Origin of the sequence: Roseateles saccharophilus, from assembly GCF_004342485.1 — a bacterium.
GTDB lineage: Bacteria > Pseudomonadota > Gammaproteobacteria > Burkholderiales > Burkholderiaceae_C > Pelomonas > Pelomonas saccharophila.
Window position 1 is genome coordinate 1 of sequence record NZ_SMBU01000029.1, and the last position, 57,671, is coordinate 57,671.

47 protein-coding genes (1 of these 47 running past the window's edge) are annotated in these 57,671 nt (G+C 67.7%); 26 read left to right on the forward strand and 21 right to left on the reverse strand.

The annotated features are described in order from the left end of the window. Positions 1–392: 392 nt before the first annotated feature. Positions 393–3,713: a S41 family peptidase gene (locus tag EV671_RS19570; RefSeq protein ID WP_132574867.1), complete on the reverse strand. Its 3,321-nt coding sequence runs from the start codon at positions 3,711–3,713 to the stop codon at positions 393–395. A 141-nt stretch (positions 3,714–3,854) separates the two neighbouring features. Here EV671_RS19570 and EV671_RS19575 point away from each other — a divergent pair, with 141 nt between their 5' ends. The 4 genes from EV671_RS19575 to EV671_RS19590 are packed head-to-tail and all read left to right on the forward strand — an operon-like array spanning position 3,855 to position 7,931. After that, complete coding sequence (locus EV671_RS19575; RefSeq protein ID WP_132574869.1) at positions 3,855–5,396, forward strand: DUF4331 domain-containing protein; 1,542 nt, start codon at positions 3,855–3,857, stop codon at positions 5,394–5,396. A gap of 11 nt (positions 5,397–5,407) precedes the next feature. Beyond that, a complete protein-coding gene (locus tag EV671_RS19580; RefSeq protein WP_132574872.1) occupies positions 5,408–5,674 on the forward strand; it encodes a hypothetical protein in 267 nt (88 codons plus the stop codon). After that, a complete protein-coding gene (locus tag EV671_RS19585) occupies positions 5,674–6,828 on the forward strand; it encodes a hypothetical protein (RefSeq protein WP_132574874.1) in 1,155 nt (384 codons plus the stop codon). Before EV671_RS19580 ends, EV671_RS19585 begins: the two co-directional genes overlap by 1 nt. Next, complete coding sequence (locus tag EV671_RS19590; protein WP_243655810.1) at positions 6,825–7,931, forward strand: HupE/UreJ family protein; 1,107 nt, start codon at positions 6,825–6,827, stop codon at positions 7,929–7,931. Before EV671_RS19585 ends, EV671_RS19590 begins: the two co-directional genes overlap by 4 nt. Here the strand turns inward: EV671_RS19590 and EV671_RS19595 are convergent, their stop codons facing one another. Beyond that, positions 7,932–8,831: a 5'-nucleotidase gene (locus EV671_RS19595; RefSeq protein ID WP_132574876.1), complete on the reverse strand. Its 900-nt coding sequence runs from the start codon at positions 8,829–8,831 to the stop codon at positions 7,932–7,934. It abuts the gene before it with no gap. A 159-nt stretch (positions 8,832–8,990) separates the two neighbouring features. Here EV671_RS19595 and EV671_RS19600 point away from each other — a divergent pair, with 159 nt between their 5' ends. Then, positions 8,991–9,443 (forward strand): DUF3455 domain-containing protein, encoded by a 453-nt coding sequence (locus tag EV671_RS19600; RefSeq protein WP_243655811.1) that lies wholly within the window; start codon positions 8,991–8,993, stop codon positions 9,441–9,443. Between the two features lie 119 nt (positions 9,444–9,562). On the opposite strand, the gene gspF is transcribed toward EV671_RS19600, so the two are convergent. From gspF to gspG, 11 genes are all read right to left on the reverse strand, one after another. After that, on the reverse strand, positions 9,563–10,774 hold the full coding sequence (gene gspF, locus EV671_RS19605) for a type II secretion system inner membrane protein GspF (protein ID WP_132574880.1): 1,212 nt from the start codon (positions 10,772–10,774) through the stop codon (positions 9,563–9,565). 4 nt (positions 10,775–10,778) lie between these two features. Next, positions 10,779–12,203, reverse strand: coding sequence for a type II secretion system ATPase GspE (gene gspE / locus EV671_RS19610; RefSeq protein ID WP_207911207.1), 1,425 nt, complete (start codon positions 12,201–12,203; stop codon positions 10,779–10,781). Between the two features lie 5 nt (positions 12,204–12,208). Then, entirely contained in the window at positions 12,209–14,413 is a 2,205-nt protein-coding gene (gspD, locus tag EV671_RS19615) for a type II secretion system secretin GspD (protein ID WP_243655812.1), read from the reverse strand. Between the two features lie 2 nt (positions 14,414–14,415). Next, positions 14,416–15,315, reverse strand: coding sequence for a type II secretion system protein N (gene gspN / locus EV671_RS19620; RefSeq protein ID WP_243655813.1), 900 nt, complete (start codon positions 15,313–15,315; stop codon positions 14,416–14,418). Next, positions 15,315–15,842 (reverse strand): type II secretion system protein GspM, encoded by a 528-nt coding sequence (gene gspM / locus EV671_RS19625; RefSeq protein WP_132574884.1) that lies wholly within the window; start codon positions 15,840–15,842, stop codon positions 15,315–15,317. The genes gspN and gspM overlap by 1 nt, the downstream gene beginning before the upstream one ends. Continuing rightward, positions 15,842–17,086, reverse strand: a complete 1,245-nt coding sequence (gspL, locus tag EV671_RS19630; RefSeq protein ID WP_132574886.1) for a type II secretion system protein GspL — start codon at positions 17,084–17,086, stop codon at positions 15,842–15,844. Before gspL ends, gspM begins: the two co-directional genes overlap by 1 nt. Positions 17,087–17,180: 94 nt before the next feature. Then, positions 17,181–18,179 carry a type II secretion system minor pseudopilin GspK gene (gene gspK, locus EV671_RS19635; protein ID WP_132574888.1) on the reverse strand — a complete coding sequence of 333 codons (999 nt, stop codon included), beginning with the start codon at positions 18,177–18,179 and terminating at the stop codon, positions 17,181–17,183. Next, positions 18,176–18,805, reverse strand: coding sequence for a PulJ/GspJ family protein (locus EV671_RS19640; protein WP_132574890.1), 630 nt, complete (start codon positions 18,803–18,805; stop codon positions 18,176–18,178). The genes gspK and EV671_RS19640 overlap by 4 nt, the downstream gene beginning before the upstream one ends. Then, a complete protein-coding gene (gene gspI, locus EV671_RS19645) occupies positions 18,805–19,173 on the reverse strand; it encodes a type II secretion system minor pseudopilin GspI (protein WP_132574892.1) in 369 nt (122 codons plus the stop codon). Before gspI ends, EV671_RS19640 begins: the two co-directional genes overlap by 1 nt. Further along, entirely contained in the window at positions 19,170–19,649 is a 480-nt protein-coding gene (locus EV671_RS19650) for a GspH/FimT family pseudopilin (RefSeq protein ID WP_243655814.1), read from the reverse strand. Before EV671_RS19650 ends, gspI begins: the two co-directional genes overlap by 4 nt. Next, positions 19,621–20,043 carry a type II secretion system major pseudopilin GspG gene (gspG, locus tag EV671_RS19655; protein ID WP_415840458.1) on the reverse strand — a complete coding sequence of 141 codons (423 nt, stop codon included), beginning with the start codon at positions 20,041–20,043 and terminating at the stop codon, positions 19,621–19,623. The genes EV671_RS19650 and gspG overlap by 29 nt, the downstream gene beginning before the upstream one ends. Before the next feature lie 51 nt (positions 20,044–20,094). On the opposite strand from gspG, the gene EV671_RS19660 reads away from it, so the two are divergent. Beyond that, positions 20,095–20,700, forward strand: coding sequence for a type II secretion system protein N (locus tag EV671_RS19660; RefSeq protein ID WP_132574898.1), 606 nt, complete (start codon positions 20,095–20,097; stop codon positions 20,698–20,700). An 11-nt stretch (positions 20,701–20,711) separates the two neighbouring features. Here EV671_RS19660 and EV671_RS19665 read toward each other — a convergent pair whose 3' ends face one another. Next, positions 20,712–21,785, reverse strand: a complete 1,074-nt coding sequence (locus EV671_RS19665; protein ID WP_132574900.1) for a nicotinate-nucleotide--dimethylbenzimidazole phosphoribosyltransferase — start codon at positions 21,783–21,785, stop codon at positions 20,712–20,714. 33 nt (positions 21,786–21,818) lie between these two features. Continuing rightward, a complete protein-coding gene (ilvA, locus tag EV671_RS19670; RefSeq protein WP_243655817.1) occupies positions 21,819–23,339 on the reverse strand; it encodes a threonine ammonia-lyase, biosynthetic in 1,521 nt (506 codons plus the stop codon). 303 nt (positions 23,340–23,642) lie between these two features. Between ilvA and EV671_RS19675 the strand changes: the two genes are divergently transcribed. Then, the gene (locus EV671_RS19675) at positions 23,643–24,074 is read left to right on the forward strand and encodes an OsmC family protein (protein ID WP_132574904.1); all 432 of its coding nucleotides are present in this window, start codon (positions 23,643–23,645) and stop codon (positions 24,072–24,074) included. A 4-nt stretch (positions 24,075–24,078) separates the two neighbouring features. Here the strand turns inward: EV671_RS19675 and coq7 are convergent, their stop codons facing one another. Next, positions 24,079–24,741, reverse strand: a complete 663-nt coding sequence (gene coq7, locus EV671_RS19680) for a 2-polyprenyl-3-methyl-6-methoxy-1,4-benzoquinone monooxygenase (RefSeq protein WP_132574906.1) — start codon at positions 24,739–24,741, stop codon at positions 24,079–24,081. A 196-nt stretch (positions 24,742–24,937) separates the two neighbouring features. On the opposite strand from coq7, the gene EV671_RS19685 reads away from it, so the two are divergent. From EV671_RS19685 to EV671_RS19710, 6 genes are all read left to right on the forward strand, one after another. Next, complete coding sequence (locus tag EV671_RS19685) at positions 24,938–25,954, forward strand: porin (protein WP_132574908.1); 1,017 nt, start codon at positions 24,938–24,940, stop codon at positions 25,952–25,954. Positions 25,955–26,046: 92 nt separating this feature from the next. Then, on the forward strand, positions 26,047–27,219 hold the full coding sequence (locus EV671_RS19690) for a porin (RefSeq protein WP_243655816.1): 1,173 nt from the start codon (positions 26,047–26,049) through the stop codon (positions 27,217–27,219). A gap of 169 nt (positions 27,220–27,388) precedes the next feature. After that, positions 27,389–28,366 (forward strand): ABC transporter permease, encoded by a 978-nt coding sequence (locus EV671_RS19695; protein ID WP_132574910.1) that lies wholly within the window; start codon positions 27,389–27,391, stop codon positions 28,364–28,366. Between the two features lie 46 nt (positions 28,367–28,412). After that, positions 28,413–29,312, forward strand: coding sequence for an ABC transporter permease (locus EV671_RS19700; RefSeq protein ID WP_243655818.1), 900 nt, complete (start codon positions 28,413–28,415; stop codon positions 29,310–29,312). Continuing rightward, positions 29,309–30,289 (forward strand): ABC transporter ATP-binding protein, encoded by a 981-nt coding sequence (locus tag EV671_RS19705; RefSeq protein WP_132574914.1) that lies wholly within the window; start codon positions 29,309–29,311, stop codon positions 30,287–30,289. The genes EV671_RS19700 and EV671_RS19705 overlap by 4 nt, the downstream gene beginning before the upstream one ends. Beyond that, a complete protein-coding gene (locus EV671_RS19710; protein ID WP_132574916.1) occupies positions 30,286–31,284 on the forward strand; it encodes an ABC transporter ATP-binding protein in 999 nt (332 codons plus the stop codon). Before EV671_RS19705 ends, EV671_RS19710 begins: the two co-directional genes overlap by 4 nt. On the opposite strand, the gene lptM is transcribed toward EV671_RS19710, so the two are convergent. Next, a complete protein-coding gene (lptM, locus tag EV671_RS27995; RefSeq protein WP_132574918.1) occupies positions 31,285–31,437 on the reverse strand; it encodes an LPS translocon maturation chaperone LptM in 153 nt (50 codons plus the stop codon). 12 nt (positions 31,438–31,449) lie between these two features. On the opposite strand from lptM, the gene cyaY reads away from it, so the two are divergent. After that, positions 31,450–31,782, forward strand: a complete 333-nt coding sequence (gene cyaY / locus EV671_RS19720) for an iron donor protein CyaY (protein ID WP_132574920.1) — start codon at positions 31,450–31,452, stop codon at positions 31,780–31,782. A 187-nt stretch (positions 31,783–31,969) separates the two neighbouring features. On the opposite strand, the gene EV671_RS19725 is transcribed toward cyaY, so the two are convergent. Beyond that, a complete protein-coding gene (locus EV671_RS19725; protein WP_132574922.1) occupies positions 31,970–34,348 on the reverse strand; it encodes a penicillin-binding protein 1A in 2,379 nt (792 codons plus the stop codon). A 292-nt stretch (positions 34,349–34,640) separates the two neighbouring features. Here EV671_RS19725 and EV671_RS19730 point away from each other — a divergent pair, with 292 nt between their 5' ends. From EV671_RS19730 to EV671_RS19785, 12 genes are all read left to right on the forward strand, one after another. After that, positions 34,641–35,720 carry a pilus assembly protein PilM gene (locus EV671_RS19730; protein ID WP_132574924.1) on the forward strand — a complete coding sequence of 360 codons (1,080 nt, stop codon included), beginning with the start codon at positions 34,641–34,643 and terminating at the stop codon, positions 35,718–35,720. Beyond that, positions 35,717–36,328, forward strand: a complete 612-nt coding sequence (locus EV671_RS19735; RefSeq protein ID WP_132574926.1) for a PilN domain-containing protein — start codon at positions 35,717–35,719, stop codon at positions 36,326–36,328. Before EV671_RS19730 ends, EV671_RS19735 begins: the two co-directional genes overlap by 4 nt. Positions 36,329–36,334: 6 nt before the next feature. Then, positions 36,335–37,021: a type IV pilus inner membrane component PilO gene (locus EV671_RS19740; protein WP_132574928.1), complete on the forward strand. Its 687-nt coding sequence runs from the start codon at positions 36,335–36,337 to the stop codon at positions 37,019–37,021. Beyond that, positions 37,018–37,539, forward strand: coding sequence for a pilus assembly protein PilP (locus EV671_RS19745; RefSeq protein WP_132574930.1), 522 nt, complete (start codon positions 37,018–37,020; stop codon positions 37,537–37,539). Before EV671_RS19740 ends, EV671_RS19745 begins: the two co-directional genes overlap by 4 nt. Beyond that, entirely contained in the window at positions 37,536–39,710 is a 2,175-nt protein-coding gene (locus EV671_RS19750) for a type IV pilus secretin PilQ (protein WP_132574932.1), read from the forward strand. The genes EV671_RS19745 and EV671_RS19750 overlap by 4 nt, the downstream gene beginning before the upstream one ends. 62 nt (positions 39,711–39,772) lie before the next feature. Beyond that, the gene (locus EV671_RS19755; protein ID WP_132574934.1) at positions 39,773–41,905 is read left to right on the forward strand and encodes a hypothetical protein; all 2,133 of its coding nucleotides are present in this window, start codon (positions 39,773–39,775) and stop codon (positions 41,903–41,905) included. Continuing rightward, positions 41,871–42,464 carry a shikimate kinase gene (locus EV671_RS19760; RefSeq protein ID WP_132574936.1) on the forward strand — a complete coding sequence of 198 codons (594 nt, stop codon included), beginning with the start codon at positions 41,871–41,873 and terminating at the stop codon, positions 42,462–42,464. Before EV671_RS19755 ends, EV671_RS19760 begins: the two co-directional genes overlap by 35 nt. Before the next feature lie 61 nt (positions 42,465–42,525). Next, a complete protein-coding gene (gene aroB, locus EV671_RS19765) occupies positions 42,526–43,620 on the forward strand; it encodes a 3-dehydroquinate synthase (protein WP_132574938.1) in 1,095 nt (364 codons plus the stop codon). Next, positions 43,620–44,756, forward strand: coding sequence for a deoxyguanosinetriphosphate triphosphohydrolase (locus tag EV671_RS19770; protein WP_132574940.1), 1,137 nt, complete (start codon positions 43,620–43,622; stop codon positions 44,754–44,756). Before aroB ends, EV671_RS19770 begins: the two co-directional genes overlap by 1 nt. Before the next feature lie 66 nt (positions 44,757–44,822). Beyond that, on the forward strand, positions 44,823–45,542 hold the full coding sequence (locus tag EV671_RS19775) for an REP-associated tyrosine transposase (protein WP_132574942.1): 720 nt from the start codon (positions 44,823–44,825) through the stop codon (positions 45,540–45,542). A 135-nt stretch (positions 45,543–45,677) separates the two neighbouring features. Continuing rightward, positions 45,678–50,435, forward strand: coding sequence for a glutamate synthase-related protein (locus EV671_RS19780; protein ID WP_132574944.1), 4,758 nt, complete (start codon positions 45,678–45,680; stop codon positions 50,433–50,435). A gap of 73 nt (positions 50,436–50,508) precedes the next feature. Further along, the gene (locus EV671_RS19785; protein ID WP_132574946.1) at positions 50,509–51,984 is read left to right on the forward strand and encodes a glutamate synthase subunit beta; all 1,476 of its coding nucleotides are present in this window, start codon (positions 50,509–50,511) and stop codon (positions 51,982–51,984) included. A gap of 83 nt (positions 51,985–52,067) precedes the next feature. Here the strand turns inward: EV671_RS19785 and EV671_RS19790 are convergent, their stop codons facing one another. The 3 genes in view from EV671_RS19790 to EV671_RS19800 are tightly spaced (at most 26 nt apart) and all read right to left on the reverse strand, a layout consistent with a single transcriptional unit that may run on beyond the window. Continuing rightward, positions 52,068–55,913 (reverse strand): pilus assembly protein, encoded by a 3,846-nt coding sequence (locus EV671_RS19790; RefSeq protein ID WP_132574948.1) that lies wholly within the window; start codon positions 55,911–55,913, stop codon positions 52,068–52,070. A 26-nt stretch (positions 55,914–55,939) separates the two neighbouring features. Next, positions 55,940–56,587 (reverse strand): pilus assembly PilX family protein, encoded by a 648-nt coding sequence (locus EV671_RS19795; protein WP_132574950.1) that lies wholly within the window; start codon positions 56,585–56,587, stop codon positions 55,940–55,942. A gap of 12 nt (positions 56,588–56,599) precedes the next feature. Further along, positions 56,600–57,671: the 3' portion of a PilW family protein gene (locus EV671_RS19800; RefSeq protein ID WP_132574952.1), read on the reverse strand. The gene runs 62 nt beyond the window's last position; the window shows 1,072 of its 1,134 coding nt (coding positions 63–1,134); the start codon falls outside the window, past its right edge; the stop codon is at positions 56,600–56,602.

The following is a 57,671-nucleotide window of genomic DNA, read 5'->3' on the forward strand; positions in this document are numbered from 1 at the left end:
CTGCCCTCAAGCGCCGTGCCGCTGCCCTGGGCTACCAGATCAATCCGATGGAGGCAGTCGCATGAACGACCGTCCTCAGTTCTGTTTCTTGTGAGTCCATCAGGGACTGTAGCGACTGGGCGCGCATACGCCGCTGCAGAGTCCGATCGGCATCGTGCGCTTGGCCGACCGCACGCTGGCGCTGGCCGCGGAACTGCTGATGGGGCTGATGCGAGAAGCGGCGGAGCACCACATGGCGCCGCTGCCTTGATGGCTCGACCGGTCGCCGAGCCTGCGCGGCCTGCTGCCGGTGCAGCCACGCGGCCCCGGCCCGAGCGGGCTGGCCGAATCGCCCGGCGTCCGCGATCCGGGGCGCTTGAAAGCACAAGGGAGGCCGCGGCTTCCCTTGTCGTTCATGGCTTCACCGGCCTCGGGTAGGGGCCCGGCTTCACGGCCTTCACGGGTTCGGCCGCGATGCGCCGCTGCAGTTCGGCGATCGCCGCGTCCAGCTGCGCGTCCTGGCCCAGGAAGGTCGCGCGCGGCGGGTTGTCGACCTCGATGTCGGGCGTCACGCCCACGCCCTCGATGAGGAAGCGGCCGTCGGCGTCGATCTGGCCGTCCTCGGCGGCGCGCATGATGCCGTTGTCCAGCAGGCGGTTGCCGTCGGACAGCCACACTCCCGCGCCCGAGCTGCGCTTGCCGATGACGGGGCCGATCTTCAGGCGCTTGAAGCCCTCGGAGAAGGTCTCGCCGTCGGAGTAGGTGTCCTCGTTCATCAGCACGACCGTGTGGCCGCGGTAGACGTTCTGCATGTTGGCATAGATCGGCGCGCCGGCCGGCGAGCGTGGCTGCCAGAAGGCCCAGGCGCGGCGCAGCAGCTTCTCGAGGATCCAGCTGTCGATGTTGCCGCCGTTGTTGTAGCGCACGTCGATGATGAGGCCGTCGCGGTCGGTCGCGGCGTAGAACTCGCGCACGAAGTCGGCGATGTCGGCCGGCCCCATCGCGCGCAGGTGCACATAGCCGATGCGGCCCTGGCCGGCGGCCTCGACGGCGCGGGCGCGGCTGACGCGCCAGTCGTTGTAGCGCAGCTGGTTCTCGCGCAGCTGGGCCACCGGCGTGACGATGCGCTGCACCGTCTTGCCGCCGGGCTGCTTCACGTCGATGAGGACCTGGCGGCCGGCCTGGCCGCGCAACAGTTCGAGCAGATGGGGGGCCTCGGCGGTCGGCCGGCCGTTCAGCGCGGTGATGACGTCGCCCACCTTCAGGCCCAGGCCGGGCGCGGCCAGCGGCGCGGCCTCGGACGGCAGCTCGGGGTCGGCGGCATAGATGGCGTCGATGCGCCAGCCGTCGGCGCTGCGCGAGAAGCGCCCGCCCAGGCCGGCGAGGCCGGGCTCGTCGGGTGAGGGCCGCGTGTCGCCCGGGGCGACCTGGCTGTGCAGGGCGCCGAGCTCGCCGACCATCTCGGCCAGCAGCTCCGCGAGCTCGTAGCGGTCGGTCACGCGGTCCACCAGGGGCTCGTACTTGGCGCGCACGGCCGCCCAGTCCACGCCGTGCATGTGGACGTCGTAGAAGTGGTCGCGGTGCATGCGCCAGGCGTCGGCGAACATCTGCTTCCATTCGGCGCGCGGCTGCGTGGCGATCTGCCAGTCGCTCCAGCGCACCTGGGCCTTGCCCAGCTCGGCCGGCAGCTTGGGCGCCGCGTCGACGATGAGCACCTCGGGCGCGGTGCCGGCCTGGTTGCGCACCAGCATCAGCTTCCTGCCGTCGGCGCTCATGTCGTAGTCGCGCACGTCGCTGGCGAGGGTTTCGGCCGGGCTGCCCTGGTTGTCGATGGCGACGGACTTGAGCTGGCTCTTGTCGTCGAGGGCGCGATCCAGGAACCACAGCCGCTTGCCGTCGGTGTGCAGCGCGCGGTAGTCGCCGGGCGGCACGGGCAGTTCGTGCAGGCGCTCGGTCAGGCCATCGAAGACGATGGCGGGCCTGGCCTTCTTGTCGGGCGCCTTCTTGCCAGCGTCGCCGGCCTTGCTCTCGGCCATCTTCTCGGCCGGGGCCTCCAGCTCGTCGCGGGCCGCGAAGGGCGAGCGCAGGCCCGGCTGCAGGGCCAGCGCATAGAGCTTGCTGCGCGAGCCGAAGAAGGGGCCGGCGTTGCGGTCACCCCAGGGCGCGCCGCCGCCGGTGGTCACGAAATTGCGCCTGGACGCGAGGTAGAGCCATTGGCCGTCTGGGCTGAAGGCGGCGGCGTCGCTGTCGTAGCGGTCGCTGGTCAGCGTGTGGGTGCGGCCGTCGGCCACGCTGTAGAGCTGCAGCTGGCTGCGGTCGACTTGGCGCAGCGGGCGCGACCAGACCAGGGCCTGGCCATCGGGGCTCCAGGCCAGCAGCTGGGGCGGGTCGCCGACCGTGCCCTGGGCGATCTCGCGCGTGGCCGTGGCGGCCGGCGCTTTCAGTTCGCCTTTCAGGTCGGTCAGCCAGATGCGGCCCTCCTTGTCGGTGTGGGCGATCCAGCGGCCGTCGGGCGAGGGCAGCAGGTTGCGGCGCTGCGTCGTCGCGCCGCCGGTGATGCGTTCGGGCCGGCCCGTGCCATTGGCCGCGAAGCGCCAGATCTCGGTCTCGCCGCTGAAGTCGCAGATGCCGAACACGCTCTTGCTGTCGGCGCTGAACTCGGCCTTGCGGCAACGGCCGTCGGCCGGCTGGGGCAGCTCGGCGCGACGCAGCGCCTGCACGCCCTGGGTGGCGAGATGGCCGCGCGCCGCGAGCAGCGCGCGCTCGCCGTCGGGCGCGAAGGCCGTGTCGGTCAGGAAGTCCTGTGGCTTCTTGATCCAGCGCTCGCGCTGCTGGTCGAAGTCGCCACCGAGAGCGATGTCGAGCTTGCGCGGTTCGGCCGCTTGCGCGTTGTCGGCGAGGTCGACGAGGTAGAGGTCGGCGCCGAGCGCGTAGACGACGCGGCTGCCATCGATGGACGCGTGGCGGATGTCCCAGCCCTTGTGCGCGGTGTGCCGGCGCAGGTCGCCGCCCTGGGCGTTGACGCTCCAAAGGTTGACCGTGCCGTCGCGGTCCGACAGGAAGGCGATGCGCTCCCCGGTGCCCGCGCGGTAGGGCATGGGCCGGCGGTCGTTGTTGCTCTCGGCCAGCAGCGGCCGGGCCTCGGCATTGCCTGCCAGGTCCAGCGCCCACAGCCGCGCGATGGCGCCGCCGCGGTATTGGCGCGCGTTGTCGCCGCGCAGGCCGCTGCGCGTGAAGTACAGCGTCTTGCCGTCGGCGCTCAGCGCGCCGTCGCTGGCCTGGCCCACGGGCAGCTGGCGGCGCCGGCCCGTGTCGGCGTCGATGGCGAACAGCTGGCTGCCGGGCCGGCTGTCCAGGCCTGTATAGACAATCTCGCCGGCCACCGTGAAGCCCCAGGCCTTCATGCCGCCGCCCTCCCAGGTCAGCCGCTTGGGCACGCCGCCGGCGGCAGGCATCAGATAGAGCTCCGTGCCGCCGTCGTACTGGGCCGTGAAGGCCAGCCAGCGGCCGTCGGGCGACACGACGGGCTGGCTCTCCAGCCCCGGGTGGGTGGTCAGCCGCTGGGCCTCGCCGCCCTGGGCACCGACGCGCCAGAGGTCGCCCTCGGCGACGAGGTAGACCTGGTCGCCCCGCAGCGCGGGCTGGCGATAGAAGCCGCTGCTGCCGGCCCAGGCGCTGGCGGCGCAGAGTGCGGCAAGGGTGGTGGAAAGGGCGGCAAGACGGAAACGGTGCATTCGGCTCTCCTGCAGGAGGCGCGATTGTGTTGGCCGGGGCGGCAGGGGCGATTCGTCACAGCGGGTGAATCCGGAGCGGCAGTGGCCCGCGTAGAGCCTCCCAGATGCCAAGCCGGCATCACCTCACAAAGGATGCCCCTCATGAAAGCTCGTCTCACCCGCAGCGCCCTGGGCGCGGCGCTGCTCTGCCTGGCCTGCGCGGCCCAGGCCTCCAGCCATCGCGAAGCCCCCTTCATCACGACCGTGCCCAAGGTCGATGCGACCGACTTCTACATGTTCCGCAGCTACGAGCCCGGCCGCGACGGCATGGTCACGCTGATCGCGAACTACCAGCCGCTGCAGGACGCCTACGGCGGCCCCAACTATTTCGCGATGGACCCGAACGCGCTGTACGAGATCCACATCGACAACAACGGCGATGCCAAGGAAGACCTGAGCTTCCAGTTCCGCTTCAAGAATTCCCTGACCAACAACGGCAACGGCCAGACGCTGACGATAGGCGGCCAGCAGCAGTCCACGGCGCTGAAGCAGGGTTCGGGCACGGTCAGTAGCCCCAAGGACCCCAACCTGTCGACCATCGAGCAGTACAGCGTGACCCTGGTGCGCGGCGACCGCCGCTCCGGCAAGGCCGTGCCCATCACCAATGCGGCCAACGGCAGCGCCATCTTCGACAAGCCGGTGGACAACATCGGCCCCAAGACCATCCCGAACTACGCGGCCTATGCGGCCCAGCACCTCTACACGGTCAACATCCCGGACTGCCCGACGCCGGCCCGCCTCTTCGTCGGCCAGCGCCAGGACCCGTTCGCCGTGAACCTGGGCACCATCTTCGACAACGTGAACGTGCCGCTGTCGGCCATCACCTCGCGCGCCAACATCGGCGCCTTCCCCAACACCATCGGCGACAAGAATGTCACCACGCTGGCCCTCGAGGTTCACAAGGACTGTCTGAAGAGTTCGCCCAGCGGCGACGACGTCATCGGCGGCTGGACCACGGCCAGCCTGCGCCAGGGCCGCCTGCTCAATCCCAAGCCCGCTGCGGGCCTGCAGGCGAACGAGAAGGCGGGCGGCGCCTGGGTGCAGGTGTCGCGCCTGGGCATGCCGCTGGTGAACGAGCTGGTCATCGGCCTGAAGGACAAGGACGGCTTCAATGCCTCCAAGCCCAAGGACGACGCCCAGTTCGCCGCCTATGTGACCAACCCCACCTACCCGCAGGTGCTGGCCAATGTGCTGAACGGCGGCGCCGGCGCGCCGACCAACTTCCCGCGTACCGACCTCGTCACCACCTTCCTGACCGGCATCCCCGGCGTCAACCAGCCCAAGGGCGTGGTGGCCTCGGAGATGCTGCGCCTGAACACCGCGACGGCGCCGGTCGCCTTCGCCCAGCAGAACCGGCTGGGCATCGTCGGCAGCATCCGCGACGGCGGCACGGACTTCGCCGGCTTCCCGAACGGCCGCCGCCCCAAGGACGACGTGGTGGACGTGGCGCTGGTGGCGATGATGGGCGGCCTGTGCATGGCCAACGGCACGACCAATGCGTTCGGCTTCGGCGCCGCCTGCACGCCGGCCGCCGTGCCGCTGGGTGCCACCTCGCTGGAATTCCACGACGGTGTCGACCAAGCCACCGTGCCGCTGCTGCCCGGCTTCCCCTATCTGAACACGCCCATCCCGGGCGCCAAGTGAAGGAGTCCGCCATGCGAACACTTGTCTCGGCCACGGCGGCGCTGGCCGCCGGCCTGGTGCTTGCCGCCTGTGGCGGTGGCAATTCGAGCGACGGCGGCATGACACCGCCGCCGGCGCCGCAGGACGCCACGGCGGTGCCCGGCAGCGCCATCGCGTCGGCCGCCGCGATGGTGAGCTACCTGGGGGCACTGCAGCTCCAGGACGTCGCAGAGCCGCTGACGCTGCCCAGCGTCGACGCGGCCGTCAGCGAGACCGACGAGCCTCTTCCGTTGTCGTGATGAAGCGCCTGCTCGCGTCGCTGCTGGCAGGCCTTGCGCTGACGGTCTGGGCCGAGCCCTTCGTGCCAAAGGACGACGCCGAGATCGTGCAGCGCCTGCCCTACCGCATAGCCGCGGCCGAGCGCGCGCGCCACGCGGCCCTGGCGCGCGACCCGGCCCAGCTGCCGCTCGCTGCCGCTGCGGCGCGGGCGGCCTTGCAGCGCGCCCGCGTGCACGGCGACCCGCGCGAGCTCGGCGTGGCCCAGGCCGCGCTGGCGCCCTGGTGGGCCCGAGCCGACGCGCCGCCCGAGGCCGTGCTGCTGCGCGCCCGCGTGCTGCAGGCCCGCCACGAGTTCGATGCGGCGCTGGTCGACCTGCACGGCCTGCTCGCGCGCGCCGACCTTGCCGATGCGCTGCGCGCCCAGGCCCTGCTCGATGCCGCCGCCCTGCACCAGCTGCGCGCCGAGCTGCCCGAGGCCCGCGCGCTGTGCGGGCTGCTGCAGCCGCTGGCCGCGCTGCCGGCCACGGCCTGCCTGGCCGAGCTGGCCAGCCTGTCCGGCCAGGCCGTTGCCGCCGCGCAGACGCTGGCCCATCTGAACCCCGGGCGCGGCCTGCCTCCGGAACCGTGGCTGGCGCTGATGCGCGCCGAGCTGGCCGAGCGCCTGGGCGACGAGGCCGCGGCGCCGGCCCTGTACCGGCTGGCCCTGGCCGGCGAGGACGAGGTCTATACCCGTGCCGCTTGGGCCGACTGGCTGCTCACCCGCGGCCGCGCCGCCGAGGCGCTCGCGCTGCTCGAACGCGGCCCCGATGCCGAGGCCGACGCGCTGCTGCTACGCCGCGCCATCGCGCTGCGCCAGCTCGGCCGCGCGACGCCGCTGGAGGCGCGCCTGCGCGAGCGCCTGGCCGCCGCCGAGCGCCGCGAGCCCGGCCGCCACGCGCGCGAGCAGGCCCGCTTCGCCCTCGACGTGCAGGCCGAGCCGCGCGAGGCCCTGCGCCTGGCCCGCGCCAACTGGGCCATGCAGCGCGAACCGGCCGATGCGCTGCTGCTGCTGCGCGCGGCACTCGCAGCCGGCCGCGACGGCGACGCCACTCGCACGCAGCTCGCGCGCCAGCTGCGCGACAAGGGCTGGCAGGATGCACGCCTCGCCGTCCTCGACCGGAGCTTTGCGCCGTGATCCGTCTGCTGTTGCTGTCGCTGCTGCTGTTCTGCACCGCGGCCAAGGCCCACCAGTCCAGCGAGGCCTATCTGAGCTATCGCGTGGCCGGCGCCGAGGTGGAGCAGCGCCTGGACATCGCACTGCGCGACCTCGACCGCGACCTCGCGCTGGACGCCGACGGCGACGGTGCACTGAGCTGGGCCGAGGTGCGCGCGCGTTGGCCCGACATCGAGCGCTTGGCGGCCGAGGGCCTGCGGTTCACGGCCGACGGCGCCACCTGCACGCTGCGGGGTCGCGCGTCGCCCCAGCTCGACGAACACAGCGATGGCAGCTATGCCGTGCTCATCAGCCGGTGGCAATGCCCGGCGGCGGTGCGGGAGCTGCAGATCGACTACCGCCTCTTCGCCGCCACCGACGCCGGCCACCGCGGCCTGGCGCGTATCGTGGGCGCGGCCGGTGAGCCCCTGGTGCTGGTGCCGGGCACCGGCGTGCAGAGGCTGAGCGCGGCAAGCCGTGGCTTTGCTGGCTTTGTCGTCGAGGGCATGGCCCATATCGCCGGCGGGCTGGACCATGTGCTCTTTCTCGTCACGCTGCTGCTCGTCGCCGTCTGGCGCCGCGAGGGCGGTGGCTGGGCGCCGCGGGCGGGCGCGCGCAGTGCCTTCGCCGAGACACTCAGGTTGGTCACCGCGTTCACGGTCGCCCACTCGATCACGCTCGGCCTCGCGGCCAGCGGCCTCATAGCCCCGCCGTCGCGCTGGGTGGAGTCGCTGATCGCGCTGACCGTGCTGCTGGCCGCGCTGGACAACCTGCGCCCCTTCGTGCCGGGGCCGCGCTGGAGCATGGTGGCCGTGTTCGGCCTGGTGCACGGCGTGGGCTTTGCGGGGCCGTTGAAGGACCTGGGCCTGCGCGGCCAGGAGCTGGTGCTGCCGCTGCTGGGCTTCAACCTCGGCGTGGAGCTGGGCCAACTGGCCGTCGTCGCGCTGCTGCTGCCGGTGGCGCTGGCGCTGCGGGGGCGCGCTGCCTACCGGCGCTGGATCGTGCAGGGTGGTTCCAGTGCCATCGCGGCCCTGGCCACCCTTTGGCTGGCCGAGCGCAGCCTGGCGCTGAACCTGCTGCCCTGATCAGCCCGCGGCAATGCCGGCCGCGACCTGCCCGGCCGGCACATGGGCCGCTGCGCTCTCGACGTGGCCGGCCTGGTCGTCGAAGAAGAAGTCGGGCTCGAACTCGCGCAGGAACTCGCCCTTGGCCAGACCGCCGAGGAACATGGCCTCGTCGACCTCGATGCGCCAGTCCATCAGCGTGCGGATGGCGCGCTCGTGGGCGGGCGCGCTGCGCGCCGTGACCAGCGCGGTGCGGATGCGCATGCCCGGCTCGTGCTGCAGGCGCTGCAGGGCCTCCAGCACCGGCTTGAAGGGGCCGGCCGGCAGCGGCTGGCGGGCGCGCTCGCTCTCGTGCTCGCGGAAGGCCGCGAGGCCGTCGCGCTGGTAGACCTGCTCGGCCTCGTCGGAGAACAGCACGGCGTCGCCGTCGAAGGCGATGCGCAACTCGCCCGGATGCTCGGCCGAGGCCTGGCGCGACAGCGGCATCACGCGCGCCGCGGCCACGCCGGCGGCAAGCGCCGAGCGCACGTCGGCCTCGTTGGTGGACAGGAAGAGCTGGGCCGACAGTGGCCGCAGATAACGCCACGGTGCCGCGCCGCGCGTGAACACGCCGCGCTCGATGCCCAGGCCGTAGTGGGCCGCCGAGCGGAACACCCGCATGCCCGAGATCGGGTCGTTGCGCGACAGCACGACCACCTCGACCCGCTGACCCGAGCCGGGGCCGCCGTTGTTGAAGGCCAGCAGCTTCTTTACCAGCGAGAAGGCCACGCCGGGCAGGGCCGGCTCGTCCAGGCGCTGCTGCTGCAGGGCCATGTAAGCATGGTCGTCCTCGGCCTCGAAGACCTCGTTCTCGGCCTCGAAATCGAACAGCGCGCGCGAGGAGATGGCGACGACGAGCTGACCGGAAAGCGAGGCTGGCATGGCGGCCGATGATAGGGCTCGACGGCCGTGCGCCGGCTTCCTAGACTCGCCGCCTCGACAGCTCGAAAGGCTTCTTCGATGCGCTTTGCCTCCGCCCTGATCCCCGTCGTCGCTCTGGCGGCTTGTGCGTCCACCAGTCCGTCAGTTGTGGCGCCCGTCGTGCCCGCCCTGACCGCCAGCCTGCAGCCGCCGGCCGGCCAGGTGCTCGTCACGCAGGCACTGGCCAGCGGCGTGCAGATCTACGACTGCGCAGCGAAGGCCGATGGCAGCGGGCCGGCCTGGATCTTCCGCGCGCCGGAGGCAACCCTGGTCAGCCGCACAGGCAAGCCGCTTGGCACGCATTACGCCGGCCCGACGTGGGAGGCGCTGGACGGCAGCAAGGTCGTCGGCCAGGTGAAGGCCAGTACACCCAGCCCTGCGCCGGCCACGGCCATCCCCTGGCTGCTGCTGAGTGCCAAGAGCAACAGCGGTGCCGGCGTGTTCGCCGACGTGCGCAGCATCCTGCGCATCAGCACGGAGGACGGCGTGGTGCCTGATTCGCCCTGCACCGCCGACATCCTCGGCGCATCGCTACAGGTCTTCTACAAAGCAACCTACCTCTTCTATCGCTGACACCCGCCCCCAAGGCGCGCGCAGCGCCGCCGCCCCTCCAGCGGCCGCCGTGGATCCGGCTCTGCCGGTCCACCAGCGGCGCCCCCTTGAGGGGGCCGGCGAAGCCGGTAGGGGGTGGTCTATTTCACCCAGGTGTTCAATTGGATGATCGGCAGCAACACCGCCAGCACGATCATCAGCACGATGGCGCCCATCGCGACGATGAGCAGCGGCTCCAGCAAGGTGGCCGCGGCCATCGAGCGGCGCTGCACCTCGGTGCCGAGCTGGCGCGCGGCGCGGCCCAGCATCTCGGGCAGCTGGCCGGTCTGCTCGCCCAGGCGGGCGAACATTGCCAGGATGCCGGGGAAGCGCTTCTTGCCGGCCAGGGCCGAACCCAGCGGCGCGCCTTCGCGCACCTGCACCAGGGCGTCCAGCGCGTCGGCCTGCATCGCGCGGTTGGACAGGGTCTCGGCCGCGGCCTGCAGAGCCTTCAGGATGGGCACGCCGGCGCCGGCCAGCATGGCCAGCGTGCCGGCGAAGCGCGCCGCGTTGTAGCCGCGGGCCAGCCGCCCGAGCAGGGGCAGGCCGAGGACGCCAGCGTCGAAGCGCAGCCGGAAGGCCGGCGCCTTCAGTGCCTGGCGCAGCCCGAGGGCGGCGATGACGAGGCCGATGAGCATGGCCCAGCCCCAGCTGCGCACGAAGTCACTGATGGCCAGCATCGCGACGGTCAGCGCCGGCAGTGCGCGCTTGGAGCTGGTGAACACGGTCGCGATCTGCGGCACGACATAGGTGACCAGGAAGATCACGATGAACACCGAGATCAGGGACACGATGGCCGGGTAGGCCATCGCGCCGACGAGCTTGGCCTTCAGGTCCTGGCGCTCCTCCAGGTCGTCGGCGAGCTTCTCCAGCACCTGGCCCAGCGCGCCGCTCTGCTCGCCGGCCGCGACGACACCGCGGTAGACCTCGTCGAACTCGCGCGGCGCCGAGGCCAGCGCGCGTGCGAAGGCCGAGCCGGCATTGACCTCGGCCTTGAGCTGGCTGATGAGCTCGCGCTGCTTGACGTCCTCGCTCTCGTCGGCCAGCGCCGTCAGCGCGCGCTCGATGGGCAGGCCCGAGCCGACGAGGCCGGCGAGCTGGCGCGTCCAGACCGCCAGGGCCGTCGGGCCGAAGACGCGGCGCGTGAAGCGGCTGCCTTCCTGGGCACCGTGCTGCTGCACGGTCTCGATGGCCAGCGGCGTGAGGCCCAGGGCGCGCACGGCGGCCCGCGCGGCGCGCGGATTGTCGGCCTCGATCAGGCCGCTGGTCTGGCGGCCGGAGTTGCTGAGGGCTTCGTACTTGTAGGCCGGCATCCGGTCACTCTCTTGTGACGCGCAACACTTCTTCCAGCGAGGTGACGCCGGTGGCGATCAGGCGCTCGCCGTCCTCGCGCATCGAGCGCAGGCCGTTGGCTTGCGCCGCGGCTTCCAGCTCGCTCTCGGCAGAGCGGTTGTGGATGAGGCCGCGCACCGCGTCGTTGGCCACCATCAGCTCGTAGACGCCGGTGCGGCCACGGTAGCCGCTGTGGCCGCAGGCGTCGCAGCCCACCGCATGCCAGTGGCCGTCGGCGCCCAGCGTGCGGCAGTTCGGGCAGAGCTTGCGCACCAGGCGCTGGGCCAGCACGCCGAGCAGCGAGCTGCTGAGCAGGAAGGGCTCGACACCCATGTCGGTCAGGCGGGTGACGGCGCTGGGCGCGTCGTTGGTGTGCAGCGTGGCCAGCACGAGGTGGCCGGTGAGGGACGCCTGGATGGCGATCTGCGCGGTCTCGTAGTCGCGGATCTCGCCGATCATGATGACGTCCGGGTCCTGGCGCAGGATGGCGCGCAGGGCCTTGGCGAACGTCAGGTCGATCTTGGCGTTGACTTGCGTCTGGCCGATGCCGGGCAGCTCGTATTCGATCGGGTCCTCGACGGTCAGCACATTGGTCGTGCTGGTGTCTACCGTCTGCAGCGAGGCGTACAGCGATGTGGTCTTGCCCGAGCCGGTCGGGCCGGTGACGAGGACGATGCCATGCGGCTGCTGCACCAGCTTCTTGAAGGCAGACAGCACGCTGCCGTCCATGCCCAGGCCTTCGAGCGTGAACTTGGATTCGCTCTTGTCCAGCAGGCGCAGCACGGCGCGTTCGCCGTGGGCGCTGGGCAGGGTGGACACGCGCACGTCGATGGCGCGGCCGCCGATGCGCAGCGAGATGCGGCCGTCCTGCGGCAGGCGCTTCTCGGCGATGTCGAGCTCGGCCATGATCTTCAGCCGCGAGATCAGCGCCGCATGCAACGCGCGGTTGGGCTGCACAACCTCGCGCAGCGTGCCGTCGACGCGAAAGCGCACCGAGCTGCTGCGCTCGTAGGGCTCGATGTGGATGTCGCTCGCGCCGTCCTTGGCCGCCTGGGTCAGCAGCGCGTTCAGCATGCGGATGATGGGCGCGTCGTTGGCGGCTTCCAGCAGGTCTTCCACGGCGGGCAGGTCCTGCATCATGCGCGACAGGTCCACCGCGCTCTCGACCTCGCCGACGACGACGGCGGCGCTCGATTCGCTGCCGGCATAGGCCGCGTGGATGCGTTCGGCCAGCGAGGCGGCGGCCTCGGCCTCGAGCCGGTCGACCGCGTACAGGCGCTGCACCTCGGACAGCGTGGCCAAGCCGACCTCGGGCGCGGCCCACAGCGTCAGCGCGCTGCCGTCGTCCTCGAGCAGCACGCAGTTCGCCTTCGCGAAGGCGTAGGGCAGGGGGTGGCGGATGGCGGCCATCGGGCTTACTGCTGCTGCGGTTGCTGCGGGGCGACCTTGCCGGCCGGCAGCTTGGGGTCGGGCAGCACCGGCGAGCCGGTGTCGGGCAGCAGCAGGCTCTTGCCGGGCTGCAGGTCCTGCTGCACGGCACGGATGCTCTCGTAGCGGTCCATCGACAGCTGGCTGGCGCTGTCGGCCGTGCGCAGCACGACGGGGCGCAGGAAGACCATCAGATTGGTCTTCACGCGCTTGCGGCTCTTGCTGCTGAACAGGTTGCCGATCAGCGGGATCTGGGACAGGCCCGGCACGCCGTCGTCGCCGTCGCTGTATTCGTCCTTCAGCAGGCCGCCCAGCACGATGACGTCGCCGTTGTCGACGACCACGCTGGTCTCGATGGCGCTCTTGTCCAGCGTCGGGCCGTTGGTGCTGCTGCTGGTGCCGGACACGACACTGGAGTTCTCCTGGTAGACCTGCATGCGGATGGTGCCGCCCTCGCCGATCTGGCTCTTGATCTTCAGCGTCAGGCCCACGTCCTTGCGGTCCACGGTCGTGAACGGGTTGACGGTGCTGGTGCTGGCCGTGCTGCTGGCATAGGAGCCGGTCACGAAGGGCACGTTCTGGCCGATGACGATGCGGGCCTCCTCGTTGTCCAGCGCGATCAGGTTGGGCGTGGACAGCACGTTGGCGCCGCTCTGGCTCTCCAGGAAATTGGCCATCGCGCCGAGCGTGTAGTGGCTGCCGAATTTCTTCAGCACGCCCAGGTTCAGGCCCGCGGGGGCCGAGCTGGAGCTCAGCGCCGAGGTCACGCCGGAGGTGCCGCCGGCCACCGCCGCCGTGGCGGTGATGATGTTGGACAGGCCGGTGCCGAAATTGGTGCCGGCGCCGGTGATGCTGTTGCTGCCGCTGGTGCCGAACAGGTTCTGCCATTGCACGCCGAACTGGCCGGCCTTGGTGTTGTCGATCTTCACGATCAGTGATTCGACATAGACCTGGGCGCGGCGCGCGTCGAGCTGCTCGATGACGGCACGCACCTGGCGGTACAGCGGCTCGGCCGCCGTGATGATGAGCGAATTGGTCGACGGGTCGGCCTGCACGAAGCCGCCGGTGCTGGGGCCGGAGGACTGGCTCAGCGGCGAGGTGGCGGCCGTGGAGTTCATGCCGCCCTGGGTGCTGGCGTTGCCGCTGGCGCCGGTCAGGCTCTGGTTGGCATTGCCCAGCGCGTTGCTGGTGCTGGTGCCGCTGAAGCTGGTGCCCGAAGTGCTGCCCGAGCTACCGCTGCTGCCGCCCGAGGCCGCCGCGCCGAAGGCCGCGCGCAGCACGGTGGCGAGCTTGGTGGCGTCGGCGTTCTTCAGGTAGACGACGCGGATGTTGTTGCCGCCGTCGGTGCCGGGCTGGTCGAGCTTGTCGACCATGGAGCGCACGGCCGCCAGGCGGGTGGGGTTGCTGGCGCGCAGGATCAGGCCGTTGGAGCGCGGGTCCACCAGCACGTTGACCGCGCTGCTGCCCTGGCCGGGCACGGCCGCGCCGGCCGTGCTGCCGCCGTCGGCCAGGCGCTGCACCAGCGGCGCGAGGTCGGCCGCGACGGCATGCTTCAGCGGCACGATCTCGATGTCGCTGGTGCCCGGCGTGTCCATCGCCGCGATGATCTTGGCGATGCGCTGCAGGTTGTCGGCGTAGTCGGTGATGACCAGGCTGTTGTTGCCCGGGTTGGCGTTGATCGTGTTGTTGGGGCTGATCAGCGGGCGCAGCACGGCGACGAGGTTGTTCGCGTTCTCGTGCTGGATGCGGAAGATCTGCGTCAGGATCTGGTCGCCGCGCACGGTGCTGGACTCGACGGCGACGGAGCCGGCCTGCAGCTTGGCGTCGGGCTCGGGCAGCACCTTGAGCAGGCCCGCCGTCTCGACGACGGTGAAGCCCAGGCCGCGCAGTGCGGCGAGATAGTTGCGGTAGGCCTCGGCCACCGACACCGGCTGTTCGCTGTAGACCGTGATCGTGCCCTTCACGCGCGGGTCGATGATGATCTGGCGGTCCAGCATGACGCCGATGGCGCGCGTCACTGCTTCGATGTCGGCGTTGACGAAGTTCAGCGTGACGGGTGAGCTAGCCTTGACGGCTGGACCCTTGGCGCGGCCGCGTTGGATGGTGGCGCTGTCGGGCTGGGCCTGCGTGGCGCTCGTGGCCAGCAGCAGCGCGGAGATCGCGGCGACGACGGCGGTGCGTGGGAGATTCATGATCATCCGATCGTCAAGACGGAGCGCGCCCCCTGGCGGCGTCCGATGATGTTCAGCAGGTTGTTCAGCGCTTCTTCGCGGCCCGGCGCGGCGCCGGCCTCGCCGACGAAGCGGCTGTTGCCGCCGCTGTTCAGCGTGCCTGCACCCGAGAGCTGCAGCGCGCCTTCCAGCGTCTGCAGGCGCACATTGCTGACGCCGGCATTGCCCGGGTCGGCACTGACGCTGAGGCGGTAGCTGCCCAGCGGCGCGACGGTGGACACGCGCGAGGACAGGTTGAGCAGGTCGAGCTGCAGGTCGCCGAACTGGCGCCAGCGGCCCTGCACCGATTCCAGTTTCAGCTCGCGTGCCGACAGGCGCAGCGAGCCACCGAGCTGCAGCGTGTTCCAGGGCGTGCCCAGGCCCGCGAGCAGGCCGGCCGGCAGCCGCGCGAGCCAGTCGGCGCGCGTGTCGACGCTCAGCTCCAGCCGGCCGAAGCCGGGCTTGATGCCGATCAGCAGCTCGCCGTTGATGCAGCAGTCCTGCTGGGCGGCGAGCTGCAGGCCGAGCCCCTTGAGGCTCATCTTCCAACGCAGCCGGCCGGGCAGGGCGGAGGCGTCGCGGCTGCCGGCGCCGCCGGTCAGCACCAGCATGCCCGAGCCGTTCCAGACGCTGCCGCGCGTGTCGACGATGAGCAGGTGCTCGCCGGTGGCCGAGGCCAGCGCGCGTGCCAGCCAGCTGGCCGGCGCGAACGCGACGAGGGCCAGCGCCAGGCCGACCACGGCGCCGGCGATGCTCCAGCGGCGCGACGTGCCGTGGCGCACGCTGCGGGTGCCGGCGGCCTGGTAGGCGCCCAGCACCGAGTCGCCCATCAGCGTGGACTGCGGCGTGGCGGCGGGGGCGGCGGAGCGGTGGAACCAGGGCATCAGGCGCCTCCCAGGGTCAGCACGAGGCTGCCCGAATAGCCCTTGGGGCCGCGCGTCAGCTGGGCCTCGACGGGCCGGGCGCGGGCGGCCGAGCGCACCTCGCCGAGCCAGGCCTGCAGGGCCTCGGGCGCGATGCCCGTCAGCGTGACGACGGCGCGCTCGCCAGCCAAGTTCATGTGCGCGGCCGGGCCGAGGTGCTCGACGGAGGCGGTCAGCGCGGCCTGGGCCTGGGCCGGCGGTACGGCGGGCGCACTGCGCAGCGCATGCACCTCCTGGGCCTGGGCCTGCATCTGCTGCAACTGCAGGTCGAGCTTCTCGAGCTCGGCCGGAGCGGTCTTCAGCGTGCGCAGCGCCGGCGCGAGCAACAGGCTCCAGGCCAGCACGACGCCGAGCAGCGCTGCAACCGCCTGCAGCGCAAGGCGCTCGCGGTCTCCGAGCGCCTTCCAGTACGTCAGCACCTGGGCCCGGGCCTGCCGGATCTGGGCGGCCAGGCCGGCGGCGCCCTTGGGGTTGCGAAGGGCGGCCATCAGCTGCGTCCTCGGGCGCTGGCGCGGCTGATGGTCAGCTTGCCTTCGCCAGCGTCCAGCTGCCAGCCTTCGCTCTGCAACTGGGTTCGGAAGTTGTCGATCTGCGGCTGGCTCCAGCCCTGGGCCGACACAGTCAGGCGGCCGGGCTCGAAGGCCAGCGCCTCGGTGGGCGGGCGGTCGCCCGGCCAGGCCGTGGCGGCGGCGGCGAGCAGGGCTTCGAGATCCTGCTCGCCGAAGCTACCGGCGCCGGCGCGCAGCAGGTCGAGGTTCTTCTGCATCTGCACCGGCGGGTCCAGCGGGTCGTGGATCTGCGGGAAGGCGTCGGTCAGCGTGGCCGAGATGGCCGCGCGCCTGTTCTTGACGGCGCTGTTCTGCCGCCAGGCCCAGAGGTTCAGGCCCAGCAACTGCACGAGCACCAGCGCGGCGATGCCGTAGCGCACCGGCCGCCAGGGCTTGCGCATCAGCGCGCGCGAGACGAGGCGCAGTGCGCGTGCGCCGCGGGCGCGCGGGGCCAGGTCGAACTGGCGCAGGTTCCAGGCGCTGTCCACGACGGCCAGTGCGCGCTGGGCCGGCGTCTGCACGCCGACCGTGGTGCCCAGCCAGCGCTCGGCCACCGTCGCGACGCCAGGCGTCGCCGTCCACTGCGCCGCGTGCACGAGGCCGGGCGGGAAGAACTGGCGCGCCAGGCCGCCGTCCAGCGGCAGTGTTGCGACGCCGTCGGCATGGCTCCAGCGCAGCGCGACGCCGTCGGGGCCCGATTCGAAGAAGTGGCCGCGGGCGGGTTCGTCCGGCCAGGCTAGCGGCGCGACGCGGTCGACGAAGACCTGGGCGGCGTCGAGCTGGGCGAGCTGTTCGGCCAGCCAGGGCCGCGACGTGACGGCGACCCAGGCGGTGTCGCCGCCGACGGCGTCGGGCTCGAGCGCGAAGTGCAAGGCCTCGGGCTCGTCGAGCAGGGCCTCCTCCAGCTTGCCGGCCAGGGCCGCACGCATCTGGCGGCCGGCGCGCGGCAGCTCGACGCGGCGCCAGCTGATGTCGGACTCGGGCATGACGGCGACGACGGTGTCGGCCGCCGGTAGCCGGGCCAGGTCGGCGCGGCCCTCGCGCAGCAGCTGGCGGCCGTCGGACGTCAGCGCGTAGTCGTACTCGCGCGCCGCGTTCGCGCGCTGCGCATCGGCTGCGGGCGTGGCTTGGCCCGGCGCGCGCAAGCGCGGCCGGGGAGGCAGGAACAGCAGCAGCGTACTCATAGGGTCGGGTGGGCGCGGCGCATTCTAGGAGTGGGCCATGAAGGTTCCAGCTCGGATCAAGGACTTGCGGTGAAGATCTGTTGCTGTTTCGAGATCAGGGCTTGTCCCGATCCAGCAGCTGGTTGATGCGCTCGCGCGCAAGGATGTTCATGTGCAGACCGTCGCGCTCGATCAGCGAGCGCTGTTCGAGCTGGCGTTCGTCCAGGCGCAGCCGGCCGGTGACGATGAAGAAGGACGAGTCCACCGACGCCCGCCCCGCATCGATCTGCACGCTGGCCGGCAGATAGGCCTTGGCGTCGTCGACCTTCTGCAGCGGGCTGGCCTTGCGGCCCTGCACGAGGCGCTCGGCCGAGGCGAGGTCGACGCCGTCGAACAGCGCCGCGATGACCTCGCGCGGCGCGGTGTTCAGGTTGACGGCCGTGAGCTTGGGCAGCAGCACGACATAGGGCTGCAGCCGCGCGATGGTGTCGGCGTCCAGGCCCAGCCAGCTGAGCTCGTCCACGCCGGCGGGGCGCAGCGGGCCACTGTCGCTGACTGGCGTGCTGCCGACCCCGCTGGCCGATGAGCTGGCGGCGCTGGCCGCGTCGGGGAAGGCCGCGCGTAGGCCGGCGATGATGACGCCGGCAGTCCCCGGTGGCGCATTGACCTGGCTGCACAGGCGCTCCAGCACGCGCTTCTCCAGCTCCGGCACCTGCGGGCCGCCGAGCAGGCTGCGCAGGTTGTAGCGCGACTGGGCGTCCTCGATGCTGCCGGACAGGAAGGCCTCGGGGCCGTCGTCGGTGGTGGCGCTGCTGTTCTCGGTGGCCAGGAAGGTCGACAGCCGTGCCTCGGCCAGCGGCACGGCCCAGGGCTCGCCGAGGTGGTCGACGGGCTTGTTGCGGTTCTGCTTGGCGTCCTCCAGCAGGATCAGCCGCGCCCAGTCGAGCGCGCCCTGAAGGATCCAGGTGCTCTGCGCGCGGGCGCGGTCGGCGGCCTCGATCTGCACGGCGCGGTATTGCTGCCAGACCATGCCGGCCGCAAGGCTGGCGATCAGCGTGACGATGATCATCGCGGTCAGCAGCGCCGCGCCGCGCTGGTGCGGTCGTTGCGTCATCGAGCGGTGACCTCGAGTTCGCGCGTCAGCGTGCCGGCCAGGCCGCTGCCCTCGGCGAACTGCATCGCGATGCGCAGGCCGCTGGGCACGGGCTGGGTCGTCGCCTTGGGGTTGACGGGGCCGGCGTTGGCATTGGCCGCGGTGCCGGTGGACTGGCAGTTGCTCCAGGCATTGCCCCAGTAGCAGTGGAACTGCCAGGCGGCCACGCCGTCGAAGGCGCGCAGCGCCGGGTTGCGCTGGGCCAGTTGCTGCAGGCCGCGCTGGCGCTGGTCGGCCAGGTCCTGCACGGTGCGCAGGGCCGGGCTTTCCCAGCGCCACAGGCTGCCTTCGCGCAGGCTCCAGACGACGACCTGCAGGCCGGCCGGAGCCTGGCGGGTCAGCACCAGGCTGCCGCCGTCGAAGGCCAGCGGCTGCACCGTGCTGTGGCTGTCCTGCAGCGCGCGCAGGTCGGCTTCCCACTGCGCCAGCACGGTCTGCAGCCGCGCCGTCTGGGCCAGGCGGTCCTGGGCGATTTCGCGGCTCTTCACGAGGGCGTCGATGCCGCGCCAGGCCATCGCCGCCATCGTCGCCATGACGACCAGGGCGACGAGGACCTCGACGAGGGTGAAGCCAAGGCGGCGGCGCATTAAATCTTGCCCATGATGGTGGACAGGCTCAGCACGGGCTGGCCCTGGTCGTTGGCGATGGCGGCATCGACGCGGCGGAAATTCGGGTTGGGCGTCGGGCTGACCTTGAGCTTGCCGTCGTAGTTGCGGCCCAGTTGTTCGCAGCTGAAGGGCGATTCGCCGATGTCGGGGAACTGCTGGGTCAGGCGCAGCTCGGTCAGCAGGTTCTCGGCGCACCACTGGGCGGCACTGACCTCGGCCAGGCGTTCCGCATTGGCCGTCAGCGCGCCGGCGGCCTTGATGCCGGCGCCGAGCGCGATGGCAACGATGACGAGGGCGACCAGCACCTCGATCAGCGTGAAGCCGCGCGTGCCTCGGATCGGCTTCATTGCGGGGCGACGACGTCGAAGGCCGACAGGCCGTCGGTGCCGAGCACGAGGGACTGGTCGCCCAGCTGCAGGCGCAGGCGCTGGGCCGGGATGATGGGCTCGGGGCCGAGGCTGACGCCGGGGTTGGCGGCTGTCGCATTCTCGACCTGCACGGCCACCGGGTCTCCCAGCCAGCGCGTCGGCAGCTGCAGCGTGCGCGGCAGGCCGTCGAAGCGGAAGTCGTCGCCGCTCTTCAGGCCCTTGGGCACCCAGCTCACGGTCAGGCCGGAGGCGCGGCTCTCGGCGCGGGCGGTCTCCAGCAGAGCGGCCAGGCGCTGGGCCTCGCGCTGCAGCTGCAGCTCGGTGGGGTCGCGCAGCGACAGCGTGACCGTCGCGCTGACGATGGCGATCAGCGCGACGACGACCAGCAGTTCGATCAGCGTGAAGCCGCGACGGGCGCGGCCAAGCTCACTGCCAGGAGCCGATGTCGGCGTCACGGCCTTCGCCGCCGGCGCGGCCGTCGGCGCCGAAGCTGTAGACATCGACCTCGCCCTTCACGCCGGGGTTGGCGTACTGATAGGGATGGCCCCAGGGGTCGTTGGGCAGCTTGTCGAGGTAGGGCTTCCAGTTCGCCGGCGGGGTGCCGGCCGTGGGCTTGTGCACCAGTGCGTCCAGGCCCTGCTCGGCGCTGGGGTAGCGCTGGTTGTCGAGCTTGTAGAGCTTGAGGGCCTGCATCAGGTTGTTCACGTCGGTGCGCGCCGCGGTGACGCGGGCGTCCTCGGCGCGGTCCAGCACGCTGGGTACGACCAGGGCCGCCAGGATGCCGATGATGACGAGCACGACCAGCAGTTCGATCAGCGTGAAGCCGCGGGTGAGGAAGGAGCGACGCATGGCAGGCATTGGGAGCACAGGGCTGCGGTGAGCGGGCCATCATAATGGGCCATGCTTGCTCGAATGATGGCGTTTACGGTGTGGCTGCTGCTCGGTGGCTCGGTGGCCTACTGGGGCCTGCAACTGCTGGCGCGGCCGCTGCCGATGCCGGAATCGGTGACGCCCGCCGGTGAGTTGCGCGCAGCCCAGGTGGACCTGGGCCGGCTGCTCGGCGTGACGGCAGCCGAGGCGGCGCCCGAGCCCGAGACGCAGTCCGTGCGGCTGCGACTGCTGGGTGTGGTTGCGCCCAAGAATGCCAGTGCCGCCGAGTCTGGCGAAGGCCTGGCATTGATCGAGGTGGACGGCGTGGCGCGCACGGTGCGCGTCGGCGCCGTGGTGGACGGCGAACTGCGGCTGGTGCGCGTCGATGCGCGCAGCGCCAGCCTGGGTCGCGTGGGCCAGGCGCCCAGCCAGGTGCTCCAGATCAGCCCGCCCGCGGCGCCGTCGACCGGTTCGCTGCCGCCGGCCACGCCTTCGCCCGTGGTGCTGGGCGGCAACCCACCGGGCATGAACGTGGGGCCGCCGGCGCGCACGCCCCTGCCTGCGCCGGTGCCGGGGGTGTCGCCCTCGGTCTACGGCATGCCGCTGGCCGCGTCGGCCAGCAATCCGCAGGAGTAATCAGGCCGGCGTCAGGCGCCGAGCGTCGGCAGGTCGGCGCCGGCTTCGGGGCGTGCCGTGAGGCGGGCCTCGGCGACTTCGTGCAGCTCGGTCAGCAGGGCCGCGGCGGAGCGAATCATGGGCCAGGCCAGCGCGGCACCGGTGCCGTCGGCGCTGTCCATACCCAGCTCCAGCAGGGCCGAGGCGTGGAACAGGGCGAGGGCCTCGTCCAGGCCGCGATGCACATGGCTGCGGCAGAAGACGGCGTAGTCGGTGACCGGTGCGCAGATCAGCGACGCGAGCTTGAGCGCGGCGCAGGCGGCGATGCCGTCGACGATGATGAGGCTGCGCTTGCTGGCCGCCACGAGCATGGCGCCCACCATGACGGCCAGTTCGTGGCCGCCGAAGGCCGCCAACAGGTCCATCGGCTCGCGGGCCTCGCGGTGGCGGGCCAGCGCGCCATGCAGCACGTCGAGCAGGTGGACGAGGTCGTCCTGGCGCATGGCCGGGCCGGAGACGACGAAGTCGCGCACGGGCTGGTCGGCCAGCCGTGACAGGATCAGGGCCGCGCATTCGGCCGAGCCCTGGCCCAGGCCGGCGCAGGCCAGCACATTGCCGGGCAGGTTGTCAGCGATCTCCATGCCGACGCGCACACCGGCGTGAGCCTGGTCCAGGCTCATCGCGTGGGCGGTGCGCGCATTGCGCGTGCCGTGGGCGACCTTGCGGGCCAGCAGGCGTGCGTGCGGCGGGAGGTTCTCGGCGACGCCGCAGTCGACGACCGTCAGGTGCAGGCCCTGCAGGCGGGCAAACACCGACACCGGCAGTTGGGCGTGCAGGGCCATCTGCACCTGGTCCTTGGTGGCGCGGCCCCATTGCGCGCCGACGCCGTCGACGACGATGCCGTGGTCGGCGGCGAACAGGGCGAGCACCGGGTCGCGGAAGCGCGGCGTCAGGCTTTTCTGCACGAGACCGAGGCGCACCGCCAGCGGCTCCAGTTCGCCGAGACCGCCAGCGATGGCTGAGCGGCGGTCGACGCGGTCGCGCAGGGCCTTTTCAAGCTCGGGGTTGGCGGTGGGGGAGATCAGCGACTGTTGGGCAACGGTCATGGCGCGGGCGGATGCAAACCCCCGGATTTCAACTCAAGCCAGGAACAAGCGGTAGACCGGGTTGGCGGTTTCGTCCTCAAAGGGGTAGTTCAGGCCGGCGAGGAAGTCGCGCAGCGCCGCGGCATCGCCGCGCGGCACCTGGATGCCGACGAGGATGCGGCCGTAGTCCGCGCCCTGGTTGCGGTAGTGGAAGAGGCTGATGTTCCAGTCCGGGTGCATGCTGGACAGGAACTTCATCAGCGCGCCCGGCCGCTCGGGGAAGACGAAGCGGTAGAGGCGCTCGTCGCGCGCCAGCTCGCTGCGGCCGCCGACCATGTGGCGCACATGCTGCTTGGCCAGCTCGTTGCTGGTCAGGTCCAGCGTTTCGAAGCCGGCCTTGGTGAAGGTGCGCGCGAGTTTGGCCGCGTCGTCGGGCTTGGTGGTCGCGACGCCGACGAAGATGTGGGCGACCTTGGCGTCGGCGATCCGGTAGTTGAATTCGGTCACGCTGCGCGGGCCCAGCAGCTCGCAGAAGCGCTTGAAGCTGCCGCGCGCCTCGGGAATGGTGACGGCGAACAGGGCCTCGCGGTGCTCGCCGACCTCGGCCCGCTCGGCGACGAAGCGCAGGCGGTCGAAGTTCATGTTGGCGCCGCAGGTGATGGCCACCAGGGTCTGGCCCTTGGCGCCCGTCGCCGCCACGTATTGCTTGGCGGCGGCGACGCTCATTGCGCCGGAGGGCTCCAGGATAGAGCGCGTGTCCTCGAAGACGTCCTTGATCGCTGCGCAGACGGCATCGGTGTCGACGACGATGTAGTCGTCCACCAGCTCGCGGGCGATGCGGAAAGTCTCCTCGCCGACCAGCTTGACGGCCGTGCCGTCGGCGAACAGGCCGACATCGCTCAGCGTCACCCGCTTGCCGGCCTTGACCGAGCGCAGCATGGCGTCGGAGTCGGTGGTCTGCACGCCGATGATCTTGATCTCGGGGCGCAGCGCCTTGACGTAGGCGGCGACGCCGGAGATCAGGCCGCCGCCGCCGATGGCGACGAAGATGGCGTCGATGGGGCCGGGGTGCTGGCGCAGCAGCTCCATCGCGATGGTGCCCTGGCCGGCGATGACGTCGGGGTCGTCGAAGGGGTGGACGAAGGTCAGACCCTGCTCGCGCTCCAGTTCCAGCGCATGGCCATAGGCGTCGGTGAAGCTCTCGCCGAACAGCACGACCTCGCCGCCATGCCCCTTGACCGCGTCGACCTTGACCTGGGGCGTCGTCACCGGCATCACGATGACCGCCCGGCAGCCGAGCTTCCTGGCCGACAGCGCGACGCCCTGGGCGTGGTTGCCGGCCGAGGCGCAGATGACGCCAGCGGCGCGCTGCTCGGCCGTCAGGTGGGCCATCTTGTTGTAAGCGCCGCGCAGCTTGAAGCTGAAGACGGCCTGCTCGTCCTCGCGCTTGAGCCAGACCTTGTTGCCCAGGCGCCTGGACAGCTTGGGCGCGGCGGCGAGGGCGGTCTCCCGGGCCACTTCATAGACCCGGGCGTTCAGGATGCGCTGCAGATAGCTGCTGCCGGGCGGCAGCATCGCGGGCACCTGGGATGAGGCCTTGGTCACAGGCGGACGGCGGCGCGATGGGGCGCTCATCGGGTCTCCATGGAGTCTTGTTGCGGCGCCGCATGATAGGGGAGCCCCCTCATGCGGCGCCGCCTTCCGCCTTCGGCGAAAAAAAACCCGAGCTCTTTCAAGCTCGGGTTGAATCCACCATGGAGGCGGTGGAGGAGACAATCGGTGCGAAAGCGTTTTCGCTTGGTTGGCAGTTTAGCGCCGAGTTATGCTGCGCTGCAATATTTTTCTGTGAACGAATTGGAGCTTTGCCTCTAGAACGCTATGGAATGCACTGTCAGTTGGTTGGGGGCCGAGGGGCCGAGCGGCATGAGCTTCGTCGCCGAGACGGGCAGCGGTCATGTGCTGTCCATGGACGGCGCGCCGGATGGCGGTGGGCGCAACCTGGCGCCGCGCCCGATGGAAACCGTGCTGGCCGGCACCGGCGGCTGCACGGCCTATGACGTCGTGCTGATCCTGAAGCGCGGCCGGCACGATGTGCGCGGCTGCAAGGTGGTGCTGAAGGCCGAGCGTGCGACCAGCGACCCCAAGGTCTTCACGGCCATCCATTTCCATTTCGTCGTCAGCGGCAGTGCGCTGAAGCCGGAGATCGTCGAGCGCGCCATTGCGCTGTCGCACGAGAAATACTGCTCGGCGACCGCGATGCTGGCCAAGACCTCGGCCATCAGCACCTCCTTCGAAATCGTCGAGGCCTGAACGCTCAAACGTGGTGCGCCACGGTCGTCATGACCCTGGCCGCCATGCGCATCAGGCCCCTGATCGGGGCGGGCAACGGCAGGGCGCCGGCAGCCTGCGCAGCGTCGGCATGCTCGGCCTCCTCGCGCTTCATCTGGTCGACGATGACGCGCGACGCGCCGTCGCCAGCCGGCAGTCGGTCGAGGTGGGAGGCCAGGTGGGCCTCGACCTGGCGTTCGGTTTCGACGACGAAGCCCAGGCTCCATTTGTCGCCGGCCAGCCCCGCCAGGCTGCCCCAGGCAAATGCGCCGGCCCACCAAAGCGGTGCGAGATGGCTGGTGTGGGTGCCAAGTTCGGCGACGCGTTCGGCCGTCCAGGCCAGGTGGTCGAGTTCCTCCTGCGCGGCCTTCTCGAAGTGCTGCCGCAACGCATCACTGTGGCTGAACAGCGCCTGGGATTGGTAGAGCGCCTGTGCGCATATCTCGCCGACGTGGTTGACGCGCATCAGTGCCCCGGCCTCGCGCACGGCTTCCTGCGGCAACTCTGCGGGCGCGAGGCCCGCTGCAGGCGACGGGCGCGCCGCCCGAGCCGTCGTGAAGACCGTTCGCAGGCCGTCATCGAGCGCCGCCAGGCAGCGGTCGGCCAAGCTGCGATTGCGAAAATGAGGTGTGCTTGCTGGCGGTTGCATTCAGAAGATAAATGTTTCGATGACGAAGCCGTGACAGTGACGGTGGCGTTGCGGCCTTGCAACGACAATACACAATTTCATATCCGTAAATTCCCGAACGGGCAAAACCTGTAGTGGAATACGCCCACTTCCTCAAGGAGGTGAGTCGTTGTGCCCTGTTCGGTCGGCGACCCGGATGAATACCTAGGAGTATCGAATGAAGAAAGCTCTGATTGCCCTGGCCGTCCTCGGTCTGACCGGCGGCGCTGCCGTCGCGCAATCCTCGGTCACCCTGTTCGGTGTCATTGACGCCGACATGAAGTACGTCAAAACCGGCGACCTCAAGCTGAAGAAGCTTGATTCCAGCGGCCTGAGCACCAGCCGTTTCGGCGTCAAGGGCGTGGAAGACCTCGGCGGTGGCCTGAAGGCCGGTTTCTGGCTGGAGTCCGAAGTCGGCGTCGACAAGGGCGACACCGGTAGCCAGTCCGCCTTCTGGGGCCGTCGCTCCACCGTCAGCCTGATGGGCGATTTCGGTGAAATCCGCCTGGGCCGCTACAAGACCGCGACCAAGCTGCACATCGAAGACTTCGATCCCTACGCCGCGACCGGCCTGGGCGACGTGACCAAGGTGTTCAGCAATGGCCTGGGCTCCGGCGCCACCACCTTCTCGCGCGCCGACAACATGGTCAGCTACGAGACCCCCAGCGGTCTGGGTGGTTTCTATGGCGCTGCCGACATCGCCGCGGGCGAAGGCAACAACAACAACAAGGAACAGGACGTTCGTCTGGGCTACAAGGACGGCCCGATTCACGTCTCTGCCGCCTTCTCCAGCACGGGCGCGAACACCAAGTACAAGGTGTCCAGCGTTGCCGGTTCGTATGACTTCAGCGGCATCAAGCCCGCCCTGATGTACACGACCACCAAGTTCGGTTCCGCCGAGATCAAGGCCGTCACCGCCGCCCTGACCTGGAGCCTGGGCCAGGGTCAACTGCAGACGTCGTACACCGACTCCAAGGCCAATGACGCTGCGCGTCTGGTCTCTGGTGTCGACAACGCCAAGCTGTTCGCGATCGGCTATATCTACAGCCTGTCCAAGCGCACCTCGCTGTACACGACCTTCTCGCAGATCGACAACAATGGCGGCGCCAAGTACGTCGTGTCCGGCGCTCCCGCCGCGACCGCCGGTGGCCAGAAGTCCAGCGGCTTCGACGTCGGCATGCGCCACAGCTTCTGATCCCGCGCGGCCTTTGGCCGCCCGCATCAGTCAAGCCGCCTTCGGGCGGCTTTTTGTTGCCTGCTTGATCTGTCTCATTCGGGACAGGGGAATTGCTGTGGAAATTCCACAACAATACCGGCGAGATGGCTGGGTCCTTCGCTGAGAATGAGCCGGTTCAGATTTCTAAGCAGGAGACAAAGTCGATGAAAAAAGCAGTTCTGGCCATCGCCGCACTGGCCGCTTGCACCTCTTCCGCCTGGGCCCAGTCCAGTGTGACCCTGTATGGCATCGTGGACGCCGCTGCGCGCTACTACACCAATACTGATGGCGCCAGCAATCTGGCTCCCAAGCAGCTCGTCCCCGGCGGCATGTCGCAGAGCCGCCTGGGCGTCAACGTCACTGAAGACATGGGTGGTGGCCTCAAAGCCCTGGTGAACATGGAGCACCGCCTGAACTCGGACACCGGCACCGTTGCGGCAGCCGATTTCTGGCGTCAGGTCTGGGTCGGGCTGCAGTCCAACGACTTCGGTCAGGTCCGCATGGGTCGCCAGTACAACGTGCTTTTCGATATCTACACGTCGACCTACGCTTCCTTCCGCTATTCGCCCTACATCGAGGCCTTCAAGCCCGAGATCGTGATGTCGGCCGGTGCGCGCCAGAGCAATATGGTCAAGTACCTCGGCCAGGTGGGCGATGTCTATGGCGAGATCCAGGTCAGTGCCGGAGAGAACACGGTCAGCGCCGACAAGAGCATTGGTGGCTTGCTGCGCTACAACGACGGCACTTGGGGCGCTGGTGGTGCCTACTTGCAAGTGACGGACATTGCCGGCAGGAAGATGAAGGCCACGACGGTGGGGGCCTCCTACACTTCGGGTCCGCTGTATGCCCATGTATCCTGGGCCAACAATAAGTTCGACGCTGGCACCGGCGTGCTGCAAGCCGGCTTCACCGCGGGTTGGGGCTTTGGGCCCCAGCTCACCGCTGCGGCTTCCAGCGTCAGCACGCGCGACATGTGGATGACCGGCCTGACCTATCAGTTGACCCCCCAGCTGAACCTGGGTGCCAACTACTGGCATACCACCCAGGCAGCTGCGGTCGGTACCGGCCTGCCTGACAGCAAGGCCGACCAGCTCGCGTTCGTGGCCGATTACGCCTTCTCTAAGCGTACGGATGCTTACTTCGAAGCCGATAACACCCGCTTCAGCTCTGGCGGCGCGATCCGCTTCAGCAACGGTGCTACATCGCGTACCGGCGTCATGGTCGGTCTGCGTCACCGTTTCTGATCTTCGGGGCATTCGATCTAGTAGCGGGCCGCCTTGAGCGGCCCGTTTTTTATGGTGGGGCGCCGCCTAGCGTCGGTCTAGGGCTTATCCTTTTGCCCGGCTAGGGTGCCCCGGCCATGATGCCCGCTCTGATTCGCCCGGCCCGGTTGGGGTGGAGTTCACGAGATTCATGCTGGTCTTCATCCTCCGCCGCCTGGCCCAGGCCCTCGTCGTCATGCTGTCGGTGGCCTTCATCGCCTTCATGCTGTTCCAGTTTGTCGGCGACCCGGTCACCAACCTGCTCGGTCAGGACGCGACCGAGGAGCAGCGCAGCGCGCTGCGCAAGGACCTGGGGCTGGATCAGCCCTTCCCGGTGCAATTCGCGCGCTTTGCCGTGAATGCGGCCCAGGGCGAGTTCGGCATCAGCCTGCGCCAGGGGCGCAAGGTGTCCGCGCTGATCGTCGAGCGTTTCCCGGCAACGCTGGAACTCGCCGTCGTCGCCGGCCTGATTGCCCTCGGCCTTGGCATTCCCCTTGGCGTCTACGCGGCATTGCGGCGTGGCAAGGCGAGCGCGCAGCTGCTGATGACGGCCACGCTGTTCGGTGTCAGCCTGCCCAACTTCGTCATCGGCATCGTGCTGATCTGGGTCTTCGCGGTCGAGCTGAAGTGGCTGCCGAGCTTCGGTCGCGGCGAGGTGGTCGCGTTCGGCGCCTGGACCTCGGGCCTGCCGACGCGCGACGGCCTCTTGCACCTGATCCTGCCGGCGTTCACGCTGTCGGCCTTCCAGCTGACGCTGATCATGCGCCTCGTGCGCGCCGAGATGCTCGAGGTGCTGCGCACCGACTACATCCGCTTCGCGCGTGCCCGCGGGCTGACGAATCGCAGCATCTACTTCGGCCATGCGCTGAAGAACACGCTGGTGCCCGTCATCACGATCACCGGCCTGCAACTCGGCTCGCTGATCGCCTTCGCCATCATCACCGAGCAGGTCTTCCAGTGGCCCGGCATGGGCCTGCTCTTCATCCAGGCGGTGCAGTTCGCCGATATCCCCGTGATGGCGGCCTACCTCTGCCTGATCTCGATGATCTTCGTCGTCATCAACCTGGGCGTCGATCTGCTCTATTTCGCCGTCGACCCGCGCCTGCGCGTCGAAGGCAAGGTTCATTGACGTGGCAGTCGACGCCAATCCCAACCCCACACCGTCGGCCTCTGCGCTGCGCGGCTTCTTCGGCGGCGATGTCTGGCATTCCTTTCGCACGTCGCCGGTCGCGATGCTGGCCGCCGTCATCGCAGCCACGTGCTTTGTCTGCGCGCTGTTCGCCGAATTCGTCGCGCCTCACAACCCCTTCGACCTGGCGACGCTGGAGCTGATGGACTCGCTGAAGCCGCCGGCCTGGATCGACGGTGGCGAGTCCAGATACCTGCTCGGCACCGATGGCCAGGGCCGCGACATCCTGTCCGCGCTGATGTATGGCACGCGCATCTCGCTGCTGGTGGGCGTGGCGTCGGTGCTGCTGTCCTTGCTGATCGGCGTCAGCCTCGGCCTGCTGGCCGGCTTTGTCGGTGGCCGTGTGGACGCCCTCGTCATGCGCGTCTGCGATGTGATGCTGTCCTTCCCCTCCATCCTCGTCGCGCTGATGATCAGCGGCGTCGGCCGCAGCCTGTTTCCGCATGCGCCCGACGCGCTGGCCTTCATCGTCCTCGTGTTGGCGATTGCGCTGACGGGCTGGGTGCAGTACGCGCGCACGGTGCGCGGCTCGACACTGGTGGAGCGCAACAAGGAATATGTGCAGGCGGCCCGCGTCATCGGCGTGGGCTCGTTGCGCATCATGCGTCGGCATGTGCTGCCCAACGTGCTCGGGCCGGTCCTCGTGCTGGCCACCATCCAGATCGCGTCGGCCATCATCACCGAGGCCACGCTGTCCTTCCTCGGCGTCGGCGTGCCGGTCACGAGCCCATCGCTGGGCACGCTGATCCGCAATGGCAACGACACCCTGTTCTCGGGCGAGTGGTGGATCACCGCCTGGCCCAGCCTGATGCTGGTGTTGATCACGCTCAGCGTGAACCTGCTCGGCGACTGGCTGCGCGACGCGCTCAACCCGAGGCTGCGATGACTGCACCGCTGCTCGAAGTCAGCCACCTGCGGGTGGAGTTCCCGACCCGCCATGGCACGTTGCTGGCGTTGGACGACATCTCGTTTGCGATTGCGCCGGGCGAGATCCTCGGCATCGTCGGCGAGTCGGGTGCCGGCAAGTCGCTGACGGGTGCGGCCATCATCGGCCTGCTCGACCCGCCGGGCCGCATTGCCGCAGGTGAGATCCATTTGGCGGGCCGTCGCATCGACAACCTGCCCGACGAACAGATGCGCCGCGTGCGCGGCCGCGAGATCGGCGCCGTCTTCCAGGACCCGCTGACTTCGCTGAATCCGCTCTACACCGTCGGCCGGCAGTTGGTCGAGACCATCACGACCCACCTCGACTTGACGGCTGCACAGGCGCGCAGGCGCGCCATCGAACTGCTCGCGTCCACCGGCATCCCGGCGCCCGAGGCGCGCATCGACCACCACCCGCACCAGTTCTCCGGCGGCATGCGCCAGCGCGTCGTCATCGCACTGGCGCTCGCGGCCCAGCCCAAGCTCATCGTCGCGGACGAGCCGACGACGGCGCTCGATGTCTCCATCCAGGCGCAGATCATTGCGTTGCTGAAACGGGTCTGCAAGGAGCAGGGGGCGGCGGTCATGCTGGTCACGCACGACATGGGCGTCATCGCCGAGACCTGTGATCGCGTCGCGGTCATGTATGCCGGCCGCATTGCCGAGACCGGCCCGGTGGCCGACGTCATCCACCGCCCGGCCCATCCCTACACAGTGGGCCTGATGGGTTCCATCCCGGCCATGGACGAGGACCGCGAGAGCCTGCTGCAGATCGATGGCGCAATGCCGCGGCTGACGGCCATTCCGGGCGGCTGCGCGTTCAATCCGCGCTGCCCGCATGTGTTCGACCGCTGTCGCGTCGAACGGCCCGAACTGGAGGTGGTCGGCGCGACGCGCGCAGCCTGCTGGAGGCCCGTCACGCCGGAGGCCGTCCAATGAGCGCCCCGCTCGTCGAGGTGCAGGACCTTGCCAAGGTCTTCGACGTGTCACCGCCCTGGCTGAACCGCATCGTCGAGCGCAAGCCCAGGGCCTTCGTGCATGCGGTCGATGGCGTGTCGTTCTCCATCCAGCGCGGCAGGACACTGGCCTTGGTGGGTGAGAGCGGTTGCGGCAAGAGCACGGTGGCGCGCCTGCTGGTGGGCCTGCACGGGGCGACGCACGGCGCGGTGCGCATCGATGGCGAGGACATCGCCAGGACGCTGGCCGGCCCCGGTGCGCTAAAGCTGCGCCGTCGTATGCAGATGATCTTCCAGGACCCCTATGCATCGCTGAATCCGCGCTGGAAGGTGCTGGACATCGTCGCCGAGCCGCTGCGCGAGCATGGCCTGGTGGCGAGCGCGGCCGACGCGAAGGCGCGCGTCGGCAAACTGCTCGACGCCGTGGGCCTGAACCCGGCCGATGCCGATAAGTTCCCGCACCAGTTCTCCGGCGGCCAGCGCCAGCGCATCTCCATCGCGCGGGCGCTGGCGACACAGCCTGAATTCCTGGTCTGCGACGAACCGACGTCGGCGCTGGATGTTTCGGTGCAGGCCCAGGTGCTCAACATCATGAAGGACCTGCAGCGCGAGCAGGGTCTGACCTATCTCTTCATCTCGCACAACCTCGCCGTCGTGCGCCACATGGCCGACGAGATCGGCGTCATGTACCTCGGCCGCCTCGTCGAGGTCGCAGACAAGACCGAGCTGTTCGCCAAGCCCAGGCACCCCTACACGCGCATGCTGCTGGACGCGATTCCCGACATCCACATGAGCGGTCGGGCCCGCACGCCGGTGCAGGGTGAGGTGCCGAACCCGCTTCAGCCTCCGAACGGCTGCAGCTTCCACCCGCGCTGCCCGCTTGCCGACGAACGCTGCCGGCGCGAGCGACCGCCGTTGCTGGAGATCCGGGGTGTTCGCGTGGCCTGCCACGCGGTGGAAGAGGGCAGGGCGGGCTGATCAGCGCGCTGGCGCCGAGGCAGGCGCAGTAGCCGCGGCGGACACCGGCTTGGGCAGTGTCAGCGGCCCCTTCTGGCCACAACCCGCAAGGGCGGTAAGGGTGATCAGCAGGGCGGCGAGGCGCCCACCTACACTGGTGGCAGTCTTTTTCATCTGCGCCAGTTTATGTCCCTGTCAGACGCCGACTACCACGCCAAGGCCCATGCGCTGCTCGCCCGCATCGAGGCACAGATCGATGCCTGGCTCGAGGGCGACGTGGTGGACATCGACACCCATCGCACGGGCGGCCTGCTGGAACTCGGCATGCCGGGTGGCAGCAAGATCGTCATCAACACCCAGCCGCCGCTGCAGGAGATCTGGCTGGCCGCGCGCGCCGGCGGCTACCACTTCAAGTGGGACGGCTCGCAATGGCTGGACCGCGAGGGCCAGGAGTTCTGCCTGCGGCTGTCGCGCTGCGCCAGCGAGCAGGCCGGGCAGGTTTTGACATTCGCTGACTGAACGGCCGCTTTGTAGGCGACCTGCCTTGCCGAGTGGCTGCTGTGGAACCGGCTTTGCCGGGCCACTGGCAGCGCCCCCTTGAGGGGGCTGAGGCCGGACACAAAGAGTCCTGAGGACTCTTTGTGCTTGCCGAAGGCCAAGGCCTCTGGCCTTGGCACGGCGAAGCCGGTAGGGGGTGGGCCGGCCCCTAGCGTTTGAAGAGGTCGAGGATCGACTTCTTCTCCTCGTCCGTGGCTGCGCCCGGCACGTTCGGCTCGTTGGACAGCTCGCGCACGCCGCTCGTGCCCGAGTACTCCTCGTAGAACCATTCGCCGTTTACGTTGACGACGCCCTCGGGAGGCGCCACTTCGTCGACGGCCTTGTTCTTCAGCGCGTACTGCATGTACTCGATCCAGACAGGCAGGCTCAGGCCGCCGCCGGTCTCCCGGTCGCCGAGCTTGCGCGGCTGGTCGTAGCCGATCCAGACGACGGCCGCGAGTTCCTTCTGGTAGCCGGCGAACCAGGCGTCCATAGAGTCGTTGGTCGTGCCGGTCTTGCCGTAAATGTCGGGGCGCTTCAGAGTGGCCTGGGCGCGCGCCGCCGTGCCGCTGCGTGTGACCTCCTGCAGCAGGCTGCTCATCATGAAGGCGTTGCGCGGTTCGATGGCGCGGGCGTTGTCGGTCAGCGTCGTCGGCAGGGCTTCGTAGAGCAGCTTGCCCTTGTTGTCGGTGATCTTCGCGATGAGCTGCGGGTTCACGCGGTAGCCGCCGTTGGCGAACACCGAATAGGCCTGGGCCATCTGCATCGGCGTCACCGAGCCGGCACCCAGCGCCATCGTCAGGTAGGCGGGGTGCTTCTCGGCCTCGAAGCCGAAGCGCGTGATCCAGTCCTGCGCATAACGCACGCCGATGGAGTGCAGGATGCGGATGGACACCATGTTCTTGGACTTGGCCAGCGCGGTGCGCAGCGGCATCGGGCCTTCGAACTTGCCGTCGTAGTTCTTGGGTTCCCAGGGTTGGCTGCCGGTCACGCCGGCGTCGAAGAACAGTGGCGCGTCATTCACGACGGTGGCAGGCGTGAAGCCCTTCTCCAGTGCCGCCGAGTAGATGAAGGGCTTGAAGCTGGAGCCGGGCTGGCGCCAGGCCTGGGTCACGTGGTTGAACTTGTTCTTGTTGTAGTCGAAGCCGCCGACCATCGCGTGCACCTGGCCGTTGCGCGGGTCCAGGGATACGAAGGCGCCCTCGACCTCGGGCAACTGGGTGATGGTCCACTCGTTGCCGTCCTTCTGCTTGGCGCCCTTGACGACGCGGATGACGGCGCCCCGGCGGATGCGGGTCTTGGGGTTGCCCTTGTCCGACAGGCCCGAGGTCGCGGGCTTGAGGCCGTCGCCGGTGATGGTGATGCCCTCGCCGCTTTGCAGCACGGCGGTGACCTTCTTCGGGTCGGCCTCGAGCACGACGGCGGCCAGCAGCTCGTCGTTGGCCGGGTGGTCGCCCAGGGCCTCGGCGATGCGGGTGTCCAGTTCCTTGGCGTCACCGGGCAGGTCGGCGTAGGCCTCGGGGCCGCGGTAGACCTGACGCTTCTCGTAGTCGAGGATGCCGCGGCGCAGTGCGCGATAGGCGGTGTTCTGCTCGGCGCTGTTCAGCGTCAGGTAGACGTTGAGGCCGCGCGAATAGGCCTCGTCGCCGTACTGGTTGAAGATCAGCTGGCGCGCCGCCTCGGCGACGAACTCGGCGTGCGAGACGGACTCGTTCACCGGCCGGATGCGCAGCTTCTCGGCCTTGGCCTCGTCGCGCTGCTCCTCGGTGATGTAGCCGGTCTCGTACATCCGCTCGATGATGTATTGCTGGCGGATGGCGGCGCGCTTGGGGTTGTTGATCGGGTTGTAGGCCGACGGCGCCTTGGGCAGACCGGCCAGCATCGCGGCCTCGGCCACGCTGATCTTGTCCAGCGGCTTGCCGAAATAGACCTCGCTGGCCGCCGCGAAGCCGTGCGCGCGGTGGCCCAGGAAGATCTGGTTCATGTAGATCTCGAGGATCTTCTCCTTGGGCAGGGCCGCCTCGATCTTCAGCGCCAGCAGGATCTCGTAGATCTTGCGCGTGAAGGTCTTCTCCGTGGACAGGTAGAAGTTGCGCGCCACCTGCATCGTGATGGTCGACGCGCCCTGGCTGCGCGACTCGCCCACATTGGCCAGGCCGGCCCGGATCACGCCCAGGTAGTCGACGCCCCCGTGCTGGTAGAAGCGCGCGTCCTCGATGGCCAGCACCGCCTCCTGCATGACCTTGGGGATCTGCTGGATCGGTAGATAGCTGCGGCGCTCCTCGCCGAACTCGCCCAGCAGCACGCCGTCGCTGGACAGCACCCGCATGGGCAGCTTGGGGCGGTAGTCGGTCAGCCCGCTGATGTCCGGCAGGTTGGGGTAGGCCAGCGCAAGTGCCAGCCCCAGCAGCAGGGCCACGGCAGCCGCGCCGCCGGCCAGCAGCCCCAGGCCCCACAGTGCCAAGCGGGCCAGGTGCTTGCCAGTGGTGGAGGGGGGCTTGCCGGCGGTGGCTGCGGTGGAGGGGCTGGGCGCAGCGGATCGGGGCATGTCGTTCATGTGCCGGCAGGGCGCGCCGTTGGGCGCGTGGGGAAGAGGCGGCGGATTATAGGAAGCGCCATCGTCGGGCCGTCTATACGAAGAAGGGTGTCAAACGGTGTGTCATACGACCGCTTCCTATGTGTTTTTCAGGAGCTTGCAAGCTGGTTGATTCGTGTATGTTTAGCAACGTGGCGTTACCAGCTCGCGCCGGATTTCCGTTCGGCGTCAACGGCTTTGCTGCTAGCATTCAAGTAACTTATTAATAGTCCGATACGTTGCTCGCGTGTCGGGGACAAAGGGCATGGGAATACTTGACGCACTTTTGGGTCGCAAGCACCCTCCCCTGATTGGCCTGGATATCAGTTCCTCCAGTGTCAAGCTGGTGGAACTGAGCCAGACCAACGGCGGCGAATTCGTCCTGGAGCGCTTTGCCAGCGAGCCCTTCGAGAAGGGTTGGATCGCCGACGGCCAGATCGAGAAATTCGACGAAGTGGCCGATGCCGTGCGCCGCGTCGTCGCGCGCAGCGGCTGCAAGACCCGCGATGCGGCCCTGGCCATGCCCCAGTCGGCCGTCATCACGAAGAAGATCATGCTGCCGGCGGGCCTGCGCGAGGAGGAGCTCGAACTGCAGGTCGAGGCCGAGGCCAATCAATACATCCCGTTCTCGCTGGACGAGGTCAGCCTGGATTTCTGCGTCATCGGCCCGAGTCCGACATCGGTGGGCGACGTCGAGGTGCTGATCGCCGCGTCGCGCAAGGACCGCGTGCAGGACCGCCAGGGCCTGGCGGAGGCGGCCGGCCTGCGCCCCGTCGTGCTGGACATTGAGTCGCACGCCTCCCGCATGGCCATGGGCCGGCTCGTCGCGGCCCTGCCCAACGAGGGCAAGGACGCGCTGGTTGCGCTGTTCGAGATCGGTGCCGACACCACCAGCCTCAAGGTGCTGCGCGATGAGGAACTGCTCTACGACCGCGACCAGTCCTTCGGCGGCTCGCAGCTGACCAGCCTGATCTCGCGCCAGTACGGCTTCTCCTTCGAGGAAGCGGAGCAGAAGAAGCTGGCCGGCGATCTTCCCGAAGACTACGACGCCAGCGTGCTGAACCCCTTCGTCGACAGCCTGTCCCAGGAGATCGGCCGGGCGCTGCAGTATTTCTTCACCAGCACGCCCCATCACAAGGTGCATTACGTGATGCTGGCCGGTGGTACGGCCACGCTGCCGGGGCTGAAGGAGCGCGTGACCGACCTGACCGGCTTCGCCTGCATGGTGGTCAATCCCTTCGAGAACATGGCCCTGGGCGCCGCAGTGCGGGAGTCCAAGCTGCGGCGCGAGGCGCCGTCCTATCTGACGGCCTGCGGCCTCGCGATGCGGAGGTTCTTCCAGTGATCCTGATCAACCTGCTGCCTTACCGCGAAGAGCGGCGTAAGCGGCGTAAGACAGCCTTTTTCGCCGGCCTCGGGCTGGCTGGCCTGGTCGGTGCCGGTTTTGTCGTCGCGGCCTATCTGTTGCTGGAATTCCTGACGCAGGAGCAGCAGGCGCGCAACCAGTACATCCAGAGCGCGGTCGCGCAACTGGAGGCACAGATCAAGGACATCGCCAACCTGAAGGCCGAGATCGAGTCGCTGAAGTCGCGCCAGAAGGCGGTGGAGGACTTGCAGACGGACCGCAACACGCCGGTGCAGTTGCTCAACGACCTGGCCCGGCTCGCGCCGGAAGGCATTTACCTGACGGCCATCCGCCAGGACAACAAGCTTGTCACGGTCAGCGGCCTCGCGCAGACGAACGAGCGTGTGTCCGAGTTCCTGCGCAACGTGTCGCGCAACTCCGAATGGCTGGAGAAGCCGGATCTCATCGAGGTCAAGCTCGCCACCGTCAGCACCAACACGCGGGACCAGCGCCGTCTGCTGGATTTCTCGATGAAGGTTTCGATCAAGGTGCCGCCGACCGAGGCGACGCCAGGCATGCCGGCAGCTTCCGGCCCGAAGAAGACCTGATCGACCATGGCCATCACCACGCCCAAGATCAACCTGAACGCCTGGTTCGCGGAAGTCGCCAGCCAGTTCCAGGGGCTGAACCCCAAGGAACCGGGCCAGTGGCCTCTTGCCCCCAAGCTCGCGGCCTCGCTGGCCGTCATGGCCGCCGTTGCCGCCGCCGGCTATGTGTTTGTGCTGTCCGATGTGCAGGCGGGCCTGGATGCCGAGGTGGCCCGCGAACCCCAGTTGCGACAGGACTACAAGAGCAAGCTGGCCCAGGCCGTCAACCTTCCCGAGCTGCGCAAGCAGAAGAGCCAGGTCGAGGAATACGTGACCCAGCTCGAGAAGCAGCTGCCGGGCAAGGCCGAGATCGATTCGCTGCTGTCCGACATCAGCAGTGCTGGTGTCGGGCGTGGCCTGCAGTTCGAGCTGTTCCGTCCGGGCCAGGTGCTTGTCAAGGACTACTATGCCGAGCTGCCGATCGCGGTCAAGGTGTCGGGCCGTTATCACGACATCGGCGCCTTCGCAGCGGACGTGGCCAACCTGTCGCGCATCGTGACGCTGCACAACCTCGTCGTCGTGGCACCCGCAAGTCGTGATTCGACAGGTTCGCTCAGCATGGAGGCCACCGCGCGCACCTATCGCTATCTCGATGCGTCGGAAGTCGCCGAGCAGAGGAAGGCCAATGCCAAGGCGGCTGGAGGCAAGAAATGAGGCGCCTGCTGATTCCCCTCACGGTGCTGATGCTGGTCGGCTGCGGCAGCGACATCGAGGAGCTGCGCCAGTGGATGGACCAGCAGCGCAAGGAAGCGAAACCCAGCGTCACGCCTCTTCTGCCGCCCAAGAAGTTCCTGCCTCAGCCCTATGAGGCGGGTGCGGGCGTCGACCCTTTCAGCGCGCAGAAGCTCAGCGTGGCGATCAAGCAGGAAGCGGCGCAGCCGAACTCGCTGCTGACTGCCGAGATCAACCGCCGCAAGGAACCGCTAGAGGCCTATCCGCTGGACAACATGAGCATGGTCGGCAGCCTCACGCGCGACAAGCAGCGCTACGCGCTGCTGCGCGTCGACAGCCTGCTCTATCAGGTCAAGGCCGGGGACTATCTCGGCCAGAACTTCGGCCGCATCACCAAGATCAGCGAGACCGATATCACGTTGCGAGAAGTCGTCCAGGACGCTGCGGGCGAGTGGATCGAGCGTACCAGTACCCTCCAGTTACAGGAGAAGGGACGATGAAGACATTGCAGGAGAACAAGTCGATGGGTCGTGGCTGGTTGCTGGGATTCACCCTCGCTCTGTTGGGCGCGCCTGCGGCCTGGGCCGCCCCCCAGATCCAGGCGATCAACATGAGCCAGCAGGCGGGCGTGGACGTCGTCCGGATCGAGTTGAGCGAGCCGCTCGCGGCCGTGCCTACGGGGTTCACGATCCAGTCGCCACCGCGCGTCGCGATCGATCTTCCGGGCGTCGGCAATGCGATGGGACACAACGCGATCGAGCTCAACCAGGGCAATCTGCGCTCGGCCAACGTCGCCCAGGCCGGGGATCGTGCGCGTGTCGTGCTCAACCTGCGTCAGGCCTCGAACTACCAGGCCAGGCTGGACGGCAACGCGCTGGTGATTTCGCTGGGCTCCGGTGGGGCACAGCAAGCGCAGCAGGCGCCCGGCGAGCCGGTGCATTTCGCCCAGAGCCTGAACGCCGCACCCCAGGCATTGCGCGATATCGACTTCCGTCGTGGCGCAGAGGGCACGGGCCGCGTCATCGTCAACCTGCCGAGCAACCAGGTCGGGGTCGATATCCAGCAGCAGGGCCAGAGCCTGGTCGTGGAATTCCTGCGTTCCAGCCTGCCCGAGAATCTGCGCCGCAAGATCGACGTGACGGACTTCGGCACGCCGGTGCAGATGATCACGACGACCCAGACCGGCGACCGCGTGCGCATGGTCGTCGAGCCCAAGGGCAACTGGGAGCACAGCGCCTACCAGAGCGACAACCAGTTCGTCTTGGAGGTTCGGCCGCAGAAGGTCGACCCCAACAAGCTGACGCAGGGGCCAGGCTTCGCGGGCGACAAGCTGTCGCTGAACTTCCAGAACATCGAAGTCCGCGCGCTGCTGCAGGTCATTGCCGACTTCACCAACTTCAACGTCGTCACCAGCGACACCGTGACCGGCAGTGTCACGCTGCGCCTGAAGGACGTGCCATGGGACCAAGCCCTGGACATCATCATGCAGGCCAAGGGCCTGGGCCTGAGAAAGTCCGGCAATGTGCTGTGGATCGCGCCCAAGGACGAGTTGGCCGCCAAGGAGAAGCTGGACCTCGAATCCAAGGCGGCGATTGCTCAGCTCGAGCCTGTACGCAGCCAGGCCTTCCAGCTGAATTACGTCAAGGCTGAAGAGATCGCCAAGAGCCTGAATGGCCAGGCTACTGGCACCAGTGCTTCATCAAGCTCCAGTTCCAGTTCCGGCACGAAGATACTGTCTGCGCGTGGCAGCGTGTTCTTCGAACCTCGCACCAACCAGCTCTTCGTGTCGGACATCCCGAGCAAGCTCGAGGAGATCCAGGCCATGATCGCCAAGATCGACGTGCCGGTGCGCCAGGTGCTGATCGAGGCGCGCATCGTCGAGGCCAATGACAAGTTCGGCCGCTCTCTAGGCGTCAAGCTCGGAGCCAACGATCTGCGCGGCCAGCAGGGAGGCATCCCTGGCTACAGCGTCGGCGGTGGCAACTATGTGACCATCGGCGGCAACTACAACGGCGTCGGCTCGCAGACCAACCAGGGCGTGACGGCCAACTACAACAATACGCAGTTCATCAACCTGCCCGCCAACGTGTCTTCCGACAGTTTCAGTGGTGGCACGGCGGCTCAGATTGCACTTTCGTTGTTCAGTGCAACGGCCAACCGCTTCCTGAACCTGGAATTGTCTGCGCTCGAATCCGACGGCAAGGGCAAGGTCGTGTCGAGTCCGCGCATCATCACGGCGGACCAGGTCAAGGCCGTCATCGAGCAGGGCGAGGAACTGCCCTACCAGGTCGCCACCGCCAGTGGCGCGACTTCCATCGCCTTCCGCAAGGCCAACCTCAAGCTCGAGGTCACGCCGCAGATCACGCCGGAGGGCAGCGTCATCCTGAACGTCGACGTCAACAAGGACAGTCGCGGCACGCTGACGCCCCAGGGCTATGCCATCAACACCAAGCATGCGCAGACCCAGGTGCTGGTCGAGAACGGCGGCACAGTCGTCATCGGTGGCATCTATACCCAGGACGAGGGTGAGACGGTGAACAAGGTGCCGCTGCTCGGGGACGTGCCGCTGCTGGGCAACTTGTTCAAGAACAAGGTCCGCACGTCCAGCAAGACCGAATTGCTGATCTTCCTGACGCCCAAGGTCGTCAGCGAGCGTACCGCGGTGCGTTGAGAGCAATCTTTAAATTGACGTGTGCCGGTGCCCACGGTTGGCGACGCACGGGAGCGATGGAAATGACGAAGTTTGATGTTTGGAGCTGGCGCACCGGGCGTGTGCTTTTGGCGGGCGCGTTCGCACTTGCCCTCGCCGCCTGCGGTGGTGGTGGCGGTAGTGCGGGCACGCCGACGATCGGGCCGGGCAGTGGTGCGTCCAGCCCATCGAGTGCCGCCAGCGCTGTTGCGGCCGATCTGGTTGTCGTGCTGAACAAGGCGACGATGACCAACTCCGGTACCGATTCGATCACCGCCACGGTGACGTCCATTGACTCCAACCGGGCGGCAGTCGGTGGTGTCCCGGTCAATTTCAGCGTCGACTCCAACGCAGTGGTGACGCCGAGTGGAACCGCCACCGATACCAGCTCCGGCACCTTGACCGCGAAGATCACTCAAGGTTCGGACACTACGGTGCGGCAGGTGAACCTGACCGTGAAATCGGGAGCGGTTTCGCGAGTGGTGGCCTTCAACGTTGTTCAGACCTCGTCGTCGACGAATCCCCAGGCGAGTGATCTCAACCTGGCGCTGAGTGCCACGAGCATCGATGACTCCGGCAGCAAGACCGTTGTCGCGACCGCGACGGCCGTGGATGCGAATCGCAACGCCTTGTCCGGCATCCCTGTGCAGCTGGCGGTGTCCGACAGCAGTGCTTCCATCGTCGTGCCCTCGACTCAGACCAATGCAGGCGGCCAGGTGAGCGGCACCGTCAGCATCGGCCAGGATCGAACCAACCGCACGATCACGGTGACCGCAACCAGCGGCACCCTCGTCCGCACGGCGGCCTTCCAGGTCACCGGTGCGAAATTCACGCGGGCAACCCCATTGCCCGCGGTCGTTTCGACAGGAGCGGCGGCTACCGTTGCCTACACGCTGTCGGACACCAACAGCAACCCGCTTGCGGGCGTGCCCATCAGCGTCTCCGGCGCCGGGATCAGCGGCCAGTCAGGCAAGACCGATCTGAACGGTGGCTATATCTTCAGTTACACGGCGCCAAATACACCGGGCGCGAGTCTCGCGATCACCGCCCAGGCGGGAGGGGCTGACCCCTCCGTCGTGACTGTGACCATCCCGGGCGGAACGACGACATTGCCGGCCGCAACGACGCCGGTTTCCACGACGCTGAACCTCTCCTCGAACGTGGTGTCGGTGAACAGCGGCCAAAGTAACAACCAGGTGGCCATCAACGCGTTTTTCCGGGATGGCAGCAACGCGCCTATCCCCAATGTGCGCGTGCTGTTCGGCGTGAACGGCGACAACCAGACCGGCACGATCGGCTCCGGGAACACCACGGTGCTGTCGGACGCTTCCGGTACGGCATCGGGCACCTACGCGCCGGGTTCCGTCAGCAGCCCCACCAACGGTGTCGCGATACTCGCCTGCTGGAAGACGACCGATTTCGCCTCCGGGGACAAGGCTTCCAACTGTGCTGCAGCGGGTGGCCAGTTGCTGACGACGAATCTGACCATCGTCTCCAACCCGGTCTCGATCTCCATCGGCACGGATAACACCATCTCGTTAGGTGCTTCGTCGCTGACCTATGTGAAGAAATACGTGGTTCTCGTCGTGGACTCTGCCGGCAATCCCAAGGCCGGTGTCCAGGTCACCCCGTCCGTGGATCTGGGCGGTTTTGGCAAGGGCTACTGGAAGTACAACCTTGCCACTCAGGTCTGGGAACGGTCGCCCGACTTCGGTGCGCTTGGCTTGTTGGCCGCCACCTGTCCCAACGAGGACTTGAATCGAAATGGCGTCATCGACGCGGGTGAAGACGTCAACGGTAATCAGCAGCTTGATCCTCGCAAGTCCGATGTGTCGGTGACATTGGTCGGGTCAACCACGACCGATGCCAACGGCGTCGCGGTGCTTCAACTCGAGTACCCGCAGAACATGGCAAGCTGGGTCAAGTACAAGATCACGGTGACGGCTGCAGGCGTGTTGAGCCCACCCGCGTATTTCCCTCAGGGACAGCCGGTGAGCCTGCCGTCGCAGTCGCTGGCTACGCTGCTGGGCAGCGGCGTGTCGGCGCCGGTCGAGAATTATCTGTATACCTACGACTGGTTGCCGGTCCGCGCTTCCGACCTTGGCTCGGCCACGGTACCGCCGGCGTTTGTACACAGCCCGTATGGCGTCGCAGCCGACTGCACCAGCACCAGGTAATGTGATTGCCCTGGTCGGCATGCCGGGTGGTGGCAAGTCCACCGTCGGCCGACAACTGGCACGCCAGATCGGCGTGCCTTTTGTCGATTCGGACCATGAGATCGAGCAGCGCGTCGGCGGTAGCGTCCGGCAGTTCTTCGAGCGGCACGGTGAGGAAGCCTTCCGCGACGTCGAGTCCGAGGTCATCGCCGAGTTGCTGAAACGACCGGGCGACTGCGTGCTCGCCACGGGCGGCGGCGCGGTGCTGAGGGAGCGCAACCGCGAGTTGCTGCATGCCGGTGCGACCGTGCTCTATCTGCGCTCGACGCCCGAGGATCTGTTCCGGCGCTTGCGGCATGACTCGACCCGGCCGCTGCTGCAGGTGGCAGACCCGCTGGCTAGGCTGCGCGAGCTGCATCACCAGCGCGACCCGCTCTACCGGCGCTGCGCCCACTATGTGCTCGAGAGCGCCAGGCCCTCGGTGCATGCCCTGGTCAACATGGCGCTGATGCAGCTCGAATTGGCCGGGCTGCTGGATCCGACGCGGGTTGCGGCGACCGTCGGTGCCGAGCCAGTCTGACACTGCCCGGTCGATGGCAGCTTGACGGCAGACGAAGGGGGCGGCTCTTACACTTGGCCGCATGGCCGCTACCGACACCGTCCGCATCCTCCTGCCCGATAACCGCAACTACGAGATCCGCATCGGCTCAGGACTGCTGGACGCGGCATCGAGTTGGCAGGGGCTGCCCAAGGCGGGGGCGGCGGTCATCGTCAGCAACGAGACCGTTGCGCCCCTGTACGCCGAGCGCCTGAAGAGCCAGCTGCGCGCGGTCTACCCGCGTGTGGATCTAGTCGTCCTGCCCGACGGCGAGCAGCACAAGGACTGGGCCAGCCTGAACCGGATCTGCGATCACCTGCTTGGCGAGGCGCTGGACCGCCGGACCGTGCTGTTTGCGCTCGGTGGCGGCGTCATCGGCGACATGACGGGGTTCGCCGCGGCCATCTACATGCGCGGCGTGCCTTTCGTGCAGGTGCCGACGACGCTGCTGGCCCAGGTGGATTCCTCCGTCGGCGGCAAGACCGCGATCAATCATCCGTTGGGCAAGAACATGCTCGGCGCCTTCTACCAGCCCGAGCGGGTCATCGCCGACCTCGACAGCCTGGACAGCCTGCCGGACCGTGAGCTGCGGGCTGGCCTCGCCGAAATCATCAAGTACGGGCCCATCGCCGATGCCGGCTTCCTGTGCTGGATCGAGGACAACCTCGATGCCCTGCTTGCCCGTGACAAAGCGGTGCTGGGCTATGCCGTACGGCGCAGTTGCGAGATCAAGGCCGATGTCGTTGGCCAGGATGAGCGCGAGCAGGGCTTGAGGGCGATCCTGAACTTCGGTCACACCATCGGCCACGCCATCGAGGCCGGCCTGGGTTATGGCGCCTGGCTGCACGGCGAGGCGGTGGCTTGCGGCATGGTGCTGGCGGCCGACCTTTCGCAGCGCAAGGGCCTGATGCCGACCGCATTTGTCGGGCGGCTGCGCGCACTGATCGAGCGCGCCGGCCTGCCGGTGCGCCCGCCCAAGCTCGGCGCAGAGCGCTATCTGCAGTTGATGCGCGTCGACAAGAAGGCCGAGGCGGGTGCGATCCGTTTCGTCCTCATCGAGGAGCTTGGACGTGCGGGGCTGCATGCGGTGCCGGACGCCCTGATCGCCGAGACGCTGGCTGCGTACGGAGCGGCCTGATGCGCGGCACGCGCCTGGCATGCGCCGCCGACCCGGCGCGCAGCCGTGGTCGCCGTCTGCCCGAGCCGGCGGCACCGACACGCAGCGTGTTTCAGCGCGACCGCGACCGCATCATCCACAGCACGGCCTTTCGCCGCCTGGTCTACAAGACCCAGGTCTTCCTGAATCATGAGGGCGATCTGTTTCGGACCCGCCTGACGCATTCGCTCGAGGTGGCACAGCTGGGACGCTCCATTGCACGCAGCCTGCGCCTGGAAGAAGACCTGGTCGAGGCTGTGGCACTGGCCCACGACCTGGGCCACACGCCCTTTGGCCATGCGGGCCAGGACGTGCTGGACGACTGCATGCGGGCGCATGGGGGCTTCGAGCACAACCTGCAGTCGCTGCGCGTTGTTGACAGGCTCGAGCAGCGTTACCCGGATTTCGACGGACTCAACCTCTGCTTCGAGACGCGCGAGGGCATCCTCAAGCATTGCTCGCGGCGCCATGCCGAATTGATCGAGGCGGGCGAGCCGGGCGGCATCGCGACGCGCTTCCTGCACGGCGGTCAGCCCAGCCTGGAGGCGCAGCTCTGCAATCTCGCCGATGAGGTGGCCTACAACGCGCATGACGTCGATGACGGCGTGCGCTCGGGCCTCATCGCGCTGGAACAGCTGCTGGAGGTCGAACTGGTGCGTGAGCATTGGCGGTCGGCGCTGGACGCTCACCCGACGCTAACTGGCAAGCGCCTGTTGTTCGAGACCATCCGTCGGATGTTGTCGGCCCAGGTCTACGACATCATCGATGCCACGGCGGTGGGGCTGGCGCAGGCCTCGCCCGCCGACGTCGACGCGGTGCGCCTCTGCGAAAAGCCATTGGTCCGCTTCAGCCCGGCTATGCGTGAGGCGAGCACTGCCTTGAAGCGTTTTCTTTTCGCCAACCTCTACCGCCATCCCCAGGTCCGGTCCACCCGGGCCAGGGCCGAGGAGGTGTTGCGCGATCTTTTCAACGCCTACACAGCGGATGTGACGCAACTGCCGCCGGACTTCGCCGAGCGCCCGGACCGCGAACGCGCCTGTGCGGACTACATCGCCGGCATGACGGACCGGTTTGCCATCCGCGAGCATCAAAGGTTGACGGGCAAGAGCTTGTTCTAAAAATGGGGTCGGAGTCGATTATGCTAGGAGCTTCGCTCCAGGCGCATCGTCGTCAAGGATCTCTTCATGGCACGCCTCCCACGCCTGATCCTGGCCGGCCAGCCGCATCACGTCATCCTCCGCGGCAATAACCGTCAGGCCATCTTCTTCAGTGACCTCGACCGGCAACAACTGCTGGCCACACTGGCGGAGGTCGCGGCGCAATACCGAATCGCCATCCACGCCTATGTGCTGATGGACAACCATCTGCATCTGCTGCTTACGCCGTCAGCCGCGGACGACCTCAGCCGCATGATGCAGTCCCTCGGGCGGCGCTATGTCGGCTGGTTCAATGCCCGCCACAAGCGCAGCGGCACGCTCTGGGAGGGGCGCTTCAGGGCAGGGTTGATCGAAGGAGAGCGCCATCTGCTGGCCTGCATGCGCTACATCGAGCTGAATCCGGTGCGCGCGGGGCTATGCGCGGAAGCTGCGCAGTGGCCCTGGTCGAGCGCGGCACATCACCTCGGTCTGACCCGCGGCGCACTGGTCACGGAGCACGAGATGTATTGGTCGTTGGGCAATACACCCTTCGAGCGCGAGCATGCCTATCGTGAATTTCTCGCGAACGGAGTGTCCCTGTCGGAGCTGGCGGACTTCACCGACGCTGCGCTGCGCGGGCGGCCAGTCGCCAGTGAAGCATTCCTGAAGCCGCTGGCAGCCGACCATGAGGCCGTGATCGTCAGGCGGCCCCGAGGCCGGCCGCGCAAATCTCCGTTGACGACCGCTCAGCGGGACGCATCTGTTTAGTCATGACTATGGCACCATTTATTTTTAACAACAACGAATGAAAATTATTAATTGACTCCGACCCCATTTTAATCAAGTTGCCGCATTTGTTGCGCTGCAGTACGCTCCCGCCCTGTTGTGTTCCAGGAGGGCGCCATGAGCCACGCCGCGCAGATTCAGTCCGAGATCCAAGACCTCAGCCAACACGGGCTCTACCGGCCGACGAATGAGAAGGACGCCTGCGGCCTGGGCTTCGTCGCCCATATCAAGGGCCAGAAGGCGCACAACATCGTCCAGCAAGGCCTGAAGATCCTCGAGAACTTGGACCATCGCGGCGCGGTGGGCGCCGACAAGCTGATGGGTGACGGCGCGGGCATCCTGATCCAGATCCCGGACGAGTACTACCGCGAGGAGATGGCCAGGCAGGGCATCAACCTGCCGCCGCCCGGTGAGTACGGCGTCGGCATGATCTTCCTGCCCAAGGAGCATGCCTCCCGCCTGGCCTGCGAGCAGGAACTGGCCCGTGCGATCAAGGCCGAGGGCCAGGTCTTGCTGGGCTGGCGCGACGTGCCGGTGGACCGCGACATGCCGATGTCGCCGACGGTGCGCGAGAAGGAGCCGGTGATCCGCCAGATCTTCATCGGCCGCGGCCCGGACATCATCGTGCCCGATGCGCTGGAGCGGAAGCTCTACGTCATCCGCAAGACGGCCTCCAGCGCCATCCAGGCGCTCAAGCTCACGCACAGCCGCGAGTACTACGTGCCGTCGATGAGCTGCCGCACGGTCATCTACAAGGGCCTGCTGCTGGCCGACCAGGTCGGCAAGTACTACCTGGACCTGGCCGACCCGCGCGTCGTCTCGGCCATCGCCCTGGTCCACCAGCGCTTCTCGACCAACACCTTCCCCGAGTGGCCGCTGGCCCATCCCTACCGCATGGTCTGCCACAACGGCGAGATCAACACGGTCAAGGGCAACTTCAACTGGATGCGCGCCCGCGAAGGCGTCATGAAGTCCCCCGTGCTGGGCGACGACCTGAAGAAGCTCTACCCGATCAGCTTCGAGCACCAGTCCGACACGGCCACTTTCGACAATGCCATCGAGCTGCTGACGATGGCCGGCTACCCGCTGGCCCACGCGGCCATGATGATGATCCCCGAGGCCTGGGAGCAGCACGAAGGCATGGACGAGCGCCGCCGCGCCTTCTATGAATACCACGCCGCGATGATGGAGCCCTGGGACGGCCCCGCCGCCATGGCTTTCACCGATGGCCGCCAGGTCTGCGCGGCTCTGGACCGCAACGGCCTGCGTCCGGCCCGCTACTGCATCACCGACGACGACCTCGTCGTCATGGCCTCGGAAAGTGGCGTGCTGCCCATCCCCGAGGCCAAGATCGTCAAGAAGTGGCGCCTGCAGCCCGGCAAGATGTTCCTCATCGACCTGGAGCAGGGGCGCATCGTCGATGACGAGGAACTGAAGAATCAGTTCGCCAACGCACGTCCCTACCGCCAGTGGATCGAGAACGTCCGCGTCAAGCTCGACGACATCGAAGTGCCCGACGCGGTCCGTCCCGGCTTCGCGACCACGCTGCTGGACCGCCAGCAGGCCTTCGGCACGACGCAGGAGGACATCAAGTTCCTGCTCGCCCCCATGGCCGCCAACGGCGAGGAGGGCATCGGCTCGATGGGCAACGACTCGCCGCTGGCGGTGCTGTCGAGCAAGAACAAACCGCTCTACAACTACTTCAAGCAGCTCTTCGCCCAGGTCACGAACCCGCCGATCGACCCGATCCGCGAAAACATCGTGATGTCGCTGAACAGCTTCATCGGCCCCAAGCCCAATCTGCTGGACATCAACGCCATCAACCCGCCGATGCGGCTGGAGGTCAGCCAGCCCATCCTGGACTTCGACGACATGGCGCGCCTGCGTGGCATCGAGGCACCCACGAACGGCAAGTTCAAGCCCAGCGAGCTCGACATCACCTACCCGCGCGACTGGGGCCGCGCCGGCGTGGAAGCCCAACTGGCCTCGCTGTGCGCCTCGGCCGTGGACGCCATCAAGACCGGCCACAACATCCTCATCATCACGGACCGCCACCTCGGCGCCGACCGCATCGCCATCCCCGCGCTGCTGGCCCTGTCGGCCGTCCATCACCACCTGGTGCGTGAAGGCCTGCGCACGACGGCCGGCCTGGTCGTCGAGACCGGCACCGCGCGCGAAGTGCACCACTTCGCCGTGCTCGCCGGCTACGGCGCCGAAGCCGTCCACCCCTATCTGGCGCTTGAAACGCTGGAGGCGATGCACGACGAGCTGCCTGCCAAGCTGAGCGCTGAAGCGGCCCGCTACAACTACATCAAGGCCGTGGGCAAGGGCCTGTCCAAGATCATGTCCAAGATGGGCATCTCGACCTATATGTCCTACTGCGGCGCGCAGATCTTCGAGGCCATCGGCCTGAAGGCGGACTTCGTCGAGAAGTACTTCCGCGGCACGGCCACCCAGGTCGGTGGCATCGGCGTGTTCGAAGTGGCTGAAGAAGCCATCCGCATGCACGAGGCCGCCTTCGGCGACGACCCGCTGCTGGAGAGCATGCTGGACGCCGGTGGCGAGTACGCCTGGCGCAGCCGCGGCGAAGAGCATATGTGGACGCCCGACGCCATCGCCAAGCTGCAGCACGCGGCGCGTTCGGGAAAGTTCGAGACCTACAAGGACTACGCCCAGCTCATCAACGACCAGAGCAAGCGCCACATGACGCTGCGCGGCCTGTTCGAGTTCAAGTTCGACCCGAGCAAGGCCGTGCCGCTGGAAGAGGTCGAGCCGGCGGCCGAAATCGTCAAGCGCTTCGCCACCGGCGCCATGTCGCTGGGCTCCATCTCGACCGAGGCCCATGCCACGCTGGCCGTCGCGATGAACCGCATCGGCGGCAAGAGCAACACGGGCGAGGGCGGCGAAGATCCGGCCCGCTACCGCAACGAGCTCAAGGGCATCAAGATCGTCGGCGGCAGCAAGGTCGGCGACGTGCTGGGCCACAAGATCATGGAGGCCGACTACGAGCTGAAGGACGGCGACAGCCTGCGCTCCAAGATCAAGCAGGTGGCCTCGGGCCGCTTCGGCGTGACGACCGAATATCTGGTCAGCGCCGACCAGATCCAGATCAAGATGGCCCAGGGCGCCAAGCCCGGCGAGGGCGGCCAGCTGCCCGGCGGCAAGGTCAGCGAGTACATCGGCTTCCTGCGCCACTCGGTGCCGGGCGTGGGCCTCATCAGCCCGCCGCCCCACCACGACATCTACTCCATCGAAGACCTGGCCCAGCTCATCCACGACCTGAAGAACGTCAACCCCAAGGCCGACGTGTCGGTCAAGTTGGTGTCGGAAGTCGGCGTGGGCACGGTGGCCACCGGCGTTGCCAAGTGCAAGGCCGATCACATCGTCATCGCCGGCCACGATGGCGGCACCGGCGCCTCGCCCTGGTCGTCCATCAAGCACTGCGGTACGCCGTGGGAACTGGGCCTCGCCGAGGCGCAGCAGACCCTGGTGCTGAACCGCCTGCGCGGCCGTGTGCGCGTGCAGGCCGACGGCCAGATGAAGACCGGTCGCGACGTCGTCATCGGCGCACTGCTGGGCGCCGATGAGTTCGGCTTCGCCACCGCTCCGCTGGTGGCCGAGGGCTGCATCATGATGCGCAAATGCCACCTGAACACCTGTCCGGTGGGCGTGGCCACGCAGGACCCGGTGCTGCGCAAGAAGTTCACCGGCCGCCCCGAGCATGTCGTCAACTACTTCTTCTTCGTCGCCGAGGAAGCGCGCCAGATCATGGCCCAGCTCGGCGTGCGCAAGTTCGACGAACTGATCGGTCGCAGTGACTGGCTGGACACCAGGAAGGCCATCTCGCACTGGAAGGCCAAGGGCCTGGACTTCGCCCGCATCTTCCATCGCCCCAGCGTCCCCGCCGAGGTCTCGCGCATCCACAACGATGTGCAGGACCATGGCCTGGAGCGTGCGCTCGACGTCAAGCTCATCGAGAAGTGCCAGCCCGCCTTCGTGAGTGGCGAGAAGGTGCAGTTCATGCAGGAGGTGACGAACGTGCGCCGCTCGGTCGGTGCGCGCCTGTCCGGCGAGCTGATCCGCCAGCGGCCCGAAGGCCTGCCCGACCACACCATCTTCATCCAGATGGAAGGCACGGGTGGCCAGAGCTTCGGCGCCTTCCTGGCCCAGGGCATCAGCTTCTACCTGATCGGTGACGCCAACGATTACACCGGCAAGGGCCTGTCCGGCGGCCGCGTCGTTGTGCGCCCCAGCATCGACTTCCGTGGTGACGCGACGAAGAACATCATCGTCGGCAACACCGCCCTCTACGGCGCGACGCGCGGCGAGGCCTTCTTCCGCGGCGTGGCCGGCGAGCGTTTCGCGGTGCGCCTGTCGGGCGCGACGGCCGTCGTCGAAGGCACGGGCGACCATGGCTGCGAGTACATGACCGGCGGCACCGTCGCCGTGCTTGGCAAGACCGGCCGCAACTTCGCGGCCGGCATGAGCGGCGGCATCGCCTACGTCTATGACGAGGACGGCCACTTCGCCAAGCGCTGCAACACCGCCATGGTCGCGCTCGAGAAGCTGCTGCCGGCGCATGAGCAGGAGGCTGGTGTCGACAAGGCCATCTGGCACCGCACCAAGGGCGTCGATGGCACGGATCGCGAACAGCAGACCGACGAGGCCATCCTGAAGAAGCTGCTGGAAGACCACCACCGCTGGACCGGCAGCCAGCGCGCCCGCGACATCCTCGACCACTGGGCCGAGTCGCGCGCCAAGTTCGTCAAGGTCTTCCCGAACGAATACCGCCGCGCCCTGGGTGAGATCAACGCCGCCAAGGAAGCCGCCACCACCATCGCGCAGGCCAGGTCGCCAGCAGCAGCCAAGGTCTGAAGTCGAAGTATTTGTGGGACAGACCGATCGAGCGAAGCGAGTCGCTCTGTCCTCAACTGATTAAGGAAAAAACATGGGCAAGGTCACCGGCTTCATGGAGTACGAGCGTCTGGAAGAGGGCTACGAGCCCGTCACCGCTCGCGTCAAGAACTACAAGGAATTCGTCATCGGCCTGAACGTCGAGCAGGCCAAGCAGCAGGGCGCGCGCTGCATGGACTGCGGCACGCCCTTCTGCAACAACGGCTGCCCGGTGAACAACGTCATCCCGGACTTCAACGACCTGGTCTACAAAGGCCGGCCCGAGGATTGGAAGAACGCTATTCACGTGCTGCACAGCACCAACAACTTCCCCGAGTTCACCGGCCGCATCTGCCCCGCGCCCTGCGAGGCGGCCTGCACGCTGAACGTCAACGATGACGCGGTGGGCATCAAGTCCATCGAGCACGCCATCATCGACCGCGCCTGGGCCGAGGGCTGGGTCGCTGCCCAGCCGGCCAAGGGCAAGACGGGCAAGAAGGTCGCCGTCGTCGGCGCCGGCCCGGCCGGCCTGGCCGCAGCCCAGCAACTGGCCCGCGTGGGCCATAGCGTCACCGTGTTCGAGAAGAACGACCGCGTCGGCGGCCTGCTGCGCTACGGCATCCCGGACTTCAAGATGGAGAAGTCCCACATCGACCGCCGCGTCGAGCAGATGAAGGCCGAGGGCGTCGAGTTCCGCACCAGCGTGATGGTCGCTGCTCTGCCTGAAGGTTCCAAGGTCACCAACTGGGCCAAGGAAAGCATCAGCGCCGATGAGCTGAAGGCGCAGTTCGACGCCATCGTGCTGACCGGCGGCGCCGAGCAATCCCGCGACCTGCCCGTGCCCGGCCGGGAGCTGTCCGGCGTGCACTTCGCGATGGAGTTCCTGCCCCAGCAGAACAAGGTCAACGCCGGCGACAAGCTCAAGGGCCAGATCACTGCGGCCGGCAAGCACGTCATCGTCATCGGCGGCGGCGACACCGGCAGCGACTGCGTCGGCACCAGCAACCGCCACGGCGCCAAGAGCGTGACCCAGTTCGAGCTGCTGCCCCAGCCGCCCGAGGTCGAGGACCGCCCGCTGACCTGGCCCTACTGGCCGATCAAGCTGCGTACCTCGTCCAGCCACGAGGAGGGCTGCGAGCGCGAGTTCGCCATCGCCACCAAGGAATTCATCGGCGAGAAGGGCAAGCTCACCGGCGTGAAGACCGTGCGCCTGCAATGGCAGGGCGGCAAGATGACCGAGGTCGAAGGCAGCGAGCAGATCCTGAAGGCCGACATCGCCTTCCTGGCCATGGGCTTCGTGTCGCCGGTCGCGACCATCCTGGAGGCCTTCGGTGTCGACAAGGATGCGCGCGGCAACGGCAAGGCGTCGACCGAAGGCTCGGGAGCCTACAAGACCAATGTCGACAAGGTCTTTGCTGCCGGCGACATGCGCCGCGGCCAGAGCCTGGTGGTCTGGGCCATCCGCGAAGGCCGCCAGGCGGCGCGGGCGGTGGACGAGTACCTGATGGGGGCGACGACGCTGCCGCGTTGAAGCGCCGTTGCTAGTAAATGACTGACGGGTCGTGCCTTGAAGGGCACGACCCGTCGTTCTTTGGATCGCCGTACGGGCTGTCGTCAGTTGACGATGATCTCGCGCACGTTCAGGCGTTTGATGCCGATCCCGGGCGACTGCTTCAACTGCGGATTCAGCATCCCGCCCGTGCTCGTACCTCCCACCAGGCTGAGCTTGCCAACACCGTTGACGTTGCGGCTGATGAAGCGCAGGTCGGTGATGATGCCGGTGAAGTTGCTGGCGTAGCAGTTGCTGTCGGTGGTGTTGAGGGCGCAGTAGCCAGAGCCGAGATCCAGCACATAGACCCGACTCTGGCCGTCAGGCGAGCAGGCATCCGTCGAGGTTGGCGATGTGGCTGCGAAGGCCACAGTGCCGTAGAAGGACGTGGAGTCGGTCAGTACGCGCCAGCCCGAACCGCCGGCGGACACACCAAGGTCGACATACCAGCCCAGCTGGCTACGCAGGTCCAGCAAGGTCTGTGTCGTGAGTGAAGTTCGCGCGGCCAACTGCGCAACGGTGATCGGAAATGTCACTCCCGTCGGCAAGCTGGATGTCGTGCCGCTGATGCTGCCATCCTGGCTGAACGCAGCATTGGTGCCGTCCAGGATCGCGAAGAATCGCTGAGATTGGGTGCTGCTGATGTCGCTCTGGTCCAGCATGCGTCCGGAACCGATGGTCACAAAGCGCAGATTGGTGCGTGGTTGAACCACCGGCAGCGGCTTGGTGGTGATGGGCACAGCGCTGCCGTCCGACGCGGTCAGCATGGCAAAACGGATCGGGGTCGGGTAGCTGCTGCCGCTGCCGCCGGTCACGTCCAGGCGCCAGATGCTGCCCAGCAGGTCGCCGCCGTAGATGGCGTCCGCATAACCGTCGGCGCCGTTCAGTACGAAGGCGTTGATGTGGGCCATACCGCTCTGGTTGGTGCTGGAGCAGGCCGGCGAGCAGGGCGCGGCGACCTTCTCGAGCAGAGCGCCATTGCGTGGGTTGATGAAGAAGAAGTAGGCCTTGCCATCGGCGTTGTTGTAGCCCGAACCGGCGATCACGACCCAGCCGTATTTCCGGGTCTTGGTCACGATAGGCTGGCCATAGGTGAAGCCCAGTGCGCTGTCCGAGAACTCCCACAGCACCTTCTGTGCGGCGGTGCCTTCGCTTGTCACGCTGGCGGGGTTGGTGACGTCGATCGCGTACAGCGCCTTGCCGCCTTTGCCTAGGCCGCCGATCAACAGCGTTCGCCAGTCGGCCGTGCCCGTACCACCGGAGGTGCGGCCGAAATCGACGTCCGCCATTGTCGGTGTGGCGTCTGCCAGGTAGTGGTGGACGAAATTGGGATTGCCTAGCGAGGCTAGGCCGTCAACGCTGGGGTAGCCAGTCGGGCCGCTGATGACGGCATTGGGCACGTAGGCCCAGAGCTCCTTGCCCGGAGAACTGCCGGACAGCGTGGTGCTGGTGAGGCTGCCATCGATGGCGTGCAGCAAGCCATCGTTCGCCGCCGCGTAGACCATGGGTGCACGGTTGGCATAGGTCGACTTGAAGGTGTCGTAGCCGGGGTTGAATGCGCTCGAGTACGGGAATGCCGGCGAACCCACTGGAACGGTCTTGGCATTGACGATGTCGCCCAGCAGGTTGGTGCGGTCGCGATAGGCGTGGGTCGAGCCGCTAGCTGTCGAAGACACCTCGTTGCTGCGATCGCCGCGGATGTAGTTGAGGAGGGTCGCCGCGGTGTTTCCGCTGCCGTATGTGGGTGTCAGCGCAGTGACCTGGCTGGTGGCCAGCGAGGCCGTGCGGAAGGCAATGCCCGCATTGGTGCTCGGGTTGTAGGTCACGATGTTGCGGCCGGTATCCCAGCCGGTGCCAGAGGCCTGGCTCATCAGCGTCGTGCCGAAGTTCCACTGAGCCGTCGAGGTCGGGGCACCCGAGTTGGCGTCGAAGCTGGTCTGCGACGCGATTACGTCGCCGACCCAGTATTTCGAATCGTACTTGGCCGCATAGGTGGACACTCCCAACGTGGAAACCTGTGGCTGCGAGGTCGAGAAGGACGTCGAATAGGCGGCCAGCTTGGTGGCGATGCTGGAGAAGGCCTTGGCGAGGCCACTGACCATCAGGCTAGCCTGCCCCGCCGTGTAGAAGTTGTCGGGTCGGGGGCTGCCGTCCGGCATCACGTCGGTCGTGGTGGACCACCAGGATTTCGTCGCGGCGTTGTTGGCGAACTGAGACGCCGTGGCCGTGGCTGGCGTGAAGCTGGCCGGCGGGTTGAAGCCACCGTATTTCGCCGTCAGATAGAACTGGTTATTGGGCTTGAACACCTGGTACTCCATCACGTCCAGCCAGTAGGTCTGGATGTTCTGGATGCCTGGCAGGTCGGGGCGGATGTCGTTGGTGTTGGCCCAGTAGGCCAGACCGGCCATCAGCGCGCCATTGTTGTTGCAGCAGGCAGGGGTGTTGATGCCTTGCAATGTGCCGAGCGAACTGCCCATGCCCTGTAGAACGCCGACCTTGTTGGTCCAGTCGACCGCATTCATGGTGGTGTCGTTGGCGACTTCGATTGGCTTGGCCGGTTCGGAGGCGCCAGTAGCGCCAGGCAGATTGCGGTCGGCGTGCGTGTTCACGTCGCCGATGCCGAGGATGAAGTTGCGTTGGCAGGAGTACTGGATGGGATCGTCCCAGGACGTGATCACCGGGAAATTGTCGACATAGGTGGTCTTCTGTGCCGTCGTGGCGCTCGACATCGAAGTCCAGGCGCTCACGTTACCGAGGTTGCGGAAGTAGCGCTGTACGGCGTAGTACATCTCGCTGACGTTGTCGTAGGTCTTGTAGGTGTGCGTGCTACCCAACTCGCCGAAGTTGTTGAGGTAACCCGTCACGCCGCTGTTGCTAACCGTCACACCCGTGGCGGTAGTCGTGGCGGCGGCGTCGACGGGATCCGGGTTGGCGATGAAGATGCCGGTGGCGGGATCCCATTCGGCCTTCGGGTTCGTCACGGGCGAACTGCCTGGTACAGGCATGGTGGGGCCGATGAATTTCTGCCGCGCGCGCATTACGCCGCCGTCGCGCTGCAAGTTGCTGTCGTTCAGGTAGCCGAACGCGCTGAAGCGGATCCTGTCTGAATACTGCTGCATCAGCCCGGTGGGCTTGTAGGAGTTGCCGCCGTAGAGGGCGCAGTTGCTTTCGAGCCCGCCCGCAGCCGGGCTGGGGTCGCAGACCTTGACGCGGATGAACATCTCGTAGAGCGTGCCGTTGCTGTAGGCCGCGCCCGGGTTGTAAGGCGTTGCCGTATTGGTGTAGTTCGGGCTCGGCACGCCGCTTGTCGACGTCATGAAGCGCATCTTGTTGCCCAGGGACCAGATGCGCGTGGCGATACCGGCGGCCGTGCCGAAAGGAGTTGCTCCCGAGACGGCGGTCGAGCCCGAAACCGAGCTGTCAGGGAAGTTGCTGGTGCTGCCCTGGTTGGAGCCCCAGGCCTTTTCGAGCACGGTGAGGCTGGTCGTGTCGGTGACGCGATATCCTCCCGTCAAGGCCCAGCGGAAGGGGTCGATGGTTTGCATCGAGGCCCAGTTCAGGTAGTTGCCGCTCCATTTGCCGCTGCAGGTCCGGTTGGTGGCAGCGCCGGCGGGGTAAAAGTAGTTGTCGATGCCGGTGCCGTCGGTGTAGCGGTAGACATAGCACTTGTTCGGATCGAAGTAGCCGATGTAGGTGTTGGCGGACGAATACGTCCGGTTGGAGTGGGCCACGCTGATGGCCGTTGGGTATTCGACCGACAGCGCGAGTGCCACGTTGCCGGGCACGGACACGCTGGTGAACACGGGTTGGTCGGAGAGCCGAACCTGTGCGTGCGTTGCGCGGGCGGCGATCAGTGTGCCAGCGGCGATCACCATCGCCTGAAGAAGTAGGAGCCGGGAGTCGCGTTTCATGGGGCACCGTTTCAAGTCGGAGGGCGTCAGTTGGCCGTGAAGGTGGACTGGTAGAACGACAGGGTGTTGCGCGGGCCCTTGACGCGCACGCTGACGCGGTAGATGGCCTGCGGCGTCACGGCCGACGGATTGCTGCTGTTGGCCGCGCTGCTGTTGTTCTGCGCGCTGATCAGCTCCGTGGAGGCTCCGCCATAGACGATGTCGTTGAGCATCGTGCAATTGGCGGGTGAGCAGGCGCCGGCACTGGTGGCCATGCGGTCAACGACGTAGCGGATGCTGATCTTGAGGTCCGACACCGTCAGATCGTTGGACGTGCTTCCTACTGCGGCGAAGGCCGTGTCCGAACCTAGCAGAGCGAGCGGGATGCCCTGGGGATTGCTGGGCAGGAGGACCGCGCTGTAATTGCCCGCAGGCAGGTTGCCGTTGCGGGCGTTCACGTCGGCCAGCACGCCACCGGTGCGCACGGCGTCGAGCGCTGCCTGAACGGCACGCTCGGCCTGATTGGTCATGTCGCGCTTGAAACCGATGTTGCCGATGCCAAGCTGGCTGGAATTCATGGAACGCGAGATCGCAACCGCGCCGATCAGCATGATGACGAGCGTGATCAGCGCGAACACGAGCACGATGCCGCGCTGTGTGCGACCGGTGGGATGGGACAGGGCAGGGCGGTGCATAGCGGGGGCGCTTCAGAAGCGCGAGTTCCTCAGCGGCACGGTGAATTCCACCGCGCGATAGCGTTGGTTGGTGGTGCCCGTCGGCACGGTGTAAATGTGGCTGAGCGTGTCGCCGAGATCGCCGAACAGCGTCAGCGAACCGGCGGTGACGTCGTCCCTGGATTGCTGGTCACTCCGGATGATCAGCCCGACCCGTACCGCGAGGATGTTGCCGAGGGCGGTCTGGGCCGTGCTCGTGCCGTTGGTAAGCGCTGCCGCGGTGTAGCCCGCCGCCGTGGGCAGAACCCAGGTATCGACGGCACTGCGTGCACCGGTCGAGTCGACTCCGTACAATACTCGCAGATCCACCACGCCCTCGACCAGCGCCAGCGGCGTTGTACCTGCGAGCCGGAGCAGGTCATAGCTGACCAGCTCGTTGTTGGTATTCAGGCCGATCAGGTGGAAGCGGGGCCGGTTGCCGGTCACATTGCCCAGCACGCTGACAAAGGCTGTGCCACTGGTGTTGCTGTCGGCGAAGCTTGTCAGTGCCACGCCGGCGATGGTGTCTGCGGCATAGGTGCCGCCGAAGGTGAGGGTCGGGCTGGTGCCGCCTGCGAAGCCTGTGCTTACCTGCTGCAGCATGCATCGACCGGCCTGAGTCAGCAGGACCAGGTCGCCCCCGCGCATGCCCAGCGTGTTGCTCAGTTGCACCTGGCCCGCCGTTGCCGACTGCGGCGCGACGGCCTGTGCCGCCTCGCTCAGGCCCGAGTTGCCCGTCGACAGCATCAGCACGTCGGAACCGTTCGCGCCGGCACCTGCGAAGACGACGACCGGCGCAATCACATAGGTTTGGGAAATGCTGTCGAACGGGGCCGGGAAGGCTTGCAGGCTTGGAAGCAGCTGCGTGTTGTTCAGCGACGCGACCAAGGGGCAGCCCCAGTTGGTGGAACCCACCAAGCCCGCGCCCGCGTTGCGAAGTTCCCTGTCGAGCAGGAAGGATGAATAGGCGACGTTGTTGGACAGCTCGTTGCTCGAGCTGACGCCGCGGCGAATGTCTTCCTGGCGCGCCACCATCGTGCTGATGACCAGCACCAGCACCAGGCCG

Coding starts and splice junctions, on each gene's coding strand:
- coq7 (WP_132574906.1), bottom strand. CDS start 24,741: ATGCAACCGCCAGCAAGCACACCTCATTTTCGCAATCGCAGCTTGGCC.
- EV671_RS19665 (WP_132574900.1), bottom strand. CDS start 21,785: ATGACCGTTGCCCAACAGTCGCTGATCTCCCCCACCGCCAACCCCGAG.
- EV671_RS19745 (WP_132574930.1), top strand. CDS start 37,018: ATGAGGCGCCTGCTGATTCCCCTCACGGTGCTGATGCTGGTCGGCTGC.
- gspD (WP_243655812.1), bottom strand. CDS start 14,413: ATGAATCTCCCACGCACCGCCGTCGTCGCCGCGATCTCCGCGCTGCTG.
- EV671_RS19790 (WP_132574948.1), bottom strand. CDS start 55,913: ATGAAACGCGACTCCCGGCTCCTACTTCTTCAGGCGATGGTGATCGCC.
- gspK (WP_132574888.1), bottom strand. CDS start 18,179: ATGACGCAACGACCGCACCAGCGCGGCGCGGCGCTGCTGACCGCGATG.
- EV671_RS19770 (WP_132574940.1), top strand. CDS start 43,620: ATGCGCGGCACGCGCCTGGCATGCGCCGCCGACCCGGCGCGCAGCCGT.
- ilvA (WP_243655817.1), bottom strand. CDS start 23,339: ATGCTGCCGCCCGGCAGCAGCTATCTGCAGCGCATCCTGAACGCCCGG.
- EV671_RS19775 (WP_132574942.1), top strand. CDS start 44,823: ATGGCACGCCTCCCACGCCTGATCCTGGCCGGCCAGCCGCATCACGTC.
- EV671_RS19760 (WP_132574936.1), top strand. CDS start 41,871: ATGGCGTCGCAGCCGACTGCACCAGCACCAGGTAATGTGATTGCCCTG.
- gspM (WP_132574884.1), bottom strand. CDS start 15,842: ATGGCCGCCCTTCGCAACCCCAAGGGCGCCGCCGGCCTGGCCGCCCAG.
- EV671_RS19725 (WP_132574922.1), bottom strand. CDS start 34,348: ATGCCCCGATCCGCTGCGCCCAGCCCCTCCACCGCAGCCACCGCCGGC.
- EV671_RS19585 (WP_132574874.1), top strand. CDS start 5,674: ATGAAGCGCCTGCTCGCGTCGCTGCTGGCAGGCCTTGCGCTGACGGTC.
- EV671_RS19750 (WP_132574932.1), top strand. CDS start 37,536: ATGAAGACATTGCAGGAGAACAAGTCGATGGGTCGTGGCTGGTTGCTG.
- EV671_RS19785 (WP_132574946.1), top strand. CDS start 50,509: ATGGGCAAGGTCACCGGCTTCATGGAGTACGAGCGTCTGGAAGAGGGC.
- aroB (WP_132574938.1), top strand. CDS start 42,526: ATGGCCGCTACCGACACCGTCCGCATCCTCCTGCCCGATAACCGCAAC.
- EV671_RS19780 (WP_132574944.1), top strand. CDS start 45,678: ATGAGCCACGCCGCGCAGATTCAGTCCGAGATCCAAGACCTCAGCCAA.
- gspL (WP_132574886.1), bottom strand. CDS start 17,086: ATGAGTACGCTGCTGCTGTTCCTGCCTCCCCGGCCGCGCTTGCGCGCG.
- gspG (WP_415840458.1), bottom strand. CDS start 20,043: ATGCGTCGCTCCTTCCTCACCCGCGGCTTCACGCTGATCGAACTGCTG.
- EV671_RS19710 (WP_132574916.1), top strand. CDS start 30,286: ATGAGCGCCCCGCTCGTCGAGGTGCAGGACCTTGCCAAGGTCTTCGAC.
- EV671_RS19795 (WP_132574950.1), bottom strand. CDS start 56,587: ATGCACCGCCCTGCCCTGTCCCATCCCACCGGTCGCACACAGCGCGGC.
- cyaY (WP_132574920.1), top strand. CDS start 31,450: ATGTCCCTGTCAGACGCCGACTACCACGCCAAGGCCCATGCGCTGCTC.
- EV671_RS19575 (WP_132574869.1), top strand. CDS start 3,855: ATGAAAGCTCGTCTCACCCGCAGCGCCCTGGGCGCGGCGCTGCTCTGC.
- EV671_RS19705 (WP_132574914.1), top strand. CDS start 29,309: ATGACTGCACCGCTGCTCGAAGTCAGCCACCTGCGGGTGGAGTTCCCG.
- EV671_RS19675 (WP_132574904.1), top strand. CDS start 23,643: ATGGAATGCACTGTCAGTTGGTTGGGGGCCGAGGGGCCGAGCGGCATG.
- EV671_RS19640 (WP_132574890.1), bottom strand. CDS start 18,805: ATGCGCCGCCGCCTTGGCTTCACCCTCGTCGAGGTCCTCGTCGCCCTG.
- lptM (WP_132574918.1), bottom strand. CDS start 31,437: ATGAAAAAGACTGCCACCAGTGTAGGTGGGCGCCTCGCCGCCCTGCTG.
- EV671_RS19595 (WP_132574876.1), bottom strand. CDS start 8,831: ATGCCAGCCTCGCTTTCCGGTCAGCTCGTCGTCGCCATCTCCTCGCGC.
- EV671_RS19580 (WP_132574872.1), top strand. CDS start 5,408: ATGCGAACACTTGTCTCGGCCACGGCGGCGCTGGCCGCCGGCCTGGTG.
- EV671_RS19740 (WP_132574928.1), top strand. CDS start 36,335: ATGGCCATCACCACGCCCAAGATCAACCTGAACGCCTGGTTCGCGGAA.
- EV671_RS19570 (WP_132574867.1), bottom strand. CDS start 3,713: ATGCACCGTTTCCGTCTTGCCGCCCTTTCCACCACCCTTGCCGCACTC.
- EV671_RS19755 (WP_132574934.1), top strand. CDS start 39,773: ATGACGAAGTTTGATGTTTGGAGCTGGCGCACCGGGCGTGTGCTTTTG.
- EV671_RS19730 (WP_132574924.1), top strand. CDS start 34,641: ATGGGAATACTTGACGCACTTTTGGGTCGCAAGCACCCTCCCCTGATT.
- gspN (WP_243655813.1), bottom strand. CDS start 15,315: ATGCCCTGGTTCCACCGCTCCGCCGCCCCCGCCGCCACGCCGCAGTCC.
- EV671_RS19660 (WP_132574898.1), top strand. CDS start 20,095: ATGCTTGCTCGAATGATGGCGTTTACGGTGTGGCTGCTGCTCGGTGGC.
- gspE (WP_207911207.1), bottom strand. CDS start 12,203: ATGGCCGCCATCCGCCACCCCCTGCCCTACGCCTTCGCGAAGGCGAAC.
- gspF (WP_132574880.1), bottom strand. CDS start 10,774: ATGCCGGCCTACAAGTACGAAGCCCTCAGCAACTCCGGCCGCCAGACC.
- gspI (WP_132574892.1), bottom strand. CDS start 19,173: ATGAAGCCGATCCGAGGCACGCGCGGCTTCACGCTGATCGAGGTGCTG.
- EV671_RS19685 (WP_132574908.1), top strand. CDS start 24,938: ATGAAGAAAGCTCTGATTGCCCTGGCCGTCCTCGGTCTGACCGGCGGC.
- EV671_RS19695 (WP_132574910.1), top strand. CDS start 27,389: ATGCTGGTCTTCATCCTCCGCCGCCTGGCCCAGGCCCTCGTCGTCATG.